Annotated in this window: 53 protein-coding genes; 25 read left to right on the top strand and 28 right to left on the bottom strand. The window is 67.6% G+C overall.

What is annotated here, in order from left to right:
- The 7 genes from ACYU98_RS06955 to ACYU98_RS06925 all read left to right on the top strand — a co-directional run.
- On the top strand, nucleotides 1–438 hold a 438-nt coding region (locus ACYU98_RS06955), incomplete at its 5' end, for a hypothetical protein (RefSeq protein ID WP_460467476.1).
- On the top strand, nucleotides 435–974 hold the full coding sequence (locus ACYU98_RS06950; RefSeq protein WP_460467475.1) for a hypothetical protein: 540 nt from the start codon (nucleotides 435–437) through the stop codon (nucleotides 972–974). The genes ACYU98_RS06955 and ACYU98_RS06950, both read left to right, overlap by 4 nt.
- A 175-nt stretch (nucleotides 975–1,149) precedes the next feature.
- A complete protein-coding gene (locus ACYU98_RS06945) occupies nucleotides 1,150–1,923 on the top strand; it encodes a ParA family protein (protein WP_460467474.1) in 774 nt (257 codons plus the stop codon).
- Complete coding sequence (locus tag ACYU98_RS06940) at nucleotides 1,920–2,447, top strand: hypothetical protein (RefSeq protein WP_460467473.1); 528 nt, start codon at nucleotides 1,920–1,922, stop codon at nucleotides 2,445–2,447. Before ACYU98_RS06945 ends, ACYU98_RS06940 begins: the two co-directional genes overlap by 4 nt.
- Nucleotides 2,444–2,614: a hypothetical protein gene (locus tag ACYU98_RS06935; protein WP_460467472.1), complete on the top strand. Its 171-nt coding sequence runs from the start codon at nucleotides 2,444–2,446 to the stop codon at nucleotides 2,612–2,614. Before ACYU98_RS06940 ends, ACYU98_RS06935 begins: the two co-directional genes overlap by 4 nt.
- Before the next feature lie 279 nt (nucleotides 2,615–2,893).
- Entirely contained in the window at nucleotides 2,894–3,145 is a 252-nt protein-coding gene (locus ACYU98_RS06930) for a hypothetical protein (protein WP_460467471.1), read from the top strand.
- Nucleotides 3,146–3,227: 82 nt separating this feature from the next.
- On the top strand, nucleotides 3,228–3,512 hold the full coding sequence (locus tag ACYU98_RS06925; protein WP_460467478.1) for an ArsR/SmtB family transcription factor: 285 nt from the start codon (nucleotides 3,228–3,230) through the stop codon (nucleotides 3,510–3,512).
- Here the strand turns inward: ACYU98_RS06925 and ACYU98_RS06920 are convergent.
- The 5 genes from ACYU98_RS06920 to ACYU98_RS06900 all read right to left on the bottom strand — a co-directional run bounded on the left by ACYU98_RS06920 (nucleotide 3,490) and on the right by ACYU98_RS06900 (nucleotide 7,657).
- Entirely contained in the window at nucleotides 3,490–4,821 is a 1,332-nt protein-coding gene (locus tag ACYU98_RS06920; RefSeq protein ID WP_460467470.1) for a hypothetical protein, read from the bottom strand. The two genes, ACYU98_RS06925 and ACYU98_RS06920, sit on opposite strands and share 23 nt — an antisense overlap.
- Nucleotides 4,805–5,146 (bottom strand): hypothetical protein, encoded by a 342-nt coding sequence (locus ACYU98_RS06915; RefSeq protein ID WP_460467469.1) that lies wholly within the window; start codon nucleotides 5,144–5,146, stop codon nucleotides 4,805–4,807. Before ACYU98_RS06915 ends, ACYU98_RS06920 begins: the two co-directional genes overlap by 17 nt.
- A gap of 183 nt (nucleotides 5,147–5,329) precedes the next feature.
- The gene (locus ACYU98_RS06910) at nucleotides 5,330–5,491 is read right to left on the bottom strand and encodes a hypothetical protein (protein ID WP_460467468.1); all 162 of its coding nucleotides are present in this window, start codon (nucleotides 5,489–5,491) and stop codon (nucleotides 5,330–5,332) included.
- Nucleotides 5,488–6,336, bottom strand: coding sequence for a hypothetical protein (locus ACYU98_RS06905; protein WP_460467467.1), 849 nt, complete (start codon nucleotides 6,334–6,336; stop codon nucleotides 5,488–5,490). Before ACYU98_RS06905 ends, ACYU98_RS06910 begins: the two co-directional genes overlap by 4 nt.
- Before the next feature lie 229 nt (nucleotides 6,337–6,565).
- Nucleotides 6,566–7,657 (bottom strand): site-specific integrase, encoded by a 1,092-nt coding sequence (locus ACYU98_RS06900; RefSeq protein WP_460467466.1) that lies wholly within the window; start codon nucleotides 7,655–7,657, stop codon nucleotides 6,566–6,568.
- Nucleotides 7,658–7,747: 90 nt separating this feature from the next.
- Here ACYU98_RS06900 and ACYU98_RS06895 point away from each other — a divergent pair, with 90 nt between their 5' ends.
- The gene (locus tag ACYU98_RS06895) at nucleotides 7,748–8,560 is read left to right on the top strand and encodes an abortive infection family protein (RefSeq protein ID WP_460467465.1); all 813 of its coding nucleotides are present in this window, start codon (nucleotides 7,748–7,750) and stop codon (nucleotides 8,558–8,560) included.
- Between the two features lie 107 nt (nucleotides 8,561–8,667).
- Complete coding sequence (locus ACYU98_RS06890) at nucleotides 8,668–9,297, top strand: hypothetical protein (protein WP_460467464.1); 630 nt, start codon at nucleotides 8,668–8,670, stop codon at nucleotides 9,295–9,297.
- A 99-nt stretch (nucleotides 9,298–9,396) separates the two neighbouring features.
- Here ACYU98_RS06890 and ACYU98_RS06885 read toward each other — a convergent pair whose 3' ends face one another.
- Together ACYU98_RS06885 and ACYU98_RS06880 are read right to left on the bottom strand one after the other, a co-directional pair.
- Nucleotides 9,397–10,683 carry an MFS transporter gene (locus ACYU98_RS06885; RefSeq protein WP_460467463.1) on the bottom strand — a complete coding sequence of 429 codons (1,287 nt, stop codon included), beginning with the start codon at nucleotides 10,681–10,683 and terminating at the stop codon, nucleotides 9,397–9,399.
- Nucleotides 10,680–11,303, bottom strand: coding sequence for an ArsR/SmtB family transcription factor (locus ACYU98_RS06880; RefSeq protein ID WP_460467462.1), 624 nt, complete (start codon nucleotides 11,301–11,303; stop codon nucleotides 10,680–10,682). Before ACYU98_RS06880 ends, ACYU98_RS06885 begins: the two co-directional genes overlap by 4 nt.
- A 384-nt stretch (nucleotides 11,304–11,687) precedes the next feature.
- Here ACYU98_RS06880 and ACYU98_RS06875 point away from each other — a divergent pair, with 384 nt between their 5' ends.
- Nucleotides 11,688–12,398 carry an alpha/beta fold hydrolase gene (locus ACYU98_RS06875; RefSeq protein ID WP_460467461.1) on the top strand — a complete coding sequence of 237 codons (711 nt, stop codon included), beginning with the start codon at nucleotides 11,688–11,690 and terminating at the stop codon, nucleotides 12,396–12,398.
- A gap of 120 nt (nucleotides 12,399–12,518) precedes the next feature.
- Here ACYU98_RS06875 and ACYU98_RS06870 read toward each other — a convergent pair whose 3' ends face one another.
- Nucleotides 12,519–12,950: a nucleotidyltransferase domain-containing protein gene (locus ACYU98_RS06870; RefSeq protein ID WP_460467477.1), complete on the bottom strand. Its 432-nt coding sequence runs from the start codon at nucleotides 12,948–12,950 to the stop codon at nucleotides 12,519–12,521.
- 730 nt (nucleotides 12,951–13,680) lie between these two features.
- Here ACYU98_RS06870 and ACYU98_RS06865 point away from each other — a divergent pair.
- From ACYU98_RS06865 to ACYU98_RS06855, 3 genes are all read left to right on the top strand, one after another.
- Nucleotides 13,681–14,136 carry a hypothetical protein gene (locus ACYU98_RS06865; RefSeq protein WP_460467460.1) on the top strand — a complete coding sequence of 152 codons (456 nt, stop codon included), beginning with the start codon at nucleotides 13,681–13,683 and terminating at the stop codon, nucleotides 14,134–14,136.
- A gap of 203 nt (nucleotides 14,137–14,339) precedes the next feature.
- On the top strand, nucleotides 14,340–14,969 hold the full coding sequence (locus ACYU98_RS06860) for a recombinase family protein (protein WP_460467459.1): 630 nt from the start codon (nucleotides 14,340–14,342) through the stop codon (nucleotides 14,967–14,969).
- 622 nt (nucleotides 14,970–15,591) lie between these two features.
- Nucleotides 15,592–16,128, top strand: coding sequence for a hypothetical protein (locus ACYU98_RS06855; RefSeq protein WP_460467458.1), 537 nt, complete (start codon nucleotides 15,592–15,594; stop codon nucleotides 16,126–16,128).
- Nucleotides 16,129–16,155: 27 nt separating this feature from the next.
- Here the strand turns inward: ACYU98_RS06855 and ACYU98_RS06850 are convergent, their stop codons facing one another.
- Entirely contained in the window at nucleotides 16,156–16,644 is a 489-nt protein-coding gene (locus ACYU98_RS06850; protein WP_460467457.1) for a hypothetical protein, read from the bottom strand.
- Between the two features lie 47 nt (nucleotides 16,645–16,691).
- Entirely contained in the window at nucleotides 16,692–17,774 is a 1,083-nt protein-coding gene (locus ACYU98_RS06845) for a DUF5677 domain-containing protein (protein WP_460467456.1), read from the bottom strand.
- 685 nt (nucleotides 17,775–18,459) lie between these two features.
- Here ACYU98_RS06845 and ACYU98_RS06840 point away from each other — a divergent pair.
- Nucleotides 18,460–18,810: a hypothetical protein gene (locus ACYU98_RS06840; RefSeq protein WP_460467455.1), complete on the top strand. Its 351-nt coding sequence runs from the start codon at nucleotides 18,460–18,462 to the stop codon at nucleotides 18,808–18,810.
- 258 nt (nucleotides 18,811–19,068) lie between these two features.
- Here the strand turns inward: ACYU98_RS06840 and ACYU98_RS06835 are convergent, their stop codons facing one another.
- Nucleotides 19,069–19,854 (bottom strand): nucleoside phosphorylase, encoded by a 786-nt coding sequence (locus ACYU98_RS06835; protein ID WP_460467454.1) that lies wholly within the window; start codon nucleotides 19,852–19,854, stop codon nucleotides 19,069–19,071.
- Between the two features lie 77 nt (nucleotides 19,855–19,931).
- Here ACYU98_RS06835 and ACYU98_RS06830 point away from each other — a divergent pair, with 77 nt between their 5' ends.
- Nucleotides 19,932–20,552 (top strand): NUDIX hydrolase, encoded by a 621-nt coding sequence (locus tag ACYU98_RS06830; protein WP_460467453.1) that lies wholly within the window; start codon nucleotides 19,932–19,934, stop codon nucleotides 20,550–20,552.
- A gap of 47 nt (nucleotides 20,553–20,599) precedes the next feature.
- Here ACYU98_RS06830 and ACYU98_RS06825 read toward each other — a convergent pair whose 3' ends face one another.
- Complete coding sequence (locus ACYU98_RS06825) at nucleotides 20,600–21,133, bottom strand: NUDIX domain-containing protein (protein WP_460467452.1); 534 nt, start codon at nucleotides 21,131–21,133, stop codon at nucleotides 20,600–20,602.
- Nucleotides 21,134–21,642: 509 nt separating this feature from the next.
- Between ACYU98_RS06825 and ACYU98_RS06820 the strand changes: the two genes are divergently transcribed.
- Nucleotides 21,643–22,044 carry a hypothetical protein gene (locus ACYU98_RS06820; protein ID WP_460467451.1) on the top strand — a complete coding sequence of 134 codons (402 nt, stop codon included), beginning with the start codon at nucleotides 21,643–21,645 and terminating at the stop codon, nucleotides 22,042–22,044.
- Nucleotides 22,041–23,714 carry a relaxase/mobilization nuclease domain-containing protein gene (locus ACYU98_RS06815; protein WP_460467450.1) on the top strand — a complete coding sequence of 558 codons (1,674 nt, stop codon included), beginning with the start codon at nucleotides 22,041–22,043 and terminating at the stop codon, nucleotides 23,712–23,714. The genes ACYU98_RS06820 and ACYU98_RS06815 overlap by 4 nt, the downstream gene beginning before the upstream one ends.
- A gap of 96 nt (nucleotides 23,715–23,810) precedes the next feature.
- Here ACYU98_RS06815 and ACYU98_RS06810 read toward each other — a convergent pair whose 3' ends face one another.
- The 13 genes from ACYU98_RS06810 to ACYU98_RS06750 all read right to left on the bottom strand — a co-directional run bounded on the left by ACYU98_RS06810 (nucleotide 23,811) and on the right by ACYU98_RS06750 (nucleotide 39,308).
- Nucleotides 23,811–26,645 (bottom strand): toprim domain-containing protein, encoded by a 2,835-nt coding sequence (locus tag ACYU98_RS06810; protein WP_460467449.1) that lies wholly within the window; start codon nucleotides 26,643–26,645, stop codon nucleotides 23,811–23,813.
- Complete coding sequence (locus ACYU98_RS06805) at nucleotides 26,642–27,751, bottom strand: DUF4913 domain-containing protein (RefSeq protein ID WP_460467448.1); 1,110 nt, start codon at nucleotides 27,749–27,751, stop codon at nucleotides 26,642–26,644. Before ACYU98_RS06805 ends, ACYU98_RS06810 begins: the two co-directional genes overlap by 4 nt.
- Nucleotides 27,729–29,480: a type IV secretory system conjugative DNA transfer family protein gene (locus ACYU98_RS06800; protein ID WP_460467447.1), complete on the bottom strand. Its 1,752-nt coding sequence runs from the start codon at nucleotides 29,478–29,480 to the stop codon at nucleotides 27,729–27,731. The genes ACYU98_RS06805 and ACYU98_RS06800 overlap by 23 nt, the downstream gene beginning before the upstream one ends.
- A 13-nt stretch (nucleotides 29,481–29,493) precedes the next feature.
- Nucleotides 29,494–29,724 (bottom strand): hypothetical protein, encoded by a 231-nt coding sequence (locus ACYU98_RS06795; RefSeq protein ID WP_460467446.1) that lies wholly within the window; start codon nucleotides 29,722–29,724, stop codon nucleotides 29,494–29,496.
- Between the two features lies 1 nt (nucleotide 29,725).
- Nucleotides 29,726–31,354 carry a hypothetical protein gene (locus tag ACYU98_RS06790; RefSeq protein WP_460467445.1) on the bottom strand — a complete coding sequence of 543 codons (1,629 nt, stop codon included), beginning with the start codon at nucleotides 31,352–31,354 and terminating at the stop codon, nucleotides 29,726–29,728.
- Nucleotides 31,351–32,883: an SCO6880 family protein gene (locus ACYU98_RS06785; protein ID WP_460467444.1), complete on the bottom strand. Its 1,533-nt coding sequence runs from the start codon at nucleotides 32,881–32,883 to the stop codon at nucleotides 31,351–31,353. Before ACYU98_RS06785 ends, ACYU98_RS06790 begins: the two co-directional genes overlap by 4 nt.
- Entirely contained in the window at nucleotides 32,883–34,163 is a 1,281-nt protein-coding gene (locus ACYU98_RS06780) for a hypothetical protein (RefSeq protein WP_460467443.1), read from the bottom strand. The genes ACYU98_RS06785 and ACYU98_RS06780 overlap by 1 nt, the downstream gene beginning before the upstream one ends.
- Nucleotides 34,160–34,918, bottom strand: coding sequence for a hypothetical protein (locus ACYU98_RS06775; RefSeq protein WP_460467442.1), 759 nt, complete (start codon nucleotides 34,916–34,918; stop codon nucleotides 34,160–34,162). Before ACYU98_RS06775 ends, ACYU98_RS06780 begins: the two co-directional genes overlap by 4 nt.
- Nucleotides 34,919–35,054: 136 nt before the next feature.
- Nucleotides 35,055–35,351 carry a hypothetical protein gene (locus ACYU98_RS06770; protein WP_460467441.1) on the bottom strand — a complete coding sequence of 99 codons (297 nt, stop codon included), beginning with the start codon at nucleotides 35,349–35,351 and terminating at the stop codon, nucleotides 35,055–35,057.
- Complete coding sequence (locus ACYU98_RS06765; RefSeq protein WP_460467440.1) at nucleotides 35,348–36,037, bottom strand: DUF6668 family protein; 690 nt, start codon at nucleotides 36,035–36,037, stop codon at nucleotides 35,348–35,350. The genes ACYU98_RS06770 and ACYU98_RS06765 overlap by 4 nt, the downstream gene beginning before the upstream one ends.
- Nucleotides 36,037–36,555: a hypothetical protein gene (locus ACYU98_RS06760; RefSeq protein WP_460467439.1), complete on the bottom strand. Its 519-nt coding sequence runs from the start codon at nucleotides 36,553–36,555 to the stop codon at nucleotides 36,037–36,039. The genes ACYU98_RS06765 and ACYU98_RS06760 overlap by 1 nt, the downstream gene beginning before the upstream one ends.
- A 54-nt stretch (nucleotides 36,556–36,609) precedes the next feature.
- Nucleotides 36,610–37,830 carry a lytic transglycosylase domain-containing protein gene (locus ACYU98_RS06755; RefSeq protein WP_460467438.1) on the bottom strand — a complete coding sequence of 407 codons (1,221 nt, stop codon included), beginning with the start codon at nucleotides 37,828–37,830 and terminating at the stop codon, nucleotides 36,610–36,612.
- Nucleotides 37,827–39,308, bottom strand: coding sequence for a hypothetical protein (locus ACYU98_RS06750; protein WP_460467437.1), 1,482 nt, complete (start codon nucleotides 39,306–39,308; stop codon nucleotides 37,827–37,829). Before ACYU98_RS06750 ends, ACYU98_RS06755 begins: the two co-directional genes overlap by 4 nt.
- Before the next feature lie 445 nt (nucleotides 39,309–39,753).
- Between ACYU98_RS06750 and ACYU98_RS06745 the strand changes: the two genes are divergently transcribed.
- Both ACYU98_RS06745 and ACYU98_RS06740 read left to right on the top strand, forming a co-directional pair.
- Nucleotides 39,754–40,167 carry a hypothetical protein gene (locus ACYU98_RS06745; protein WP_460467436.1) on the top strand — a complete coding sequence of 138 codons (414 nt, stop codon included), beginning with the start codon at nucleotides 39,754–39,756 and terminating at the stop codon, nucleotides 40,165–40,167.
- Nucleotides 40,168–40,611: 444 nt separating this feature from the next.
- A complete protein-coding gene (locus ACYU98_RS06740; protein ID WP_460467435.1) occupies nucleotides 40,612–40,986 on the top strand; it encodes a hypothetical protein in 375 nt (124 codons plus the stop codon).
- Here ACYU98_RS06740 and ACYU98_RS06735 read toward each other — a convergent pair.
- Together ACYU98_RS06735 and ACYU98_RS06730 are read right to left on the bottom strand one after the other, a co-directional pair.
- A complete protein-coding gene (locus tag ACYU98_RS06735; protein WP_460467434.1) occupies nucleotides 40,948–42,153 on the bottom strand; it encodes an MFS transporter in 1,206 nt (401 codons plus the stop codon). The two genes, ACYU98_RS06740 and ACYU98_RS06735, sit on opposite strands and share 39 nt — an antisense overlap.
- A gap of 31 nt (nucleotides 42,154–42,184) precedes the next feature.
- Complete coding sequence (locus ACYU98_RS06730; RefSeq protein ID WP_460467433.1) at nucleotides 42,185–42,820, bottom strand: winged helix-turn-helix domain-containing protein; 636 nt, start codon at nucleotides 42,818–42,820, stop codon at nucleotides 42,185–42,187.
- A gap of 354 nt (nucleotides 42,821–43,174) precedes the next feature.
- Here ACYU98_RS06730 and ACYU98_RS06725 point away from each other — a divergent pair, with 354 nt between their 5' ends.
- Nucleotides 43,175–43,393: a hypothetical protein gene (locus ACYU98_RS06725; protein WP_460467432.1), complete on the top strand. Its 219-nt coding sequence runs from the start codon at nucleotides 43,175–43,177 to the stop codon at nucleotides 43,391–43,393.
- A gap of 217 nt (nucleotides 43,394–43,610) precedes the next feature.
- A complete protein-coding gene (locus tag ACYU98_RS06720; RefSeq protein WP_460467431.1) occupies nucleotides 43,611–44,750 on the top strand; it encodes a hypothetical protein in 1,140 nt (379 codons plus the stop codon).
- Between the two features lie 18 nt (nucleotides 44,751–44,768).
- Here ACYU98_RS06720 and ACYU98_RS06715 read toward each other — a convergent pair whose 3' ends face one another.
- Nucleotides 44,769–45,062, bottom strand: coding sequence for a hypothetical protein (locus ACYU98_RS06715; protein WP_460467430.1), 294 nt, complete (start codon nucleotides 45,060–45,062; stop codon nucleotides 44,769–44,771).
- A 200-nt stretch (nucleotides 45,063–45,262) separates the two neighbouring features.
- On the opposite strand from ACYU98_RS06715, the gene ACYU98_RS06710 reads away from it, so the two are divergent.
- The 4 genes from ACYU98_RS06710 (at nucleotide 45,263) to ACYU98_RS06695 (ending at nucleotide 49,765) form a co-directional block, all read left to right on the top strand.
- Entirely contained in the window at nucleotides 45,263–45,448 is a 186-nt protein-coding gene (locus ACYU98_RS06710; protein ID WP_460467429.1) for a hypothetical protein, read from the top strand.
- 852 nt (nucleotides 45,449–46,300) lie between these two features.
- Nucleotides 46,301–47,683: a ParB/RepB/Spo0J family partition protein gene (locus ACYU98_RS06705; protein ID WP_460467428.1), complete on the top strand. Its 1,383-nt coding sequence runs from the start codon at nucleotides 46,301–46,303 to the stop codon at nucleotides 47,681–47,683.
- A 337-nt stretch (nucleotides 47,684–48,020) separates the two neighbouring features.
- Nucleotides 48,021–48,962 (top strand): DUF4192 family protein, encoded by a 942-nt coding sequence (locus ACYU98_RS06700; protein WP_460467427.1) that lies wholly within the window; start codon nucleotides 48,021–48,023, stop codon nucleotides 48,960–48,962.
- A gap of 470 nt (nucleotides 48,963–49,432) precedes the next feature.
- Complete coding sequence (locus tag ACYU98_RS06695; protein WP_460467426.1) at nucleotides 49,433–49,765, top strand: hypothetical protein; 333 nt, start codon at nucleotides 49,433–49,435, stop codon at nucleotides 49,763–49,765.
- Nucleotides 49,766–50,049: the final 284 nt, after the last annotated feature.

Here is a 50,049-nt window from a genome sequence, read left to right as displayed (position 1 = left end):
GCCAGTCGAGGGCCGGGCGCGCGCTCCGCAAGCTCCGCGCGACACCAAGCCCGGCCCGACTGGCTCGGAGCGGCCTTCGGCCGCGCTCAGAGCTTTGAGGAGGGGATGGCCCGGATTGGCGGGGTTTTTCGCGTCTCGTTCCACTATCTCAACTATCAAGACAGCACCCCCGAAGCATTCCACTATCTCCACTATGTCCACTACAATGAAGAAGTCAGACCGGGTACCAACCGAAAGGACATCACCATGAGGACAACCAAGGGCGTTCAGGCGCTGACCCTGCCGCCGGAGCTGTACGTCACCAGCGTCCAGGGAGTGCACGTGTGGTGCTGCGGCATCTGTGGTGCGACCGGCGTGCCGGCCGTCAGCCATGACGCCGCGGAGTTGCTCGGGGTCGCCCACATCGACTTCGAGCACCCGCAGGAGGCCGGGCGATGAGCGCTGGCGTCGGAGCGACCTGGGCCCGGGCACTGAACCCAGTTCTGCCGGGAGAGTGGCGGTTGGAGGAGCAGGGCGCCGGCTGGCCCAATCACGCTCGGCTCGTGCGGGTCAGTGACGGCCTGGTGCTGCGCGTTGGCCCGGAACGGCTGACGGGGCGTATCGAGGCACTGATCCTGTGGCCCGGGCAGTGGCGCGCCTACCTGATGCGACGGTGCACATTCGCCACCGGTCGCACACCTGAGGCGGCCGCGAAGCACGTCGCCCGGTCGCTACTGACCCCGGAGACGGCGGACCTGCTGCAGGAGATCCGCGCAACTCTGCGGACGGCGCGCGAGCTCGAGGAGAAGGTGGAGAGAACCGCGGCGGCACTGGGGAGGCCGTCGGCCGACGACCCAGCGGAGTTCACCGTGGACGCGCCCGGGCCGGGATGGGGGAGGGGGCGTTGCCACGGCGACTCCGTCGAGCTCACGTTGCGGTTGCTGACGTTCGAGCAGGCACAGGAGGTGGTCCGTGCTCTGAACCACACCGGCTGACGCAGAAACCCCGGGCCCCACTGGATACCAGCGGGGCCCGGGGTGGTTCGCCGGGTACCAACCAGGAACCGTCGCTCAGCCTACAACTCGCCGAGAAAACCCACTATATCCACTACCCCCACTATTTCCACTATCCTGGACACTCAGGATCCCACGACGCGAAAGGGTGACGCGGATGACGACGTACGCCGTAGCCAACGGCAAAGGCGGTGTGGCCAAATCGACCACGGCCGCGGAACTGCTCGCCGCCTGTGCTCGGGCCGGCCGTACTGCGCTAGGAATCGACCTCGACCAGCAGGGCAACTTCTCAGCCCGCGTCGGCATTGGCTCCGACACCGACCTGAAGGCCGGCGCGGTGCACGTGATCACCGCCGAGGCAACCCTGCGTGAGGCCGCGGTCCCGGCGCCGTCGGTGCCTGGAGCGCACATCGTGGTTGGCAGCCACGACCTGACCAACCTGGACCCGACATCGACGCCGGACCTGATCACCGGGCTGCGCGACGACCTGCGAGCGGGGGGAGTGCCGTGGGACGACATCGTCATCGACGCGCCGCCCAGCCTCGACCGGCTGGCGTTGACCGCCCTCGTAGCCGCAGAGGTGGTCATAGCGCCGACCACCTGCGAGTGGGACGGGGTGGAGCAGCTGGCCCGACTCGAGGCCGTACTGCAGACGATCGGCCGCCGGCTGCGGCCAGGGGCCCGGCTCGACTGGATCGTGCCGACGATGTACGACCCACGCACCAGGCGGCCCCGCGACGTGATCGACCAGCTGCGTCAGACCTACGGACCGGAGCACGTGACCGCCCCAATCCGCCGCAGCGTCCGTGTCGGCGACGCCTACGACGCCGGACAACCGGTATCGATCTACAGCCCGCGCGAAGGCGTAGCGCAGGACTACGTCGACGTCCTGGGCCACATCATCCGCAGCACGACAGGAGTCGCAGCATGAGCGAGAACGAGAAGCAGAGCTTTCGGAGTTTCAGCGGTGGCCTGAAAGTCGCCGGCATCGACGACCTGGGCGTCGACGAGGCTCCGCCGCAGAAGCCGGCCACGGAGAAGAAGCGCCCGGCGCGAGTGAGCATCAACATGCCCGAGGACGTCTACGAAGACCTGCGCTCGGCGCAGTACGCCGACCTGATGGACCTGGGTGACCAGGCCGCGAGCAGCCTGGACCGGTGGGTCCAGGCCGCAGTGGAGCGGTGGGCGGATCTGACGCCGGCCCGCCGGGAAAGCCGGCTCGTTGGCCGCACCGGCAGCGGCACCATCCGCTCCTACGTGATGACCGACACAGCCTGGGAACGCCTCGACGGTGCGCGAGCTGCCGACCTTGAACGCCGCGGCCCGATCGGCCGCTCCACGTTCGCTGCCGAAGCCGTCCAGTGGGCGATCGAGGAAACTCGAAAGCGCCGCGGTGGGGGCCCGCTGCCGAGCCGGCCCAAGCGCCGCAGCACCAAGACGGAGCCGAGGTCGTGACGCTCGAGCAGGCGCTGGCGGCCGTTCTCAAGCCACACGGCAGCCCCAGTCACGGAACAACAGCCGTGTCCTGGCCATCCGTGGGGGAGTGGCTGATCACCTCGCCCGCTCCGGCAAACCGTGTCGACTACTGCTGGCGCAGCCCGACGACGTATCACCACGAGTGACCACCTATGTCCACTATCGGCACTATCTCCACTAACCGGGAAGGTGCGCGAGCATGGCATCCGACAACGGCCCCCGCGAGCTCGCGCGGCGCGACCGGGGGAGGGGGCAACCGTGATCTGTGAACCGTGCCGCGAGCAGCACCAGGCGGACGATTGCATCGACACCAAGGCCGGCCGGGAGTATCCGTGGCGGCACTGCGCCTGCCAGCACAAGCCGCGATCGGCCGTAACCACGGTCGACGTCGACACTGACGCCGCCGTTAACCAACAGGGGAAGCCATGACCTACAGCCACAGCAACGTCTACATCGTCCGGGTCACGGACACGCTCAGCGATGGGGAGACCAACGAGTGGTTCGCTGGGCCGTACGGGTCGACCCGTGCCGACCAGACCGCCGACCACCTCGAGGCCGTGTCCCGCGACGACGAAGGTTTCACGGACCGCCGGTGCGTCGTCGAGGCGCTGTTCTCCGACGATGAGTGCCTGCGCGTTGACGACTACGTCCGCCGCGAACAGGGCTCCCTAACTTAGGGGGATCAGGTTGAACCTTCCGCCGGCGTTGTATGCCGCACGCCCGATCGAAAGCGACAACGACCCCACGCCTGCAGCGTTCGTGTTCCAGGCGCTCAGTCACCCGAGCCGACTAAGGCTCTTGCGAGTGATGCTGAACTCAGACCGGCCAGTCTCTCTCGTGCAGTTGCGTGCCGCCGTTACTCAAGGCGTGGCCGCTGAGCACGTGAAGGTTCTGCAAGCGGCTGGCCTGGTCGAAGTGGTCGGCCAGGGGCGGGCGTCTCGATGGCAGCTGGTCCCCGGAGCGCTAGCCAAGGTCCAGGGCTTGCTCGTACCCAACCGAGTGAAGTTCGAGGAGCCACCAGTCAACGCGAGTAGCCGCGCGTGACATCGCGATCCTGCACGTTGCGCGCTGCTGACCCCCGTCCGAGGCTGGGAGGGTCGCCAGGGGCATACCCACGATCCGCTGGGAAGGAATGTTCGTGCATCTGACGGGTCCGAGCGATCAGCGCGGCGTCCGTCGTTGCTGAGGCGGCTGCGTTGGTCGCGTCGAGCAACGTTGTTGCGATTGGTGATTCCGGAGGGAGGGCAACCCAGCGCCGCTTGTGAGCGGCCTCGGCGAGGGCGGGGTCGTACGGCCGGGGGAGAGACGCCAGCAGCGCCCGTGCGGGGACAATGATCTGCTGCGACTGCACCACCGACTGGATCTGCTGTTGATGCAACTCCGCAGTGCTCTCGCTGTGTGCGCGGACGAACTGCCCAAGCGCGTCAGCCTCAGGGCCTTGGCCGGTAGCAAGGCTCGAACCGTGTTCGCGCAGCTCCAGGCGCAGCTGCGCGGCCGCGTCCCGTAGTTGCTGATCGACTGGGCCCGGGATGCGATTCGTGACACCCCAACCGCGCACGGCGACGGCCTGCCAAGCGGCCGCAGCTGGGCGTGAACCAGCGATCCCCGCATCGTGGGCGACCCCGTGGATCTGCCACAGACCAGCAGCCACCAAAGGAACGTCACGGGTGGGAGCAACCGTCAGCTGCGATGCCTGATGGGCTGCCCGACGCCACCGCTCAAGAACCGCAGCCAGCCCGGTGTCACGGCTGGACAGGATCGGGACCTCACCGGCCTCGCTAGTCCGCTGCCGCGGATCCAGCGTCGTCCGCGACGCGTAAGCGACGTGGGCCAGGTCGCGCCACCGGGCGGGTTGTGCGGAATCTGCCGGCAAGCCTTCGGAGCTTCGAGGTCGATTGCTTGGCTCTGGGACCCATTCGGCGTACACCGCGGTCAACGTCGCGGCAGTTTCGATGCTGGAGAGCACTTGGTCGATCGTTCCCGTCGCGTCTCGCGTGAAGCCCGGGGGAGGAGCGGTCGACCGCAACGCGTCAGCCGCCGCAGAGGTCAGGTCGACGGCTCGCACGAGGTGCGGATCAGGTTCGATGCCAGGCGGCGGGTCCTGACGCGCGACCCGATCCAGCCTCGTCAGCACCGGCTCGAGTTGGGCCTGGCGTCCTGGGCCCACCGGTGCGGCGCGCAGAGTTGATGCTTGCGCCGCGGCCAGGCGGGGCCATGCCGCGGCCGACGCCGCGGCTGCTTCGTGTGCTGCCGCCGGCCGTCCGGACAGCGGGCCCCGGACCGGCAGCGATCGGGCTGATCGCTGCAGCTCACGGTGCGCTTCACCGAGGAGATCGTCAGCGCTGGTGGCCATCGCCCGCCCCCTCGAGCTCAGGCAGGAGCAGCAGCACGCCGGCCACCATCGGCCACACCGCGCTCAGGAACACCGGTCGCTGATCCTGCGGGATCTCCTCCAGTGCGTCCAGGGCTGCGTTCAGCAGCTGCGCAGGCTCGTTGCCGGCGTCCTCTTCCCGCAGGTACGGGTCGGGCTCGGCGCCGCAGTCCTCCAGTCGGTTCCGGATCTCCTGGCACTGCGCCCAGATCGCCGCGCTGGCAGAGCCGGCCTGTTGCCCGGTCTGCAGCATCGCGTGGCCCACCAGCGCGTGCGCGATCGACAGCTGTTCTGTGACTGTCCCCATGCCACTCACACTAAGTCGCACTCCTACTCCAGCACCGCTTGCACGGCGCCTCTCCTTGATCTTCATCGTCATCACCTCCTCACTGACCTCGTATCCAGCATGGAACCCGGTGCGCGGCGGGCGCCGGACCGCGCCGACACGGTGGACAACCAGCGGGGCAGCTGGTCGCTGTGAATGATTGAGTCAGATCATCACCAGGATGAGCAGGGCCAGCGTGGGTATCCCGCAGACCACCAGCAGCAGGCCGAGACGAATCGAGACCCCCCATCCCTCACGAGCGGCCGCGAGCAGTGTTTCGTCCGACGGCCGGCGGGGTGGCCGACCCAGACGTACCGGCGACCTCATGGCGTCATTCCGTCATCGATCCAGTCCGGCAGCCCGTCGCTGTCCCCGGTGGCCCTGGCCCCGAGCCGAGACCGCAGGCTCAGCAGACTCTCCGGGCCGGAGACGAAACTGAAATCTGAGGGGTCTTCGAAATCTGAGGGGTCTTCGTCGCTGAATCGCGACGTCAGGATCCCCACTGCGAACAGCTCGCCAAGGTGCCCCTTGTCGACCAAGCCCCAGCCCATCTTCCGGGTCCGACGCATCTGTCCTTCCACGGCACGGGGAGAGCTCAGATTCAGATCGTCGGCGATCTCCGCGTGCGTCATGCCGATGCCTACACGGGCAGCGATCTGCTTCTGGACCGGCGACATCTCCCGCAGCAGACGACCGAGGCTGCGACGCATCTCGTAGAGGTCGACCTGGTCGCTTTCCCAGTCGCCAGGGATCGCCTGAAACAGGAGGCCGACGCGGTCCTCAAGCGATCCCCACCGCTCGGCGAGAGCGTTCGCCCACTTGGTCACCACCTTCTTGTAGGCGATCGCACAGCCGCCGACGAAGTAGGTCTCGAGCGCGGCGCCCCGGTCCGGATCGAACGTTCCCGAGCGCAGCTGGTTGATAAGTGCCGGCACGGCGAGCCCAAGCGTCTCGATGACCACACCTTCACGCTCGCCGGCATCGGCCATCAGCAGACCGAGGGCGGTGTCACTCAGCACCGGCGGGGGTACCCTGCCGGTCTTGACCGCGCCCATCTGGCCGGCGCGAATCATGCCGCGCAAGATGTCCCAGCCGTAAAGCCACGCGTCGTCGCTCAACACCGACAGGCGGGGTCCAGCCCACTCCTCGGCTTCCAGCTCCTCGAGCAGCATGGGGATGTCTTCCGACCCACGGATACGACGCTTCGAACCAGTCTTAATCTGAACATGCATAAAAGTTGCCCTCTATGAGAAGTGAGGTCTCGCGCGCATCATGCGATGAGACCTGCACAGATGTTTTTCTGTGTTGTATGACTGATAGCGCTGATCGGTCAGATACCCCACACCCGTGCATCTGGGGTACACCCCAGATCTACAGATCGTGGTGGGTTGCTCGGGTGATTCAGAGGCCGAGGCTGGTCGCGGCGTTGTCGGTCCAGGCGTTGTGGATCCGGACGTAGCCGCCGAGGGTGGCCAGGGACCGGTGTCGGGATTGGTGGGCGATCGCGCGGTCGGTTGCTCCGCGCAGGTGGGCGTAGGTGATGAACCCCGCGCGCAGGGAGTGCGCGGAGTAGGGGAGCGGGTCGATCCCGGCGCGGCCGATCGCGTGCTGGACGAGGGTGTTGATCGACTCGGGGTGCAGTGGCCGGCCGGTGGCCTTGTTTCCCTTGGTCACTCCTTGGAAGACGGGGCCGGTGGTGATCTGGGCGAGTTCGAGCCACGTGCGCAGTGCGGTGACGGGACACCGGTCGGGGTTGCCGGAGCGGGGGAGGACCACGAGTTCGGCTTCGGTGCCGTGCTGGTTGGTCTTGGACCGGGGCAGGGACAGGACGAGCCCGTTGGGGTGCTCGTCGACGTGCTCGACCTGGAGGGCAGCGAGTTCGCTGCGGCGCAGGGCGCCGACGAACCCGACAAGCAGCAGCGCCCTGTCGCGGTGCCCGGCGAGGTCGGGCTCGCTGGCACGCCCCTTGGTTTTCCAAACCTTGGTGGCCGGGCAGGCGGCGAGGACGTCGAACAGTTCGGGGGGCATGAGGGGTGCTGATTGGTCGGGGGGTGCGCCGTGGGTGCGGCGGATGCCTTCCCAGACGGCCACCACTCGGGCGTTGCGGGTGGGGTCGGGCAAGTCCTGTAACTGATGGACGAATTTCAGCGCCGACAGGCGCCGGCTCATGGTGCCGACTTTCGCGCCGGCCTGGGCGAGGTCGGACAGGTACCCGGTGATGGTGGAGGCGGCCGCCGGCAGCGGGTCGCGGCCGTGCTGGGCGCACCAAGTGGCGAACTCGGTCCAGTCCGAACGGTAGCCACGCAGGGTGTTGGCGGCCCGGGCTGCTTCGACGTACCCGGCTTCCTGCTCGGTCAACGGCACATCGTCCAGCAGCCGCACCGCATCCGTCGAGGCCTCAACTGGCGCACTCAGCGCGCCGGCGGGCGCGCCGACAGTTCCGACGTCGTCGGTGGCCGGTTGGTGCAGTGACTGCTCGACAGCGGGCGTCATGGCATCACCCTAAGCCCTATCACACGGGATTCCGTTCATTATCCCATGTAATAATGCCGGGCTGTCGGTGGGTGGTTTTATTCTCCGCCCATGGAGAACCCCGTGAACAGCGAAGTGGTGGCGGCGCTCTGTGCCTTCGTCAGGGGCGGGGTAGGCCCGTCGCACTCCTCGTTGACTTCAGCATTCATGGCCGCCGGACTCACTGGCCTCACGACGTACGTGCCGGGATCTATGGAGAACCCGAACAAGGTCGACCGGATCACCGAAGCCGGGCGGGCGGTCTGGCGTCGTTCTTCCGCGGGCCGACGACTTCTCGAGGAACTCCTCAGCGTGTACCGCGTCAATGGGATCTTCACCAACCCTGACCTGGAGATGGAGATATCCGCCCTCCGTAGTGCGTTGCGGCAACAAGGGTGGGGACTGAACGCTGAGGGGCGCCTCGAGCCTCTGGGAGAGATCCATCTCGAAGTTGGTGACAGGCATGCTCTCAACGACCAGCTGAACCGTCTGCGACGGAACACCGAAGATGCCGCGCTACTGCTGGGGACGGCCAAGGAGCTCTTGGAATCAGTGGGTAAGTTCGTGCTTGAAGAGGGCAACCGGCTGCCCGACCGCCGGATTGACTTCCCGGAGGTGATGGTCCTCAGCATGGAGCAACTAGGCGTCATGCCCAAGCAGGTCGATGCCTCGACCGAGGGCGGCAAGCAGATCCGTAAGGTGTATCAAGCAGTTCGGACGGTGATCGACGCCATCAACGAGCTCCGCAATGACCATGGGACCGGCCATGGAAGAACACTACCTACCGGTGTCAGTGTCGACGCAGCACGCTTCATGATCCGACAGGCAACCATGGTGGCTGAGATGCTCCTGGCCGCTCACGACCGCCAGATGGGCCGCGGCTGAACGCTTATCCGGGGCTCCCCCGTGCGCTGCGGCCCACGGCGGTGCCTGACGTTACGTCAATGTGTGCCTCGACTGCATCGTGGAGTCCTTGGGACGCCGGGTCACGGATGAGCCTGGCAGACTTTCGAGCTGTGAAACTGAGATTTGCTGCTGCCGCGTTCGCGCCATTCGGGCAGCCAGACAGTGAAGCGCTGGGGACGGCGACCGGGCGAGCGATCCGCTGGATCAAGGAACGAGAGAAGGCGGAGGGCCGCCAAGCCGGGGTGATTTTGCCGCAACGCCGTGACTATGACGCGTTAGGCGGGTTCGACAAAGCTCGGTCGTCAGGAACGCTGCGCTCCCACGCGAAGCTGATAGCTGGTCCAGTACTGGTGTATGCCGCCAATATGGACATGGTGGACCTTGGTGGGCGTATGGCGAACGGGTCCTCGATCGTCGTGGTCGATTGGGCATTGGAATGGCTCCGCGGGTGGGCCGCTGCGGTTGGCGCGATCAACCTCCAGAGTGGCAAGGCGACCGCGGCGTTCGACGCCGAGACGACCGAGTTGTTGGACGAGCTCGATTGGGCTGGCAACAACGGATGGTTCGACAAACCCGGCCAGCGTGATGCAAAACGGCTGCTCGCCGAAATCGGTCTGCCGATTGCCCACATACAAGGCGCGATGCTGGCACGTGGGCATGGTGTCAAGTCGGTCAAGGCACTTGCCAAGAAGATCGGTGAGCCAAACCGCAGGTGACCGACTGATTTGAACTGCATGCATTTTGAAGTACACCCATCTGCACGCGCTGACCTGCAGCGATGGCCGAGTTCGTCTGAGTGCCATCGTCTCCATTGACTAGGGGTGCTGCGCGCTTCCGGCGGCGGCGGACGGGCTTTTGGTGAGTTGGTGGACGTTGGGCAGTTGTGTGATGTGGCGGCTGCCGGCGAGGACGAGCGCTCCTGGAACCAGGAGGCCGGTGAGTGCGGCGAGGGCGATGCTCGTCGGTAACGACGCCAGGAGAGTTCCTGCCACGAGGGGGGCGGCTGGAATCAGGCTGGTGCCGACGAATTGCTCGAACGAGGCGGTACGACCCTGGTAGTGATCGGGTGTGGTCAGTGCCATGTAGCTGCGTTCGGCCGCATTCGACATCGGCGATAGAAGCGTCCCCAACGCGAGCAACGCGACCACAGCGGAGATGGGGACGGTGGTGCTGCTGGCTGCAGCGATCGCAGCACAGCTCGCGACGCGCAGCAGGATGTTGTACCGCACAGCGGTGGCGATCGTGATCCGCTCGAGAGCTCGCCCGGCCAGGGTGGCGCCGATCAGGCTCGCGATCGCGGTTGCCGTGGTGAGGAGCCCGATCTGCCAGGTCGGTCGATGAGCGCGTTGCAAGTCGAGCACGAGCGCGAATACGAACGCATTCACCGCGAAATTCGTCACCGCGGAGGTGAGGATCAGGATCCGGTAAGGCACTCGTGACCACACGTAGGCGTAGCCCTGCCGAACCGATGACCAGAACGGGGTGCCCGTCGCGTCGGCCGGGGCGCCAAGGTCGGCGCTCACGCGGGTGACTGCGGCCGCCGAGGCCAGGAAGCTGACGGCATTGCACACGAACGGCACGGCCGTCCCAACGCTGAGAATCGCCCCGCCCAAGGGTGCACCGATGAGATCGACGGCGTTGTTGCGACCATCGACCGTGACGATCGCGCGGGAGTAGTTGTCACCGCCGACGATGGTGCGCACGGCGCCGGCTTGGGCGGCGCCGAACAGTGCGGCGGTGACGCCATTGACGAATGCCAGCACAGCGAAGACCGGTAGTGGTGCGCCGACCGTGAGCAGGCAGGCACCCATGATCGTCCACGAGGCGAACCTCAGCATCGCTGTCGTGACCATGATGGTGCGCCGGCTGTGCCCGTCGGTCCACCCTCCCGCCAGCATGGAGCACAGTGTCGAACCCCCAATCGCGGCAGCCATGACGACTCCGGAGGCGATCGGCGAATTCGTGGCGATGAGCACCCCCAGCGGCAGCGCGAACGAGCCGACAGTGCTGCCCAGCTCGCTGACCGTCTCTCCGGCCAGGAACACGCGAAAGTCACTGTTATACAGCAGCCGGTCGCCAGGGGCGGCCGCATCCGATTTCATGCGCGGTCTGGGGTTACGAACGCTCGAGCGATGACACGCACCGCGCGTCGGTCGCTGTCGGGGTGGGCGTCACGGTCTTGGCGTACCTCGTTGGACCACTCTTCGACGAGAGTATTTAACCGCTCGGTCAAGTCCACAAGTTGCTCCGTGGTCGCCAACAAGAAGGCTCCCGAGGCGGTGGCGTGCTGCCACTGCGGCGGCAACTGGTCGCCGTTGGTGATCGAGTCCAGCACAGCCCGGTATTCGTGACCGGCGTCCTCCCGTTCGGCCCACTCCAACACCCCGTGACCGGCTGATCCAGGCGCGTAGGACCCGGAGTTCCATGCCAATTCGGTCCGACATGGACGCCACCACGACTCCCGCGCGTCACGGCCACACTCAGGCGCCGGGCTCACCCAACCTGCCCGATGCAGTACTCCCAGGTGATGACTCGCCGAGCCGGCCGCGATCCCACATTCCTTCGCCAACACTCCGACTGGGGCCGGCCCGTGAGCGTTCAGGAGTTCGACCAGCTTGCGCCGTACGGGGTGGTGGAAGGCGATGACCGCATCAATCAAACCCACTCCAGCGGTGGGCGGCCTACTCGCGTCATGACGCTCGCTCGATGACTTTCTCGGCATGTCCACGATCGTCTCTGCTGCACGACAGTTCGACAACGGCTCTTGTATAACTACGAGCCTGAGCAATATGGGTACACCCCAGATGCCGACGCCAACAGTACGAAGATGCTGTGCATCTAGGGTCCCGTCACCGGGTTCTTGCACGGATGTAGGCGAGGGTTTAGAGGCCAGACGCACGGCAGGCGGCCTGCTCAGTGACGATCGCTTTCGAACGGCGACACGCGGGGCGCGGGGCGACCGGCTCCCGGCTGTTCGAAACCACCTGTACGGAGATTCGAAACGGTTGCTTCGACTTTCGAGCAGCCTGACCTGTGAAGGCTCGGCCCAAGGCTGCGCAGCGACCAGGGCAGCACTGTTCTGGTTTGGCCGCGTCACACTGAGGCAATGAGCTCGATGGTGATAACGGCCGACGACGGAGTTGGCCTCCACGTCGTTTCCGCGGGATCGGGGCCAGATGTCGTGGTGCTGTCTGGAGGACCCGGCTGTGTCCACTACCTCGCTGACGAGCGACTCTTCCCCGGCGGATTCAGGTGGTGGTTTCCCGACCCGCGGGGAGTTGGCTCCTCCGGTGGTGGGCCCCACAACATGGCTCGTGCAATCGCGGATCTGGAGTGCATCCGTCGTTCCATCGGAATCAGGTCCTGGCAGGTGCTGGGTCACTCCTGGGGCTCGGACCTGGCCGTCCGGTACGCACTGGATCGACCCGAGCAGGTGGAAGGGGTTATCGGTCTGGCTGGGCACGGCCTGCACCGGGACCGAGAGTGGTCTGCCGCCTACGAAGCCGGCAAGGCGGCAGAAACGCCAATCGCTGTTGATTGGGTGCCAGCGGTCCATGCGGCCCTCTGGGACGACTTCAAGAGCTGGATCCACGAGCCGCTGCTGTGGCGCCGCCTCGCGGACACCAGCGTGCCGATGGTGTTTGTTGCTGCAGGAGCAGACATCCGCCCGTCGTGGCCCTTGGCTCAGCTAGCTGCTCTGGTTCCCCGCGCCGAGCTGATGATCGTCGAGGGCGCGGTGCACGATTTCTGGGCAACAGATCCCGAACGGTGGCGCGACGTCTGCGCACAGGCGTACGAGACGTTAGGTCGCCTTTGAGGCAGCAAGGGTCGTCTGCGCCGTAGAGAGCTTCCGCTCGGCCTGCAGGTCGGACTGCGGCTGGTCGCCACCATCGAGGCACGCGGGAAATGGCAGGCGTCGAGACGGACACAGCGATCTTCACCAGCCATCCAACTCACGCAGATCTGCTCGGTGCCGGTCGGGGAGCGCGTAACCCACGTGCATGGCGTGTTGACCGCTCGGGCTGACGCAGCGGACGTCACGGCCTCCGATCCGGCCGGTCCCGCTCAAGGTGTCCGGCGGCAAATCCCAGGGGTCCGTGGTCGCTAGAAGCGCTGTTGGTCGCTTTGGGTGGACGGCATGGACATCGAGCTCGCGGCCGTCGCTGTGACGCTCGACGAACGCGGTGTCCCATGGTCGGGCCCCGACCTGGACTGGTTGGTTCTCCTCCCACTCGTACGCTCGAGCGAATCCTTGATCTCGGAGCCAGGCATGGAGTGCGGGAAGGTCGTCGACTGCGACCAGCAAGTCCAGGTCGTGGTGTGCCCGAGTCTGGCGCCCTATTAGGGCATCGATTCCCCAGCCACCCATGACCCAGTAGCGGATGCTCCTCAACGTCAATTGCCTCAGTAGGTCTGCAGCTTGGGACTCCGACATGACGGTCTGGCTCATCGGCCGAATGCTGGCACGGCCCGCTGTTGATCTGCAACGAAGATGACACGCGATCATCGTTCGCCACCGTGCTCCGCCTCAATGCCTATTTAGCGGCGACGAAGGGCGCCGGCCGCACGAGCCAGCCCTGAGCTGCTTCCGAGTCATTCGACGCCGCGGGTCCTCGCGCCACGCCCGATGACCACTCAGTTCCGTCCTGCGTGACCAAGACTTGTCGAATCCCTACAACTCGCGATTCATGTCCCAAGCCGATCGATATTGAGCCGCCCGGACGGACGAACTCACCGGTCTTTGAGGTGTCGTCCGATTGCGGCCCCAGCGCAAGCGGCAGCCAACATGATCAGAGCCAAGCTGTATGCACGTCGGTGCGACACGCTTGACACCACAGCAGACATGCAGATCAACAACACCGCTGCAACGCCCAGCCAGGAACTTGCTCGCATGATCCCGAACCTAGTGGCGCGGAAGGCATTGCACGCTCGGCGATCCTCAGAAGAGGTGGAACACGGTCCGCACCCATAACTCTCTGTTTCGCTCCCAGTTGATCGCCTCCGCCCCCGCGCGGTGACGATCGTTTTCGAGCGGCGACACACAGGGTCGGGTCCACGGGTTGGCTGACGGCCCGCCTGACTGGCGCGATGATCTACGGATGCGGAACTTGAAGGGCTTCGGTTCGCTGCCTGCTATCGCCCTGTTCGGCGCGTGCAGCTGCACGACATCCATGTGGACCGATCGAAGCCCCGAGAACTTGGTCTGGACGGCCCCTTTGTTGCTGCTGTCGTTGTGGTTGGTGCTTCGGTGGCCGTTCATCCGCGTGCAGCTGACGGATGACGAAATCGTCCGTCACGGCTGGCTCATGAACCGACGCATCGACCGTGAAGCCGTCGCCTCGGTCACCAGCGAGCCGACCCGCTTCGTCGAGCGAATCCCGTTCGCCGGTCTCGTATGCGTGCGGATCAGGCTGCTTTCCGGTGAGGCAGTCCAAGTGACCGAACTGCTCGGCAATGCGAGAACCGCCGGGCACCTGGCGGACGAGTTGCGTACGGCGCTCGGGATCTCCGTGGGTGAGCGTCGGGCGGCTCATGCCGCGGCCGAGGATGCCTGACCCCTGTGCCGATCTAGGGGGTGGTCGGCTCGGAATTGTGTGACCCCTACAACGCCGGTTACGCGTCCCAAATCGATCGTTTTCGAGCAGGCCCGCGGGTGCCCGGAAACACGCCGTGAATGGTGTTCGAAAACCCTGCTCACTGACCCGTATGCTCGAAACCTCTCAGTTTCGGCACTTTCGAGCAGCAAGGCGGTCACTCGGTGACTCAATGGGGATACGCGCGAGTCAGCACCGTCGACCAGGACGCGGCGCTGCAGCTCGACGCACTGCTGGCGGCCGGTGTCGACCGCGCGCACATCGTGGTCGACCACGCCTCCGGCACGAAGGAGTCGAGACCTGGCCTCGATGAGCTGCTGGGCCGGCTAGAGGCCGGCGATGTACTGACGGTGTGGAAGTTGGACCGCCTCGGCCGGTCCTTGTCGCACCTGATCCGCGTTGTTGATGAGCTGGGGGACCGTGCCGTCGAGTTTCGCTCGATCACGGAGGCGTTGGACACCACGACGCCGGTAGGCCGACTGCTGTTCCACGTCGTAGGTGCTGTCGCGCAGTTCGAGCGGGAGATGACCACCGAACGAACCCGCGCAGCGTTGGCGGCCGCACGAAAGAGCGATCGACAGTTGGGCCGGCCCTCCAGAGTGAACAGGCACCAGTACACCCTCATTCAACAGATGGCGGCTGCGGGCGAACCGCAAGGAATCATCGCCTCGACAACGGGTCTGTCCCGCGCGGTCGTCGGCCGGGTCATCCGTGGGGAGATAGCTTCGCTGGCGCGCTTCGAGGCCGTGGTCGACCAGGACGCGAGCCTGCCGTTGTACCAGGAGTGCCCGTAGGGCGGCCGGCCAGTGTCGGGTGCGTCCACCGGAGTCCGGGGTCGACTGACAGGACGCCCTGCAGAGACGATGATCAGCGGATGCGGAACTTGAAGGGCGTCGGTTCGTTGCCTGCCATCGCCTTGCTAGGCGCGTGCGGTTCCGCAGCATCCGTGTGGACCGACAGGACCGTCGGAAACCTGATCTGGAAGGTGCCGTTGTCGCTGCTGTCGTTGTAGTTGGTCCTGCGGTGGCCGTTTATTCGCGTGCACGTGACGGATACCGAAATCGTCCGTCACGGATGGCTTATGAACCGCCGCATCGACCGCCAGGCCGTCGCCACCGTCACTAGCGAGCCAACGGTTTCGTCGAGCGAATCCCGTTCGCTGGTCTCGTAGGCGTACGGATCGGGCTGCGATCCGGTAAGTCAGTGCAGGTCACCGAGCTACTCGGCAATGCGCGGACCGCTGAGCGCTTGGCGGACGAGTTGCGGGCCGCGATCGGGGTGTCCTTGGGTGAGCGGCGGGCAGCTCGAGTGCCGTCGAAACGCTGACTTTCGACCCTGCCGAGCGGGTGTGCCCCCGTCAGTCCCAGCCGTTCTGCAAACGAGGACCGCGTCCCGCACGTGGGCTACATTCAGCGCATGTTCAAGGGGGAAGGGCGTCGTCTCGGCGTCTCCATGTCCGTGGTGGCTGTGCTTGTTCTTGTGGGGTGCGGAAGCGGGGATAGTGACGATGGTTCGAAGGAGTCTGCCGCGAGCACGGGCACACCCGCGCAGGCGACCTTCAATCTCCAATGCTCCGGGACCGAGGGCAATCGCGTCCACGCTGTCACGGTGAGGAACAGCGGTGCGGGGCTAATCGTCGACTGGAGCGGCCAGGCGGCCGGCGCGGATTTTGTCTCGTACATAGTCACAGTGACCGGGCCCAATGGCGAGCAGCGCCAGTTCGGCCGCAAGGTCTACACGACTGGCGAACCAACGACGATGTTCATGTTCGATCTCGGCTCAGGCACTCAGACGAACCTCGACGCGGACGTGAATTCGACGGAAGTGTCGAACGAACCTGGACGATACATTTTGAGCTATCCCGAAGCGCTCTACGGCTTCGGGGAAGGTGCCAAATGGTCCGCAACAGCTGACGTAAACGTCGACGGTCAAGACATTGGCCAGTGCCGCTGAGCAAGAGGACCAGGCGTTAAGCGTGGCTCAGTTGGTGTGTCGCGGAGCGACACGTTGCGCAGACTTCCACGCCTCGTCGTAACGCCGTAGGTCGAACACCGCGAAGTCGAATCTCATGAGGGCGCTGCGCAGCGTGCTCTCGTCACCCCGGCCTATCGTCTGAGCCGCGACCACGTCATCCCCAAGTGGCAGCAAAGGATCGTCGAGCGCCAGGGCGAGGTCTCCCCGGATAGCCTCCAGTTCCTGGTCTACCCGGTCGAGCGCGGACTGCGCAGCGGCCACGGCCGCCTCGCGACGCGAGGTCAGCAGCTCGACCAGTTCGTGGAAGGTCGGCAATGCATCTGCGTAGATGTATGCGTGGCCACGACTTGAGCGATAGACGCCGGGCAGCACGCTGTCCTGGGCTAGTTGACGCAGAACGTCGACGTCGATGCCGGTCCGCTTCGAAGCTTCGGAGAACTTCAGTGCAACGCGGTCGCCTCGCTCACCTTTGATATCGGCCTCTGTGTTCGTCATCTCCAGACCTTCGCACGAATGGTTCGCCTGGGGTCGTGACGGCAGAGCTAGCGCCAGTACAGATCTCCGTCGCCGAGGCTGCGGACTTTGCGAGGTTTGAATGACGGGTCGGGATTGAACTCGTCGGGCACTAGGAGCGACGAGGCTGAGACTGCGCGCCTCACGCTTTCGTCCGGTTTAACGACGACGCCAGCAACACTCAGGCTGAGTGGCCGCCCCTGCTGGGCGCCCGCATACGTTCGGCGGGCCGCGTATTCCTGGGCTTCGGCGATGCGGCCCTCGAGCCAATCCAGATCCGGCTGGTTTTCAGGCGGGTGCGCGATCCGCATAGTGGAGGCCACCTGGTCGAGGAGATACCAGCGCGTCTTGCCGTTAGGCCACACCGCCAGAATGGCTTGCCGGCGGTTGGGAGGTCGGGTCGGCCACCATTCATTGTCCAGCCGGCGGGTTTCACCCAGCAGTTCCTCGTAGCAGTCCAGAAGCTCGTCTGCTGTCGTGACCGCTCGTTGGGCCGCCTCGGTCTTGGGCATGCTCCGCGCGAACTCTCGCCACCACTGGACCCCCAGGAGGAAGGCGAGACTCGACAGCTCGAGGTCCGGTCCGAACCTGTGTACTCGATTGCCCTCGATGTCACGTATGGCGCCATCCAGTCCCCCGACGCTCCCGTGTGTCGCTCCCGACAGGACCCCGTACGCGTCGTAATTGTCAGCTTCCAAGCCCACGACAGTGGCCATGTCCCGGAGGCTTCTGTCGGACCATCCTCTGCCGAAACCGGACTTCCACTTGCCGATTGCGGCTTCGTAGGCCGCTAGAGTCCGTCCCCGCAACCGATCCCGCTTGGTTGCCTCTCGCTTTCGAGCTTCCTTGCTGAGGTGCGCGCCGGTATCGATCTTGGCCAACTTCTGATGGTGCACCGCACTGTGGTCGAGGTACCGGGCGGCGCGCATTGCATCGTCCCCGATGTACTTCACATGAACGGCGTGTTCAAAAAGAGCGCGCGCGGTTCGAGCAGCCGCGCGGCCGTCACCTTCAACGACCTGGTCAAGCAGTGAACGTAGGTCGTTGCACGCGAAGCTCGCCAGGCAAGCCGAGGCACCTCCTCGGTCTCCCACCCACTGTCCGTGAGCCATCGCTGCAGCGTGCACCGCCCGATTCATCACCTCGAACGTGTGGTCGGAGATCCTTGTTTCAGGATGTCGCTTAGGTCCCTCTCCGTGAACCTCATCAAACCGGCTCTCGACGCCGGACTCGGAGACCCTGCCAGCTGTAGGACCAACCCGTGTCGGGCCGAATGCAGAGCTGCCGTCGGAGACCACTAAGACGACCGACTGTGCTCTGGCGGTAGATCGGGTGCGGTTGACTTTCTCGTCCTTCCGCCACGCCGCGTCGCGGGCTGCGTGAATCCCAAGCGCTTGAGCTCCGACGGCGTCCACCCGGCTGCCGTAGCAGAGCTCCAAGCCGCGGCCACAGATCGCTCGGCAGCGGCCAGTTGCTCGCGGATCTCCTTCGCTTGGGCGACCTGTTCTTCAAGAACGCGAACGCTGTCGATCCTGTTGTTGAGGAGTTCCCGTGCCCTGTCTGTTACCCCACTCATGCACAGATACTAATGTCGAGTTGCAGTGAAGTTGGCGACTGTCCGCGGCGCACTCGACCAAGTCGACTCACTTCGCCAACGCTCGTCAGTTTGCCCCAGAGCTGCCCTCGAATGCCCGCACGATCTGTGCACCGCCATGAATCGCAGGGCGCTTACGTTTCAAAGCCGCATTCTCTTCCTAGTTTCGGAAGTTCACCCCGAACGTCATCGAGGATAGGGCTGTGAGCTTCTTCGAGGCGTTGGGCACTTTCCTCATTGAGGGCGAGATCGTCATCGACAGAGCAAAGGGGACGGCCCACCCCAGGTACCCGGACGTGATCTACCCCATCGATTACGGCTTCTTGGCAGGCACATCCGCGGCCGATGGCGAGGGCATCGATCTGTTCCGTGGATCGGCGGTCGGCCAGGGGCTGGTCGGCGTGTACTTCACCGCCGATGGATCCAAGCGCGATGTGGAGGCCAAGTTGCTGATCGACTGCACACCGCAGGAGGTTCACAAAGTAGGGGACTTCCTGGCTAGCGCGCTCGACCTTGCGCCTGTCCTTGTCCGAAGGACTACCGTGCACGACTGAAGAACGACACCAGCCGAGAGCTCGATCAGCACCGCCCGGCCCAGCCGTCAGGACGACCGCCCACATTCTTAGAGCCGACAACTCCAGGTCTATCGTCGACATCCGCTGCGACTCCGTTCCGCCACACTCACGCATGCTCGCGGACCTGGGAGCCGGCCGACGCGGAGTGTGGGTCTGAGCCGGATGTCGAAATCCTCTGAGGATGACTCTCGACGCCAACTTCGCCGGGGTAGGCCCATCTCCTTCCCTGCGGGCGGGTCAGCGCGCCTGAAGCCGCACAGCAGCGTCCATGGCGAGGGTCAGCATGTTGTCCCTTACCTCGTGCTGAGTTCGCCAGCTGCGATGGTCCCACGTGGCCCCGCTGAGGTCGTCCCCTCCGTACAGCAATTGGGCGAGACGCACGTCGCGAAAGCGCGCGACCGCCGCGATGGACGCTGCCTCCATGTCTACGGTCAAGCAACCCTCATCACGACGGGCGGCGATCTTGGCGGGTGTCTCGCGGAAGAAGGCATCCGTGGTCCACGTACGCCCCGCTACGTACGGCACCTCGTTCTCGGTCAGCGTCGCCTCAAGAACAGCGACCGCGACGGGATCGGCATCCACTGCCCGGTCTGGGGGCAAGTAGTGGTGCGACAGGCCCTCGTCGCGCATTGCGGACGTGACAACGACCAGATGGCCGAGGGTCACGTCCGGTCGCAAGGATCCGGCGCCGCCGCAGGCGACGAACGAGCGACAGCCGAGGGCGATCAACTCCTCCACTAGGTTTCCCGCAGCCGACCCGGACACGGGCATCGGCACGAGCCCGACCCGACGGCCTTCGATCTCGACCTCGAAGAGCGGGTGCGGACCGTCCTCCCAACGGTTCTCAGCGACTTGGTGTCCACCCAACCGCTCCACCGCCCGCTCGATGCCGTCGTGGAACCACGACAGGACGCATGCCTCCGGCACATCCGTCGCAGCTCGAACATCACCCGGCTCGATGAACGCCTGGCGTGTCGCGTCGAACTCCAACAGCGGAATCACCTGTCGCTCGTCTAGTCCCATAGACGGAGAGTCAACCAGCCCACCAGAAAGGATCGCTATCAAGTTGCAGCGATCGTCGCTTGTCAGCGCTGGCTGCCATGATCCAGCGCGTGACTCACGATCCAGTTCGACAGATCCGCTCTCTCATCTCTGACATCGTGCCGACGGATGGCCTGGCTGCCATTCATCAAGAGACGGCCCTGCGCTGGCTGGAATCAACTCGGGACATTTACCGGCGAGAGAAGCCCGCGACCCCCTCCCCCCATCTGATCTCATACTTTCTGCTTGTCGACCGTGCGACCAGCACGGTCCTGCTGTGTGACCACCGCCTGTCGGGCCTGTGGTTGCCGACGGGCGGACACGTCGAGCCCGATGAACACCCACTGGAGACGGTGCGCCGCGAAGTCGTGGAGGAGCTTGGCATCGAGGCACGATTCGACGCGCGGACAGGGGCGAAGCCGTTCTTCTTGACGGTCACCGAAACCGTCGGAGACCCCGCCTCACGTCATACCGACGTCAGCTTGTGGTTCGCGCTCGAGGGGCATCGCGGTCAAGAGCTCAATCCAGATCCCCGAGAGTTCGAGGCGGTGCGCTGGTGGGACACCGGTGAGCTTCATGCAGGGGTCTGTGAGCGCATGGAGCCCCATCTGATGCGCGCGATTGAGGCGCTGGAGATGGGCACGCCGCCGTCGCCGGCTGCTGAGCGAGCCATCGACTAGGGCCGAGGGGTCGGCGTTACCGCTGGAGGTACGTGGCCGGGCGGGGTTCAGACCAACTGCAGCTGTGCGGCCAACCGGAGCACCTGGGCGCTGGTGAGGTCGTCACTGTCGCTCAACCACTCGATGGCGTCTGGAACCGGCAGGTGTTGGACGCACACGATCTGTTCAGCGCCCTCTATGTCGGCGGGAGGCGGTCCGACAACACGCGTCGGCACAACCGCAAACACCCACCACATCACCCGGTGCGGTACGTGCGGCCGGTACGGCACCTCGCTACGGCTACGGGCCACATGGCTGAAGAAAACCCTTACCCGACCGAGCGGTTCACAGCCTGACTCTTCGAACAGTTCCCGGGTCGCGGCTGTTTCCAAGCTCTCCCCCGGTTCGAGGCGGCCACCGGGCAAGAGTCGCCATCCCTCGACGGAACTGCAGACGGTCACGGTCCCGGGCTCGGGTGTCGCCACGAGATGCACGCGGTAGATCAGTTCGGGCGGCGGGGGTTCAAGGCTGCCGACGACGTCCGCATTCGCGTAGCCAACGTAGGTGCTCGCGAAGAGCTCCTCGAATCCCGCTAGCGCCATCGTCGTGGCCCGAAGCTACAACCGCGCAACCCGTCCCACGCGAAATCGTTCACAGGATCTACCCGAAAGTAGGTTGACATAACCAGCGTCCAATCACCCCGTGACGCCCTGACCTGCATGAATGCTGGGCGCCAGACGTGGTGAGAATCATCCTCATCTGATTTCGACGCTCGTCCCCACCCTCATAGCGACGGCAAGCGGACCCGAAAACGGTCGAAGATGAGCAAACCGTCGATTCTGCTCATCTTCCCTGCATCTCGACAACCGGGGCAGCCCCAAGGAAGAACCTCCTCCAGGCACGCCGTGTGTTCGCCCACTGGGACGAGTGCTATTCCGGGACTCCCGCCGGGAGTCCCGGCGGCAGCAAGCTAATGCCTAGGGTGCCCCTAAGTGGGTTCGGGGCTTGCGCCCTGATCGAACCCGGGGCACCCTAGGGATAGGGATTGCGCTGGAAACGACGCGCGCAATCCGTACGGAACAGACAGGGAACAGGCGGGAGGTGGACGCGCGTGACCGAGCGCGATGGGATGTTTCGACGACGTCGCACGGACGGCCGCCGGCCGCACCGGACCGTCATCAAACACAGCGATGAGGAGTGGGCGCGTGTGCAGTCCATTGCTCGCGCGCAGGGAGTGAGTGTTCCTCGTCTCTACGAGCAGTCGTTGCATGCCGGCGACGTCGTCGCCGCTGCAAAGCTGTCGCAGATTTACGCCGAGTTGCTGGTGATCCAGCGACTGATGGCGAACGCAGCGTCCAACATCAACCAGGTCGCCAAGGTCGCCAACTCGACCGGCGACGTTGAAGAGGACCGGCTGCTCGCCGCGTACGGCTTTCTGCGGCAACAGGCAGACCGGCTAAGTGCGCTGATGAACGATCTGCCGAGCGATGGGTTCTACGAGGGCCGGCTGTGACTGGCGCCCCGTCGACGATGGTGATTCACGTCGGTGAGCGTGGTCGTGACATGCCCGGCCTGATCGGTTACTTGTACGGACCGGGCAAGAGCGACGAGCACACGAACCAGCGGATGATCGCCTCGTCACCGGGGCTGACGATGGCCTACTCAGGCGCGCTGGACCGGGACGCGGCGCACAACCTCGGCCGGGTCGTAGAGGCCTCGTGGCGCGCGCGGGTCACCCCAGAGCTGGCCCTGGTCGGTGCGGCCCACGGCGGCGTGCCGCGCGACTCTGTGCGACCCGGCGCAGGCGACGCCGGCGGCAACGGGCTGACCGATTTTGACGCCGAGCACGTCTACCACCTGATCGTCTCGCTGCCTCCCGGCGAGGCCTGGACCGATGACCAGTGGGAGACGATCGCTCACGACGTCGTGCAGGGCATGAAGCTGACCAATGGGCCCGAGGACGAGAACGGGTGCCGGTGGGTCGCGGTGCACCACGGGCTGTCGACCGGCGGCAACGATCACCTACACATCGCCGTGAACCTGATCCGCCAGGACGGTCGCCGCGCCGACCTGGACTTCCACGACTACGCCGCAGCGAACAAGGTGCGAGAGCAGATCGAGCAGGACCGCGACTTCGTGCTGCCGCTGCGCGAACGCGGCGCAGGTGCATCACTGCCGGCGTTCCACAAAGCCGAGCACCACCGAGCGAAAGACCTCGCCGCCGAACGCGGCCACGAGATCCCCGACCGGGTGATGCTGCAGCAGGTCGTCCGGGGCGCTGCCGCGGTGTCCTCAACCGAGGCCGAGTGGATCGACAACGTGCGGGCCGGCCACCCGGACATCCAGTTGGAAGTTGCTCGCCGGGAAGCAGGCGGCGGCCCGGTTACCGGCTACAAGGTGCGGTTAGGTGAGGGCCGGTTCTTCTCCGCAACCTCACTGGCCCCCGACCTCACGCTCGGCAAGCTACGCCCCGGTTGGGAGGCCAGCGAAACTCCGGAAACGTTGGCGGCGGCCGTCGAGCGGTGGGGCGACACCCGCGCAGCTGCGCCGGTGACGCAGCGCCCCGCCGACGTCGACCTGGAGCTCGCGGACGCGGCCCAACACTTGGAGCACCTGAACGACGAGCTCGAGCGGACGCCGGCCGGGGACACGGCCCGCTGGGACGACGCCACGCGTACGACCGCCGGCGCACTGTCCCTGATGGGCGCAGGAACCCCCGGGCCCGCCGGCGAGGACTTCACAATCTCCGCGCGAGAGATGTCACGACAGTCCTGCCGCGCACCAGCACAACGCGCGCCGTGGACACCCGGGCCCTCCCGAGGTGAACTCGCTGCCCGGCACATTCAACTCGCGCTGCGCGCCTCGTCACCCGACCAGCATCGCGGGTGGCTGGCGGTCATGCGGCAGCTGAACCGCACCGCGCGCGCCATCCACGCCGCCCAGGAAGCACGGGGACAGCTCGCCGCCGCCCGGCAGACGTACGCCAACGTCGTGGGTCTCCTCGAGGAGACCCACAGGCTCACCGCTACCGCCCTCGACCCGGAGCTGCAACGCGTTCAGGCGGTCCGTGGCTACGGTGCCCCATCGCCGACGCTGGACCGCAGCTCCACGGTCAGAGCACGCCCAGACGCCGTGCCACAGACCGACCAGGACACCGCACGCACGCCTGGTCGGCGACGTTGACGCTGGACTCGCGCCGCCCATCCCCAAGCAGGCGATGAGCCGCCGGCCCCGCAGAGCGGTAACCGGCGGCTCATCGCTCGCCTGGGTGCGGCGGTGCTACTTGGTGCGGTTCCGGTTACGACTCGGACTCTGGGGTGCCGTGGCCTTCTTCGCCTGGTGCGCCGTCCCCGTTCCGGCGGCGTCGGTGAGCATGGAGCTCGTCGAGCGTGTGTAGCCGTAGGAGCTGACGATCCGGGACTTCTGGGCTTCTCCCGGGACCTGACCGATCGCGGTCTCGGTGGCTCGGTCGTACGCCGCCGGGAGTTGTGGCCCCGGCGTGTCCTGTGTGGCGGCGGCCGCGTCCTGCGCTGCGGCGGTGAAGCGGTCGACGGCCGCGTCTGAGTTCCTGGCCTGGGCGTGTGCATCCTGCGCCCGGTCCTGGTCGCGGTCGGTCTGTGCCGGTGACTCCTGGTCGCGGTCTGTGTCCGAGTCGGCCTCGAGCTCGCGGTTGTCGAACGCGCCGGCGTCGAGGCGTGCGTCATCGGTTTGATCACGCAGCTGGTCGACCAGCTGCTGCCCATACGCGCGCACCTGGTCGCGGTCGACATCGGGAACCGTGGCGGCCAGCTGGTCCTGAGCCGCCGCGAGTTCTTCACGGGCTTCCGGGCGGCCTTCGCGGAGACCGTCCTGCAGCTCTTCCACAGTGCGCTCGACCACGACCAGCGCCGCGGACGGCGCGACGGGTGAGGTGGCCAGCAGCGCCCGCAGCGTGTCCGGCTGTTCCGTCCACAGCTGTGCGGGGTCCTGGCCGGGAGGCAGCACGAGCAGCCGCGGCGCGACGCCGCGGTCGTTGAGCCTCCAGTAGTCCTCCTCGGTTGCGCTACGGCCGCCAGCGTCGTTGTCCAGACCCAGCAGGACGTTGCGCTGCCCGACATGGTCGACCAACAGTTGCGCCTGATGGTCGGTCAGTACTGTGCCGAGCGCCGCCACGCCAGCCACTCGCCCTTCCCCGGCCTGCGTCACGGCGATCGCGTCGAACGGCCCTTCCACGCGGACGAGATCCGCACCGGCGGGTGCCTCGTGCAAACCCAGCAGGTGGTGCCCCTTGCTGAAGGCAGGCGTAGCCGTGGTGTTGGTGTACTTCGGGGCACGGGGGTCACCAGACAGATCCCGGCCGACGAACCCGACAGTGGCGCCGGCCTCGTCCCGAATCCCGATCATGGCTCGGTCGCGGAACGCGTCGATCACGTTGCCGCGGCTGGAGCGAACCCCCAGCCCGGCCGCGACGATCTCCTCGTTCGAGGCCCCGCCGCGGCGCAGCTCACCAGTCAGGTTCGTCCACCCCGGCGGGGCGTACCCGACCTGCCACCGGCCCTCTTCGACGAGCCCGACGCCCAGACGGCTCTCCAGGTACTCCCGACCCTGGCTGCCTGGGCCGGCGTTCGCGGTGAACCACTGCGCAGCCTGCTCGTTGAGCTCAAGGACCCGATCCCGGGTGATCGCCGGCGCTACGTTGCCGGCCGCCGGTGCGGCCAGTTGGGTGCCCGGTTCGTCGTAGGCCTTCCAATACAGCAGCCCCTTGTCCTGCCAATCCAGCCCATCCCAGGCCTTCCTGGCGTCGGCGCGGCTGGTGCCCTCAGGAAGGGTCGTAGCGAACTCCTGCTGGGCAGCCGCCCACGCCAGGCGGCGATGCTCTGCTTCCTCAGCTGTCGGTGCTTTCGACGGGGCCATCCCCCGCTCCGCGGCGACGCTGCTCACCGGCTTCTGCGTCGTCGAGTTGTTGTCCGCGCCGGCCCGCTTCGCGGCCGCCTCGTCGACGGGCAGGTCTGCGCCGTGCCCGGTGGTGGTCACGGTCCGCACGTCCTCGGTGTCGTACTCCTTCCAGAACCGGTCCCACTGCTCCCGCTGCGGCAGAGCCGTCCACGCCTTGTCCGCGGCCGCGGGGTCCAGGCCCTCACCGTGCGTGGCGCGAGCGGCGGCCCACGCCTGCCGACGGTGCTGCGCCTCCTCTGGTGTTCGCGCCTTCGACGGCGCCATGCCCCGATCGGGGTTGGCGTTCCCGGCCGCGATCACCATCTGTTGGGTGTGGGTGCCCTCGTCGCGGCCCGCACCGTCGGGTCCGCCGACGCGCAGGTAGCCGTGTTTCTCGGTGAGTGCGTAGGTTCCTTCCGGTCCAAGTGCAACGCTCGGATTGTCAGGATCCTTGGGCAGCGTGATCGAACCCGCCGGCAGCTGTGTCAGGTCGACGTCCGGGTCGTCCCGCACCCGCACGATGCGAGCCTCCTCGCCGTCGTACGCGGCCCACACCAGCTGCTCCTGCTCAGACTGGGGCAGATCGGCGAACCGTCCAGCGACCTGCGACACCTGGAACTCCCTGGCGGCAACGCTCCAGGCGCGGACTCGGTGCTCATGCTCCGGGATCGTCCTGGCGGCGAACGGATCGATGCCTCGGTGCGGGTTGTCATCGCCGGCGGGCAGCAGCACCGCCAAGGGCACCTGGTCACGGTTCGCCGCCGGCTCGTAGGTCGCCGGATACACGTCAGTGTGCGCGTCGCGCCGGCCCATCGAGTCGGATCGGTCGGCTGCCCGGTCGACCAGCAGGTCCGTCAGTTGTGCGACGGGGTCAGTCCCGCGCCGCCTCAACTGCTCGGCCGCGATCGCCGCAGACGTGACCGCCTCATGGTTGGTGGGGTTCTCCGCGGCTTCGCGGGCTGCGGAGATCCACCGCTGCGCGGTGGCGACCTCCTGACCCTTCTCGATGGGCCCCGGGTCCTCCTGCGGCCGCCGTTGCAACTGCTCGAGTGCGCGGGTGACGTCCTGCGTCGCGCTCCGATCGCGTCGAGCCGACTGTCGTTGGAACGCTTCGATGATCTGCGCCAGACCCATGATCCCGGTGCGCAGCACCTGGTCCAGCTCGCGGCCCATCTCCATTTCCTCGTGCATGTGGCTCATGCCGTGACCTCCTCATCACGCAGCGGCTGGACCCGGGCGGCCCGGTCGCGATGGAACTGCTCCTGGGGTGCCCGCGCGATCGGCCACTCCCGATCCGGGGTGTGGATCAGTCCGTCCGCGGGGTTCGTCGAGCACTGGGCGAACACGCCATCGGTGGCGGTCAGCGCCCGCATGTGGTGGTCGAAGTGATCTCGGATCCACGTCGACAAGCTCGGCGCCGGTTCACGGCGCATGGCCTCGAACGCCTCCCACAGCGCCTCCAACCGGGCAACCGCTTCGGCGTGACGCCACCACTGCGCACACCAGGCGGTGTTCCGGCTCAGCTCGTGGCAGTAGTTGGGGATCACGTACCGCTCGACGAACGTGTCGACCGAGGCGAACACCGGGTGCACAGGCGCGCCAGCGCCTTCCCCGGAGTCCCGGGCGGCGACCTGGGCGGCGTGGTGCGCCGTCTCGGTCTCCAGCGCCTGCGTGGCGGCGTCGACGGCGCGCTGCGCGGTCGCCAGCTTCTCCCGGGCCGCGATGACACTGGAGTGCTCCCCCACCGGACGCTCCAGCGCGGCCTGCACCCGCTGCTCACTGGCGCCCACCGTGGCGTCGGCGTGCTCCGCGTCCTGCTGCGCGGCGATCAGCGCCTCGTGCGCGCCGGCCTCGGCACGGGCAGCCTTCGCCGCCCGGACCTGCGCGGCGACCAGCGACCCCTTGGACGTGTTCGGGTCGGTCTCGGCGTCCTCCAGGCGGGCATTGGCTTCCAGGACTGCCCCTTCGCAGTCCTGCAGGGACCGTTGCGCGTGCGCGACCTTCGCGGCCGTGTCGCCAGCCGCGGCCTGGTCCAGGCGCAGCTGCTCTCGCGCGGCCGCCAGCACCGGATGAACCTTCGGTGCTGCCTCGACCGCTTCCTCCAAACGGGCGGCGGCGACCGCCGCCACCCCGCGGGCGTCGGCCAGCCTGGCCTGGGCGGTGGTGACCGCCCGGGCAGCCTGCTCGACCGGGTCGCCCGGATCGACCGGCTCCGCCGCCTGGGTGGGCGGCGTCGTGTCCTGCTCTGTGCCGGCGTCGGAGCCGGGTACCACCTGCAGTCGGCTACGCCGTGATCGGTTGCTCATCACTGTCCTCCTCGGTGTGGTGGGGGCCGTACGTGTCGTTGGAGGCGCCGACCTTCCACGCCCAGTCGTGCGTGGAGTAGTCGACGTTCGCCAGGAGAATGGGTCGGGCGCCGGAGGTGAACAGGACCGCGCGGCCGCGGGGCATCGCGCGCAGGTCCGCCTCGGACAGGATCCGTTCGTCGCGTAGCTGGGTGCTGGTCGAGCGGTGGCCCTTGGATCCGGTCGACAGAGAGCGGTCCCGGATCTGCCGGTCACCGACCATCCGGGACAGCTCCGAGAGGTGCTGCTCGTCGTTGACGCCACGACCGACGACCATGATGTTCGCGGCCGAACACATCTCGCCGAAGCCGCCCTTGCCCCACGCCCGCTCGCCCTGCGGTTTGGACTGCAGGATCGTGACCAGGATCAGGCCCTTGGAGCCGGCGTGGGAGTAGAGGCTGGGCAGCTCGGGCCACCGGCAGATGTTCGCGGCCTCGTCCAGGCTGAACAGCACCGGGCACGGCACACGCCCACCGGACCGTTCGGCCAGCTGCTCCCCTGCCGCGTACACCGCGGCGACCAGGGCGCCGGTGATGGCCCGGGCGCTGCCCGGGCCCTCTTTCGACAACAGGTACAGGGTGTCGCTGGAGCGCACGAACGCCTCGGGGTCGAACCGTGGCCGGTCATCACCTTCGCCGGCCGGGGCAATCCACGGGGTGTACCGCGGATCGCGCAAGAACCGGATGAACGAGCGCGCAGTGCCGTACAGGCCGTCGCGTTGTCCGTCATCCAAGGCCAGGTTGTCGGTGATGTCTTTGGCCATCTGCGGGTAGCCGTGGGTGCGCAGGATCTGTTCGGGATCGGGGACGCCCGGGCGCACCTTGCGGCCGGTGAGCCAGTCGGGAAGCCGGGTGACCGGCTCCCCGGCGACCGCAGCGGCGATCAGCAGGTTCGCCAACAGGTTGCGGCCTTCGGGTTCGAAGTAGGGGTCGATGCCGGCGGTGTCCTCGGAGGTGCGCGCGGACGCGAAGATGCCGACCAGTTGCTCGGCGCGCTCGGCGTTCGTCACGAACGACAGCGGGTTCCACCACCAGGACGGCTCCTGGCCGGCGATCTGCTGGGGGTCGTTCACCCAGCACTGCCCGACCTCCGAGCGCGGTCCGCGGGTCCCGTCGTGCACGTCACGCTTGTTCGACGTGGACAGCACCGGGCCGCCGTGCTCGATGACCTGCGGGATGGCCACCGAGCGGGTCTTACCCGCGCGGGGGCCCATGATCCACACCTGGCACCACTCGTACGTCGACCACAGCCACTGCCGGGTGGTGACCGCCTGCCCCAGTCGCACTCCGGTCCCGGCACCAGTTGCGCCTAGGCGCTGGGTGTCGGCGGCGACCGCGTCCTGGTTGAGCTCGGCCAGGTCCCGCGTCGACGACATCGACCGGGCCAATCGGTCGGTCCAGACCCGACCCCGGCGCAGACGGGTGACCCACCGGACGGCCGGGACCAGCACGGTCGCGGCGAGGGCCACCAGTACGGCCAGGATGATGCTGGCCTTGGTCGACCAGCGCGGCCCGGACTCACCCCGGACCCAGGCCGCGAACCCGCCCCGCCCCAGGCCCGCCAGGTGAGCTGACAGGTACGCCGCGCCGGCCACGCCCAGCAGCACCAGCAGCAGCACGAACACACCGATCGCCAACGCGACGTCCCCGCCGGCCGGCGAGGACTGCTTGTTCGGTCGAAGATCACCCATCACACGCCCCTTGTCAGTTGCTCGTCGACCACCGGCGCGCACGGGTGCGCACCAGCACGCCCGCGCAGCCGGCACACATCAGGAACCCGCCCGCCGTTTCGGCCAGCAGCCGCGCCCTCAGACCGGAACCGCCCCAGCCGGCGGCTCGCGCAGCCAGCACGGCGCACACGATCGCCCCGAACACCGCTGCGGTCAGGAGCGCCACCTCGGCCACCCACCACGCCTGTCGGCGCGCGGTCCACACCTCAGGCCTGCTTCTTGGCGAGGTTGAGGGTCAGCGAATCGATGGTGTGCTGCCAGTTGGTGTTGGTGTCGTTGAGGGCCTTCTCGGCCTCGACCAGCTGCACCTGGAAGGGGATGCCGGTGTCCTTGCCGATCTTCAGCAGGAACTTCCCGCGCCCAGGGGGCGGGTCGGTCTCCCCGGTGGTCGGGTTGGTGCGCCCCGGCGTCGACCAGGACGTCACCCACCCCTCCTCTTTGCGGGACATCGCAAACACCTGTTGCAGGTTGCCCATCTCGCCGGGCGCGAGGCCGCCGAGGTAGACCATCTCGGAGCGGGCGACGAACCCGAACGCCTTCTCGGTCGCGTCCGGCGTCGACAGTTTCAGGTCGTTCATGGTGTGCGTGATCAGCACCTGCGCCAGGTTCAGGGTCCGGTTGAGGCGGGTGATCTCATCCACCCGGTCGACCATGAACTCGGCGGCGCGCAGCGCCTTCCACAGCTCGTCCATCAACATGCAGTAGGTGCGCCGCGGTGCCAGCCCGGCATCGGCCAGGTACTTGGCCGCGGTGACCGCGGCCGACCCGTACGACCAGCACACCAGCTGCAGGCCAGCCTGCAGCGTCTGATCCATCGCGTCGACCGCGGACAGGTCGAACACCGCCGGGGCGTGCATCTGCAGCGGGGTGGTGGTGGGGTGGGCGAACACGTCGCCGAAGACACCGTCGCCGGCCAACGCCAGCAGCGCGTCGACCAGGTGCTCCACCCGGGTGTCGTACCGGGCGGTCTCCCCGCGGGACTGCACGATCACCGCCAGGTTCTGCGGGCGGGACTGCACGTAGACCAGGAGGTCAGCGACCACGGGCGTCTGGCCGGGGTTCTGCGCCACCCAGCCCAGGATCGCGCCGTTGAGCACGTTGCGTTCGTGCGCCTCCAACCGGCGGCCCAGCGCCAGCTCACACAGCCCGGCCATCGTGTTCTGCCGCCGGCCCTCCATGTCCCCGACCGCCTTGCGCCGCAGCTCCTCCGGCAACTCCGCCAGCCGGTCCGCCAGCGGTCCCAGGTCGAGAGGGTTCACGTACTCCAGCCCACGCCCGGGGGCGATGACCTGCCCGGCCAGCGCATTGCGGATCAAACCGACGTGCTCGCCCTTCAAGTCCGACAGCACCAGCGGGATGATGCCCTTGTCCGGCAGCTGCACCAGGATGTGCCGCACCAGGCTGGACTTGCCCAGGCCGGGGCGGCCCAGGACGAACGCGGACGGGTTGTTGATCAGCCCGTGCACGAAGAAGCTGACCGGATCAGCGCACACCACCCCGCGCCCGTCCAGATGCGGACCCAGAGCGGTGCCGACCATCGCCAGCGTGCCGCCGGCGCTGAACGGGTACAGGCCGGCGATCTGACAGCACGGCGCACGAAACTCCGGCGGTGAATCGAGGATGACCGTCGACCCGCCACCGGGGATCTCCCACCCAAACCGGGTCGGCTCCAGCTCGCGCCGGGCCGGTGCCGCCCGCTGGTGCCGGGCGAAGATCCGCGCCCACAGGCCGTGGTGCTTGCGCTGCCGGGCCTTCTCCGCGGCGCGCAGCTGCCGCCGCGACGAGGCGGCCCGGCTGCGCTGGCCGAACGCGCCAGCTGCCTGCTGGGTGCTCATGCCACGTCCTCCACGAGTTCGCCCTTGCTGGTGCGGCTGGGAGCGCGCACGTGCACCTGCGGGACCAGGCCCAACGGCAGGGCGGTGACGAACGCCAGGTCCTGCGAGCCGCGCGGCAACCGCAGCAGGATCCGCGCCTGGGCGGACAGTCCCGAACGCACCGCGCGGGCCGCGCGGCGCAGCTCGTCCGCGTCGAACGCGGTCACCGTGACCAGCATCGACACCCGGATCAGCGGCGACCCGAGCGCTTCCTGCTTCGCGGTCATCTCGGCGGCCTCCAGCTGCGCTTTCGCGCCGGCCTTCGCCCGCCGACCCGAGGTCGCCTTGAAGGTCGCCTTCTTGATCTCGTTGTCCGCGGCCGCCGCCGAGGCCGCGGGGCTCTCCGGGCGGAACAGCAACGTGACCCGCTTGCGCGAGATGTCTTTGTGCGGACGCAGCAGCGACTGCAGCGTCTCGGCGAAGAACGCCCCGCGGGGCGGTTGGCGCATCTGCCAGGTGCGCGAGAACGCCGTCTCGTGCACGTAGGTGTCGCGCTGATTGGTGGCGTACACCGGGCCGGCGTCCTGCCAGTCGATCCCGGTGGACTCCCCCGCCAGGCGCACCTCCTCGACGAGCTCAGCGACGGAAGGGTCGAAGGCGACCCGCGCCTGGTCGGTGATCTCCGCCGCGGTGCAGGGTCGGGCACCGGTACCGGCTCCGGTCATGTCCAGCGAGGACGTCCACGACGGCAGCATGTCGCCGATCTGCTCGGCCATCTCAGCGCTCGAGCGCCCCGACTCCTCGTGGCCACCGCGGGCCGACAGCGTCAACGTGATCCGGCAGGACAGCTCCGGTGACCCGACCCGGTAGGAGGAGCGGATCTGCTCGACCACCACGCGGGAGGCCGGCGGCACCGACTCCTCCGTCGCGCGGCCGCGGTCCAGCGCCCGGGAGAGGCGCTGACCGGAGTCCGGGACGGTCTCCACCACCACCGAGGCGCCGACCAGCTCCTCGATCGTGTTCAGGTTGGCCAGCCACGCCGCCCAGTGCGCCACGGCGTTGTCTTTGTCGCTCTTGTCGATCCCGGACAGCCCGGGCGGGGACGTCTGGATCACCACCGAGTACAGCTCGGCCTTCTCCCACACGATCAGCCCGAACTCATGCCCGTGCACGTCGAGGTGGGTCTCCAGGCGGGTGGCGGCTGCCACTCCCGGCAGTCGGCACGACCCGTCCGGGACGTGCCCGACCGGGCCCTGCCGGACGAGGTTGTGACCGCTGCGCACCGCGGCCTTGTGCTTGTGGCCGCGCCAGATCGACTGGTACCGGCCGTACCCGTCCTTGGTCGGGAACGCCTCAGGGGCGACCGCGGCCATCGCGAAAATGGCCCAGCCGAGGCCGACCCACAGGTTGACCATGCACAAGATCATCAGCACCGCGGCGGCGATCACCAGGAAGACCGACGCACCCGCCCCGAGCCGTCCCAACCCGGGCATCTTCGGTTCGATCAGCTGCCCAAACCGCACCTCATCGTCGGTGGTCACATCACTCATCACTCGTCCTCCACTTCTGCTGAGTTCACTGCGGAGGCCACGTCGCGCGACCCCCCTGCCATCGCGTTGGCGAACTGGCGGCCGCCGCCGTGCTGGTTGGTGTCGCTTCCGCCCGAGGGCATGACGTCGGCGCCGTCGGCGCCCGAAGATCCCGTCCCCGGTCCTCCCGGGGGCCCGCCTGGGCCGCCGCCTCCGCTCGGTCCGGCCTGACCAGTCCCGGTGCCCCCCGTGTTGCCGGCCGTGCCCGCGGTGCCGGCCGTGCCGGCGGTGCCGGCTGCTCCCGCGCCGCCGGCCGAGGCGCCCCCAGCGGCGCCACCGGTGGCGACGATCGCAGCGCCGGCGGCGACTACTCCCGCCACCGCAGCGCCGGAGAACATGCTCGACGAACCCATCGCCGCGATCGGCATCAGGAACTTGATGAACGCCGGCAGGGCCAGGGCCGCCAGCACCATGATGGTGAGCCCGTAGAGGGCGTTCTTCACATCACCGGTCCCGCCGGCCGCGCCGCCAGACGGCTTGGACATCAGCATGATTCCGGTGGCATAGATGATCGCTGCCACCGGCTTGTAGAGCGCGAACCCGACGATGAGCATCCCGAACCGCTTGAACCGGGCCCACCCCTCATCGGTGGCGGCACCCGCAGCGACGGGGGCCACGAACACCATCAGCACCATCAACGTGGCGCCCCGCACGATCATGAAGATGCACTGGGCGATCGCGCCCAGGATCGCCAGGATGAACACGATCAGCCACAGCCCGATGTTCTGGGTTGGGACGCCCGACCCGAACCCGGTGCTGATCAGCGTGTCCATCCCCTTCGAGGGATCGCCGCCACCCGCGGCCCGGGAGATGATCCACGGCGAGAACTCGTCCCCGGCCTCGATCAGCAACTGCGTCACCGCGGTGATCACCAGCGTGCCCGCCGCAACCGCGGCGAGCTGGCGCACGACCTTGCGGGCGTCCTCACCCCGGCCGGTGATCCCAACACGCCCGACCGCCACCGAGAAGCTGCCGATCGCGATGAGTGCGGTGAACGGCCCCAACCACCCCTGCAGCTGGGAGATCGTCGACACCGTGTGCCACCCCCCGCTGGTGGTGGCCACGGTCGGTGAGGGGGTCTGCATCCAGAACGTCGACAAGAACCGCAGCATCGCGATGCACGCCTTGCCGAAGGCCTGCACCAACTCCTGGATCATCGAGTTGGCTGCGCTCTTGGCGAGACAGCTCGGGGTGATGCAGAGCTCCTTGATCGGCGCTACCGCTACGACGGGGTGACTCATGGCGTCCACGCGACCCATCCCTGCGGCAAACCGCCAGACATCGGGCCGATCTGCGCCAACGGGTAGTCACCGTTGAGCTTCCAGTCGCCCCCGCTCCAGACCAGGCTGAAATCCTCCTGGCCCCACAAGCCCGAGGACTGCACCGCCAGCGACAGGTTGCACGCGGTCGGGGAGCAACCGTTGAGCTTGTACCCCTGGAACTGGCCGATGCCGCCCTCGAAGTCCGTCGCCTGAGTGTCTGCCATCGTCTGGTCACGCCCGGTCCCGGCGGTCATCCGCTGCGTCAACACCTGACGGAAGTTGCTCGCCGTCAACGCCCCGAAGGTGTTGGCAGCCGCTACGACCGCTCCCGCGGGCGAGTGCTGGAAGCAGCTCCTGACCGGCCCGTTCACCGTGGTGGGACCCAGGTCCTTCGAGGAGGGCAACGACACCGTCCCGACCGGCTGCCACGTCACCGCCAGCAACGCTTGCTGCGGGGCTCCAGAGGAGCCGGAACTACCGTTGCACCCCGCGTCGGGCCAGGAATCCCCCACCGGAGCCGTTGCCCCCGTGGTCGACGACGTGGCCGTCGACGCGTCACTCGAGGCAGCAGAAGAGGCCGCCGACGAGCTGGGCGCGGTCTGGCCGGTGCTGTCGTGGTGGCGGTTCAACAGAACCGCCACCAGTCCTGCCAGCACCGCGAGGACCACCACCGCCGAGGCCCACCACGCCTTGCCCAGGCCCGAGTCGTCGTTGCTGTTGCTGTCTTCGTTCACCGCGTACCTCCGAGTGCATTCAGGGCCGGCCAGGCGGCCGAGGGGTCGATGAGAAGGACGGTGCCCGATCCACCGCACTCACAGACAGAGGCGGGGTGGAGGGAAATAGCGGACCGGGCACCGCCCTTCGGCTTCATCAGCTGCTGATTCCCAGCACGCCGAACAGGGCCGACCCTGCGGTCAGGAACACCCCGGCGATCAGAGCGATCACCGGGCCCATCGCTCCGTCGACCTGGCCGTGACGCAGCGCAGACATACCGGCCTTGCCGGTGCCGGCGAAGAACGCCCCGATCAGTGCGACACCGACCAGGAACGCGACCCATCCCAAGATGGTGGTCAGCTTGCCGGTGCCCGGCGGGCGCTGACCCACCGCGACAACGGCTTCGTGGACACCGGCCATCGCCGGGTGACTCATAACGGCAGTCATGCTCATGACTGGTCCGCCTCTCTCTGTGTGTGTGAACTGATTGGTGTACTTCCCACCCGGGCGGCGCGCTGCGCCTGACCCAGAAGGCTTTTGCGGGCCCGGCGCACCCGCGCTGGCCCATCGGTCGGAGCCAGCTGCGATCGCCAGCCCTCCACCCACTCGATGCGCCAGGTGCGGGGGAACGCCCGCGACACCGACAGCGCGGTACGGCTCATCGCCTCCCCCACCCGGGGGCCGTCGTCGACCAGGACCGCCCCCAGCAGTGGCAGGCCAACCAGGCCACCGGAGGCCCACTGGCGTGCTGCCCTCGCGGCCAGATCAAGCCCGTGCGCGTGGGTGCGAGCCACCAGCACCACCGGCACTCCTGCCGCGGCCAGGTCCAGGCCCACCCCGGTGTCCAGCGCGCTGTCACCGAGCACGCCGGCCAGCGTGGTGACCCCAGCGCCGCCGTGCAGCCCAACCAGCTGCAGCACCGCACCGAACGGCGGGTCGACCAGCTGGGTCGGCACCCGCAACGGCGGGTCCTGCGGTGCTGGAGCACCGGTGGGCTCGGCGGGGCCCGTCGTCATCACCAGGGCTTCGTCGACGTCGCCGGCGTCACGGTCCAGCACCTGCGTGCTGGCACCGGTCGCCTTCGGGGCCAGGAAGGGGTTGGTCCCCGCGGCCGACGGTCGCCCTCCACGGCCGAACATCACTGACCGCCCCCACCGGTCACGCGGCCGGGCGTCGACGCCTCGACCAGCACCGGGCCTGACCCGGTGATCAGCGTGAGCGTCCAGCCCCGCGCCGAGGTCGGGACGAACACGACCGTGTTCCCCAGCGCGCTGCTGGACAGCACCACCGGTTCCCCCGTCACCTTCTGCTCGGGGATCTGCGCGGGGTCGGTCAGGTCGATGCTGTGCCGCAACCCCGGCACGGCGTACTTCGCTACCGCGTCCGCCCACGTCTGACGCGGCACACCGCGGGTGTGAACCAGCGCCGTCACGTACGCCTTCGCCTGCGACAACGCAGCCGGCGGAACAGCGAACGTCGTCTTGCGTGACACCGGCGGGTTCGACGACGCCAAGGCATCACCCGCGGAGCTCGTCGACGAGGCGGACCCCGCCGGCGACAAGCTCCCCGAGCCCGCCCCGGAGGCCGCGGTCGAGCCGCCCCCACCGCAACCAGCGAGCAGCACCGCGGCCGCACCGCCCATACATGCCATACGCACTCGGTTGTTCCTTCTCATCACGTGCGACTCCTCCTCTTGCCTCTCGCCTGCCGGTCACTTGCGCCGGAAATACATCGCGCCGCCGTTGCTCGCGTAGAGCACTCCCGCGGAGGACCGCGCCTGCGGGGCGAAGCCCATCGAGGAGCCGTAGGCGTAGCTCGCTTCCGCGTAGTCGCCCTGCAGCCCCGGGACGGAGCCGATGAACAGCCACACGTGGGTCAGCGCAAAGTTGTTCGAGATCCCGACATCGCCCGGCCGCAGCTGCGACTTGCTCAGCTGGTTGCCGTAGCCGAGGAACTGCCAGTGCTGCTGCATCCAGGCCAGCTGAGTAGGGACGAACCCGGCTCCTTCGGCCTGCCGGCCGCCGTGGTTGTAGTTGGTGTCCCAGCCCGACACCGTCATCACCAACGACACAAACGCGCTGCAGTGGATCCCGTCGGGTCGTCCTGCCGGGATCTCGCCCGGGAAGTAGCCGTAGAACCCGCCCGAGCTCTTCGCAGTGGCGATCGCGGCCGCGTACCCCGGTTTCGGAGTGAGCCGACCGTCGACACCGGTCGGGTACGCCCAGGCCCGCACCGTGGCCTGCAGCGCGGCCGCTGAACCGTCGCCCTGACCGACGGTGCAGTCGTCCCCGCCGCTGACCGTGCCGCCGCCGTACTGCTGGGCGTAGTACAGGACGTCGTTCACGTACCAGTCGGCGTGGTTGTAGGCGTAGACCGCTTTGCGGACCCCCGCCGTGCCCTTCGAAGCGCCGCTGAGCACCAGGTAGTGCGCAGCGGTGAAGATCGCGTCCGGCACCGAGAGAATGTCGGTTTTCCCGTCGCCGTCCCCGTCGACTCCGACCGAGGCCCAGGTGGCGGGCATGAACTGCATCGGCCCCTGCGCGCCGGCGACCGAAGCGTGGATGTTGCGGCCCTGCTCGGTCTCTTCCATCCCGATACCCGCCAGCAACGTCCAAGGGAGCCCGTACTTGGCCCCGGCGCGCTGATACGCCGCCTGCCAGTCAGCCGGGATCGATGCAGCGGGGCGACCGATCGAGTCCTTGCGCGGGGTCCCCGGCGCTGGCAACGGGAAGCCTGCCGGCGAGCTCGAGGAGGTGGGATCGCCTGGAAGTGTCGCGTCCGCGGGGCTCACCGTCACCGGTGATACCGCCACGGCGACGTCGCCGCACTGGTTCTGTGCGGCCAGTGTGGTGTGCGCCGACTGCCCACCCATGGCCGAGAACAGGACGACCAGGAACATCAGCCCCGCGAACAGCGCCGCCAGCGACTTCACCGCGCGCCACCGCCTTCGCGCGCAACGGCGTACAACATCGGCTGGTGGCCGTCGGCAGTGCAGATCAGTGCCAGGCCGCCGGCGTCCCCGACCGGCCCTACCGGCTCCGTTCCATCGGCAGCAGCGGCCGTGTGCACCGACCCAGTCGCCGGGTCGACCCAAGCCGTTCCGGCCTCGGTGACGCCGTACACCACCGACCCCAGCCCCGTGGTCTGCCAGGAGGCCGGCAGCGCGTGCGCTGCACCCGACGTCAGATCCACCACCGACGTGCCATACACGCCATACGTCCCGGACGGCGCGACGCGCAGCGCCGGCTGTGCAGGGTCACCGCCCTCGTCAGTCGGGACCGGCTTAGACGCCCACACCGTCTTGCCGGTGAAGTCGACCAAGTGCAGCTCGACCTGGGTGCCGTCCGTGGCGCCGTACGCCGCTACGAAGCCTCGGCTGGTCTGCCCGACGACTCCGCGCCACGACAGCCCCTTCGTCGCAGGCAGCGGCTTCGGGTTACCAGCGACCCTGTCCGAAGACACGGTCCACACGCCCTGACTCCCCGCCACGAGCAACCTCGTGCCGCTGACCCCCACCGCTGAGGCGCCGGCCGGGAGTACTCGCCCCTGCAGCCCCTTGCCAGTCGCGATCGATGCGTGCGGGCCAGGGCCTTGGATCACCACGCCCGAGGGCGTCACCCGGACCGCTCCATCACTGGGCAGCGCCCACTTCCCGCGCTGAGCACCACTGCGGGGATCCCACGCGAACACCGACGTCGAGGTCGTCGCGACCGCGACCGGGTGACCATCCAGGAGCGACATCGTCACCCCGGCGCTCACCGGGTCACCCGTTTTGGCGGTCCAGACGGTTCCCCCCGTGATCGCGTTCACTCCGGAGACTCGTGACCCATCGCCGGTGGGCACCACCACGGTGTCTCCAGCCACCGCTGGTGTCAGCCCGCTCGACAGGTCCGCGGTCTGCGTCGACCAGGTCGCCACCGCCGACCATCCCGAGGGTGCCTGGACGGGCAGCTGTGTCGGTGTCGGCGTGGCCCGCGTGGGTGCCGCTGCACTGGTCGTCGCGGCGCGTGTCTCGGCTGGGGCCGAGGAGATCGTGACAACCGCAGCGACCAGCGCCGGTATCGCCACTCCCCCCGCCAGGGCCAGCGGCAGCCACTTTCGCCGGCGACCCTGCTGGCCACGGCCCGGCTCTGTCGCGGTCTGGTCCAGCACAGTGCCGTCACCAGTGACGACCATCTCGTAGTGGCCCTCACCCCACGTCCCGATGGCACGCACCGCCTGGACTCCGGGCCGGTTCGCTGCCACACCAGCTGCGTGCGCGATGAGCGCGTCCCGCACGGGTCCTTCGTCAGGTCCACTACCGACCGGCGCGCCGTCTGCGAGACCCGTGAACTGCTCCCCCTCGTCACGCAGCTCCAACCGCACGACCGGGTACACCGGCACCCGGGCGATATCGACAGTGCCGTCCATTACGCGCCTTCTCCCGGCAGGAGATCGACTGAGGAGGGGCGGGTAGACACCGATGTGTCCGCTCGACAAGCGGACCCCAAGAGGGCGAGAGCGTGCTCGTGACGCAGCGTGGCTTCGTGCCAGGCGTCAAGGGAGCTCATCGTGGAGGACACGACAGAACCTCGCTCGTCGAAAGTCACGGCAAGGGCGGCAGCGGCGGCACGAGCGGCGTACTGCTTGGCGGCCTGAGTCAGGGCCTCGGAGAGGACTTCCTCTGCGATCGAGTTGTACCGTCCATCGCTTATGCGCAGGCTGAACCCTTGCCCAAATACCTCCATAGCACTAATGCTATAGCAGCAAAGCGGCTGAGGGAACCAGCTCGATCAGTGGCTAACTGCTTGGATGGGGTAGTTGAATGCGCATGCGGATGGCAGTCAGTACCAAGAGGCGAAGGGATCGCGGCGAGGTGCCAGGAGATTTCACGACGGAGCTTCGGTGGTGTCTGGCCACGATCCCCGACGCCAACAACCGTCGGATGACGACCGAACGGATGGTCGCCCTGGTCAACGAGGCAGCGGCTGCTGCTGGCGACGAGACGCGCCTGTCGGTGTCGTACGCCAACCAGCTTCGCCAAGGACTCCGGTCCAACCCCTCGGGAGCGCTGGTTGCTGCGATCGCTCGCGCCTTCGCCATACCGGTGGGGTTCTTCTTCGACGACCAGCTCAACGCGGCGATCAAGGCCGGTGCCGGGCGGGGTATCGACGCGCGCGAAGCAGTGGTCTCGGATGTGCAGGACCGCATACGACACTTGACACCTGAGCAGTTGGCCACGGTTGTCTCGCTGCTTGATGGCTTCGCCACTGCTCGCACGCCCAACTAGGCGGCCGGGGGCCGCAGGATCCGCCGTCCCAACTCGAGCGGCACTGCAGCCGCCCCCACTGCGTTCAGCATCTCTCGCAGAAGCGCATCCGGATCTTCGTCGTCTGCGGGATGCCGTCCCAAGTACGCGCGGCACATCTGCTCCCAGACCAGGCAGTCTTCGACTGCCTGAAGCGCGCTCCCCTGATCCACCATCCCGGTCCCCTTCGCGTGCGCAACTTGTCGTTGAACGCGTCGAGTCTTGCCCGACAAGATATTTTCATCAAGGCGAGCGACTCAGAAATTACGGTCTCTTTACTTGCTCTGTGAGTGGGCTTGACCTCCCGGGTTCGACCGCGTCATACAGCCCTGGACAGTCGACACCGGAGCCGTGGTTGACTCATCTCGGTCAGTCCACGCGAACGACTAGAGCAGTCCACGCGAACGACTAGAGGTGGGTAGGTAAATGACGGCGGACAGCGACGCGCCGTACGCCTTCGACGGTGTCGCGGACCACCTCGCCCGGTTGCGCGAGGTCCGGCTTCATCTGTCGCCGAACGGGGAGCTAGTCGCTTGGTCCGATGATGAGATTGCCGCCCAGGTTCGGCGCAAGGGTGTCCCCATGACACGGGCCTACGTCCAGCAGCTCAGCAGTGGATCGACAGCCAACCCGACCGCTCAGAAGTTGCTCGGCCTCGCCCTGGCCTTCGACGTCAGTCCGATCTACTTCTTCTCCGCGGCCGCCAGACGTCGGATCAACCGCCAGCTCGACGCCGACCTCGAGCAGCTGCGCAAACAAGTCCTATTCGGTGATGCTCAAGCCGGCGAGGACCAGCACTAGCACCGCAGCAAGCACGGTCAGAGCCCACGGCACGCCGGCGAGCCCGACCACAGCGGCAAACAGCACGAACCCTGTCGGGCCGCCAGCCACTACCGCCGTCGAACGCACGGCCTGCACACGGCCCTGCAACCCGGCCGGCGTCCTTTCCTTGAGCGTTCCGCCCAGCACCGCGGGTCCGAACCCGGTGCTGAATCCCGCCACCACGCAGACGACAGCCGCGGCTACCCACGATGAGGGCCAGCCGAGGATGGCGAGGGCAGCAGCCGTGGGGATCAGCGAGAACAGGGCGGCACGCATCGGGCGCTGCACGCGATCGCCGAACCTGGCGATGGTTAAAGCGCCGACCAATGCGCCGGCTGCGTATCCGCCGTCGACGACACCGAACTCGAGCGCAGACCAGTGGTGAAGACGTGCCAGCAGGGGCACGCCCGCCACGATCGGCGGTGTGAGAACCACGTTTGCGGCGAAGAACAGGATCAAAATCCGCCGCAGCGCGGGCACCCTCCAGGCGTCCCTCCATCCCGAGCGTGCCGAGGACCAAAGGCTTCCTTGTGCCAGCTCAGTCTCTGGATCCCCCTGCACCGATCGGCGGAGTCCGACCAGCAACACCAGGCCGACGGCGAGCAACGCGGCGATGACCAGCGCCACCCATCCTGAGGACTGCCAGACGATCACTGCTCCGGCCAGCGGTCCGGACGCGAGCAGCCCGACCTCGCGGAGGGCCGAAAGTGCTCCCTGCAGACCACGTTGCACCTCTGGGGCACCGGGAGCCTCGGTGCTCAACGCCTCCATCGCAGGTTCGTGCACTCCGTCGACAACGCCGTAAGCGGCCGCCACAGCAACCAGAACCGCTGTCGGCCACGAGCCAAAAAGCGACGTGGCTAGCACAACGAGAACGAGCACACGGACGGCGAGAGTCCACACCACAACACGACCAGAGCCCCACCGATCGCCTACCGCCCCTCCCCCAAGAACGAGCACGGCGAGCTTCAGCACCGACGCCACACCGATGACGGCAATGGCCGCCAGCCGGTCCGTGCTGTGCGCTGCCACCCAGCCCAACAGGACGAAGAACAGGCCATCGGCAAGCGCGTCGAGGCCGTACGACGCGACGTACCGCCGCATGGTGCCGACCGCGAACCACTGCTGCCCGGCAGATGTAGTCACAGACCCCCCTTGAGTCACAGCATCCCTCGCGTCACAGAGCCTCGTGATCTAACGGTGGCGGAGGACCCCACGGGAACACCGCGAACGTTCGGAAGATCGGTCGCTCGCCTCGCCGACCGTGCAGCGCCCGCCGCTCCTCGACCCGCTTCCGGAACGCCACCATGAGGTCTTGAAGCTGGCCGTCCAACCAGTCGAGCTCGTCTGGCTCGCAGTGCGCCACGTTGTCAGTGGCGATCTCGTGCGCGCTCCATTCCGCGGGCCACTCGGACCAGCGGGTGCGGGCCCAGTGCCGCATCCGGTGGATCCGTCGTTCCGTCAGCACTCGCTCGAATTCTTGAGCGGCACCGGTCAACTCGACGTCCTGAGGGTCGACCCCCGTCCAGTGGACTCCACCTGCGAGGCCTGCCCCCTCCTTGAAGCGTGCGACCGTGCCAGTCACCTCCGACTCGACGAGCCCAGCGTCCAGAAGGGTCTCCAGGTGCACGCGCCGCAGACCCGGTCGGGCTTGAGGAGCCAGGTCACCTACGGCAACTAGCCACGCCCCCAACTCCGGCTCTGTCATCGGCCCATTGGCCTTGAGCGCGTCGATGATCGCAACGCGAGTAGGTGATGACAGCGCTAGAAAGAAGCCCAGCCTGGCCTCTCGCTCCTCAGGCGTGGTGGTCATGGTGCGAACCTAGTTGTCACCGCTTGTCGACAGCTATTCCCCGTCATCTCTAGAATCAGTAAGAAATCAGCGTCCATAACCCACCGGGAGCCACCATGCGCAAACTGCTCGCCATCGCGGCGGCCGCCCTCACCTTGGCGACGGTTGCGCCCACCGGTTCTGCGTCCGCAACGACGTACCACGCCTCCGCGTACCGCGGCTGCGGTTGGTGCTGAGCCGTGTAGCCGCTGTTCCTCCACACCCCTAACACTATAGTGTTAGGGGTGTCGCGTTATCTCGTGCGCGGCGCTCAGCATTAGACACGCCGGGGGAGGTCATATGGATATCAACCGCTGTTGCACTAGCGTCACGCGCATGACTGCACGGTCGAAGAGGCGCGGAGTTGAGACTGTCCCGCTTTACGCCGACATCACCCCCGAAGCGAAGAGCGTCATTGACGCGATCGCAGGCGCGACCGGCGCCCGTAAGAACTTCGTGATTGAGCAGATCATGGCCCACATAGACGTCGACGACGCCGGGGTGCCGACTTGGTGGCCCGTCCAGCAGCAGGAGCAGCTGCCGATGACCGGATGACGCTTCGCGGCAGTGCCGCGACATAACGAAGGCCCCCGCGCCAACGGGGGCCCTCCGAGAAATCGAGTTCACGCTCGATCCCTTATTCACCTTCTCCGCCAAGAGAGGTGGCTGCTTGCTGCCCACGATACCTCCTACCCATTTTCCGGTCCAGCTTCCGCGCTCACTCGATGCAGCGTGGCGCGCCCACCGCGAATGTGCTCCCGAGCATGCGCGCATGGTGGAGCACACCTGCCGGACCCGACCGGCCGTACTCCCACGCCGTCACCAGGACGACCGCGGCCACGGCCGGCGGATGCGCTGCGTTGACGTCGACGACCAGGGCCAGCGCACTGCCGTCGACCGATGGGTGACCCGCAAGGGCCACCGAACGGTCGCCCCGGAGGGCGCCTATTCCTCCGTCGTCGCGTGGCAGAGCCGCGAGCACTGGCTGACGTTCATCGTCCCCGCCATGCTTGCCCTGCACGCTGACAAGCTGCATCGCCGCGTCTCCAAGAGCCTGCTAACCCGCTATCTCACCGTGCGGTCCGGTTATGCCAACCCCACCACCGGCCGGCGCTGCATCGTCCGTCCGGACACCATCGCCTCCGTCCTTGGTGTCACGAAGCGGCAGGTGCAGCTCTGCGCGCTCGTAGCCCGCGAGATCGGCCTCGAGGTCGTCATCCAGACAGGACGGATGCTGACCATGGAAGAACGCTGGCCTCTGATCCGGGCCGGCTCGCGCCAGCGTGGGTTGTCCACAGAGGTCGCCTTCACGATTCCCCGTGCCACTGTTCGCACCCTGGGGATTTTCACCCCCCCAGGAGGTCCCTCCTTTGGAGGGAAACATCACTCCCGAACTACTCACCTCCCACACGACAAGCCGACCGCAAGCGGTCGAAAGAAGGACGCCGCTTCGCGGCGACCGCCCCGACAAGAGGGGCGGCGGTGGATCGCGGCCCGCAGGCTTGCCGTTGAAGTGGCCCAGATCGTGCCCTGGTGCCGTTCTGAGGCGATTTCACGCCTCTCCCCTGCCCTGATGCGGTTCGCGACCGCCACAGCGCCGTGGGAGGCCACAGACGTGGTCATCGCGCTGCGGGGATCAGCTGGTCGACGGGGTCAGAACTTCGACGAGCTGACCCTTGACCGGATCCGGACCCGGCCGGCGGCGCTCCTGGCGGGCCTGCTGCGCGACCTGGACGTCGTCGCCGACCATCCCCGCCAGCTCGAGCTCGAGGAGGCCGCCATTCCCGAGCACGACTGCGACCACGGCTGGATCACCGTCCGCGATGCTGAGGGCCGCGAGGCCGGCCTGACCAGGTGTGCAGGCGGCCCGGCCTGTGCCAGGGCTCACGCTCGACGGGCCGAGGAGCACTAGCGGCCCGACACCGGGGTTTCAGCGGGCACCGAACGCCCGGTTCGGGTCGGCCGGCACTGGTCTCAGGTCGGCCGCGGGGATCCAGCGCTGCACCACCACGGCGTCACCGTCTGGGGGTTCCTCGCCCTCCGCGGCCGTCACCACTAACGCCTCCCACACGTAGGAGCGGCGGCGCCAGGCGAGGACCAGGCCGGGCGTGGGCGGCTCCAGCGGATGCCGAGCCGGCCCAGCATGGCCCCGGCCGCCGCGCACCCACACGAACCGGGTGCCCCGCGGCGCCGGCCAGGTCCTCTCGGCTCGCGTCTGCCCCACCCCGGGAGTCTATTCGAACACGTGTACCCATTTTACGAGCACGCCGAGCACCACTCCTGTCTCGGTCTCGGGATCACCGCAAAAAGGGCGAGGCGGAGGGCTCGTGTGACACGAGAAATCCGGGCCCGTGATGTCACACACGGGCAGCGCAGAGCTCTCGTCGATCAGTGACGCATCGTTGACCCGAAAGGACAACTCAGATGAATAACCCCCGCTTTTCGCGCTGCCGCCGCTTCCTGGCCGCGGTGGTCGTCGCTGCGGCAGCTGGCCTGGCCGTCGACGCGATCGAAGCCACCGGCCACAACCTCCTCGCCGCCGGCGTCGACCAGGGCCAGGTGACGTGCCCGGTGCAGCCGTCAGTCCCGGCCACGCCCTGGCGGGCGTGACTGTGTTCAGCGGGGCGGCCGCGGCCTTCGGCCTCTGATCGGCCGCCCCGCCGACGGTCCGCTCTCAGCGTGGCTGGGTTTGGCACGCGCAGGGCTCTCCCAGCCTGACACCGCGGGGACCCCGACCTGTCAAGGCTCTCCGCTGCGCTCCGATCGCTGCGCGACGGCCTGCGGCCGGCCTGGACAGCCCACCCTCACGGCGTCAGTCAGGGGTCGCCCCACGCGGGCCGCCGCCGGATCGCCCGGCGGCGATCTACAGAAGGGAGGCGAGGCCAAGTGTCGAACGCCCAGCAGTGGATCGAGCTGGCGACTTCGGTCGTCACGCTCGCCACAGCGGTTGTGACGCTTGGCGCCGCGGTCAGTAGCCGTCGTCGCGAAAGCGAGAGGCGCCCACGAGCTAGAACTCGTGGACGCCGGCGGCCTGGCCGCTAACCCAAGAGGGAGGGTCCTGGTCATCCGGGCCGGGGCCCTTCCCTTGGGCCCGATTCTACCGCCGCATCACGACCCCAGGGAGCCGCCGATGAACACACTCCTCAACCTCATCCTCATCGCCATCAACCTCGAACTCCTCCGCCGCATCCGCCACTAACCCCGTCCCCGGTCGCAACGACCGGGGGCGAGTACGCGCAGCCATCAGCTGCCCGGCTGTTCTTCGCTGCGCTCAGATGCGGAGGCCGCTTCGCGGCCACTGCACTTGAGGAGGGGATGGCCCGGATTGGCGGGGTTTTTCGCGTCTCGTTCCACTATCTCAACTATCAAGACAGCATTCCCCAGGCATTCCACTATCTCCACTATGTCCACTACAATGGAGAAGTCAGACCGGGTACCACCCATTCCGTGAAAGGAACCATCGTGACCGACACGAAGAACACCCAGCAGCACACCACCGAACTGGTCGAGGTCGACCCGCGCACCGTGACCATCGGGACGAACGTGCGCCTTGACGCACGCCTGGACAAGCCCTTCATTGCCTCGGTCAGGGATCGCGGCGTGCTGCTGCCGATCCGGGCCTACCGGGACGCGGACGGCGGCATCGTCGCCGTGGACGGCCAGCGCCGCACCCTCGCCGCCGTCGAGGCCGGGGTGGCCACCATCCCGGCGTACGTCTCCCCCTCCCCCGAAGATGCGGAGCGGATCGTGGACCAGCTGGCCGCGAACGACCACCGCACGGCCCTGACCGCTGGGGAGCATGCGGCGGCGTTCGAGCAGTTGGCAGGCTTCGGACTCAGCGCCGCACAGATCGCCAAGCGCACCGGCCACAAGCGCGCCCAGGTCAACGCGGGCCTGGCCGCTGCCGCGTCCGAGGCAGCGCGGGACGCACTCAGCGCCCACGACGCCCTCACCATCGACCAGGCCGCTGGCCTGGCCGAGGTCGACGACGACCCCGAAGCCGTCGCACGGCTGATGAAGGCGCTGACCGAGGGACAGTTCGACCACACCCTGCAGCGGATCCGCGACGACCGGGCCGAAGCGCAGGCCCGCGCCGAACTGACCGCCACACTGACCGCCGCCAACGTGACCGTGATCGACCAGCCCAGCCACGAGGACCGCAAGGCCGCGCAGTTGAGCAACCTCAAGGGCAACGACAACGGCGGCCTCGGCGTCGAGGAACACGCCGCCTGCGCAGGGCACGCGGCCTACCTCGTCCGTAGCTGGCGCGACCAGCAGATCACGCCGGTCTACGTCTGCACCGACTGGCGCACGCACGGCCACCAGGACCGCTTCGGCAGCAGCAGCACCACCAAGAAGCCCGTCGCCGACATGAGCGACAGCGAGCGGGAGGCAGCCGCCGCCCAGCGACGCGACGTGATCGAGTCCAACAAGGCGTGGAAGGCGGCCGAGACCGTACGCCGCGAGTGGGTCACCAAGTTCCTCACCCGCAAGAGCGCCCCGAAGGGCACCGCCGCCTACATCGCCGCCGCGCTGTTCTACGACACTCACGGGCTGAACAAGAACACCGGCGGCGACCTGGTCGAAGCCTTCACCGGCCACCGGGGCGGCTACCGCGACCCCGCCGCGCAAGGGGCCCTCGACCAGGCGACCGAGGGCCGCGCCACCGTGTTGGCCCTGGGGTACGTGCTCGCGGCCGCCGAAGCCGGGACCGGCACCCACTCCTGGCGGGACGTCGGCAGGGACACCGCCCGCTACCTGCGGTTCCTGGCCGCCAACGGTTACACCCTCTCCCCCGTCGAGGAACGCGCCGCAGGCATCAAGAAGCGCACCACCAGGAAGTAACCACCCGGGGCCGGCGACCGCAGGGCGACCTGCGGTCGCCGGCTGCTGCGCAGCCGGATGGCGGCGTCGGCTTCGCCGACCCGGTTATCTGCCAGTCGAGGGCCGGGCGCGCGCTCCGCAAGCTCCGCGCGACACCAAGCCCGGCCCGCCTGGCTCGGAGCGGCCTTCGGCCGCGCTCAGAGCTTTGAGGAGGGGATGGCCCGGATTGGCGGGGTTTTTCGCGTCTCGTTCCACTATCTCAACTATCAAGACAGCATCCCCTAGGCATTCCACTATCTCCACTATGTCCACTACAATGGAGAAGTCAGACCGGGTACCAACCGAAAGGACAACCACCATGAGCATGAACCTCCGAAAGGTCACCGAGGTCGTTGGCTGGATTGAGAGCCACCTCCAGGTCGTGCCGCAGAACGCCCTCGTCGTTGTGGTGCTGGCGCACCAGCGCATGCTGTGCACACTGCACATGCGCGAGGTCGGGCAGCTGTCAGCAGAGGAGCTGCACGACAGCCTCAGTGACGCGATGCGCAGCATTGCCCGGCAGTCCCCCGAACAACCGACCAAAGCCCTCGTCGTCAGCTATGGGGACGACCACGACACAGCCATGAAGGTGGCGCGGAGCGCGGCGGATCCGCTGGCAGCGCTCGCGCTGACGGTGAGCCTGATGACCGTCAGCGACGGGCAGATCCGCGACGAGAGCGGCGCACCGCTCGGCACTGTCAGCGAGGCGCGCGACAGCAACGCTGGAACGTACGCCCGGATGATGCACGGCCGCCCGGACGAGAACCTGGCCAGCGTCACCGAGGGGTGGCAGGGCCAGGACGGCACACTGACCCCCGGAGAGGCCACGACCGAGGTCGATGCCCTCGTGGCCCTCCTGCGCGGCGAGGAACCCACCGACGACCAGGCGCGCACCATTCTGGCGCAGGTGGCGAGCATCCCGATTCGGGACAGCATCCTGGCCGCGATGACACCCGAGACGCTGGGAGGAAACACCGACGGACTCGTAGCCATCGACTCCGACCGGATCAAGGCCGCAGTCGATGCAGGGTCCGCACGCGACCACATCATCGCCCTGCAGCGGCTCGCTGGCCGGACAAAGAACGGCCAGCGAGCCCCGGTGCTGTGCTTCGCGGCCGCGCTTCTGTGGTTCCACGACCAGTCATCCATCCACGCGCGGGCCGCCGCCGAGGAAGCGTTGGTCGATGAGCCAGACCACACCCTGGCGCGGCTGCTGGCGCAGATCATCGCCTTGGGCATTCGCCCCAACGGCAAGCCCTAGGCGCAGGCGGGGAGGACCCTGAACCGGGTCCTCCCCCAGCCCCTGGGGGGCCGACGCGGCCGGCCCGGCGTCCGGGTCCGCTGGCGCGTCCCCGGCCACCAGCCCGGCCGCGCTCATTGCCTGGGTTGAGTGGTCGCGCTTGGCGGGAGTAGGTGCGCGGTCGCCGGCTGCTGCGCAGCCGGATGGCGGCGTCGGCTTCGCCGACCCGGTTATCTGCCAGTCGAGGGCCGGGCGCGCGCTCCGCAAGCTCCGCGCGACACCAAGCCCGGCCCGACTGGCTCGGAGCGGCCTTCGGCCGCGCTCAGAGCTTTGAGGAGGGGTGGACCCGGTTTGGCGGGGTTTTTCGCGTCTCGTTCCACTATCTCAACTATCAAGACAGCACCCCCGAAGCATTCCACTATCTCCACTATGTCCACTATGTCCACTATAATGTAGAAGTCAGACCGGGTACCAACCGAAAGGAAAGACCGATGGAGACCATCACCAGCGGAGACACCGAGATCCTGTTCCGCCCCGGGCAGAACCGCACCGATTTCGCCGCGCTGCCTGAGCTGCCGTCACCGGACGTCGCGCGCTGCGGCGACGGATACGACTGGATGGATGCGCTGGACGGCTGGCAGGTCGTCCCGCTGTGGGGGCGCGACGGGTACGACCTCGGCCGCTGGCCGCTGCTGATCCTGGCCGTCGCAACGGTCGGACTCGCAGACTCCCCCGTCTATGGCGTCGCCACCTACATCGAGGGCGATGTGACGGTCCAGGCGTTCAACCGCCCCGCCGACACCAACGACGCGATCAGCCGGTGAGCGTTCTCCGTGTGGACGTACGAGGAGAACGGGCCGCGCGATCTCCCGGCCAACTTCGACCAGGTGCCCGCTGAACTGCGCACGCCGTATCTCCCCTGACAGAGCATCCGGCTTGGGGGTGGGTACCCAACCCCGCCCCCAAGCCGGCTCCAGCCGAAGTCCCCCAATGAGTGGCGCAGGGGCGACCTGCGGTCGCCGGCTGCTGCGCAGCCGGATGGCGGCGTCGGCTTCGCCGACCCGGTTATCTGCCAGTCGAGGGCCGGGCGCGCGCTCCGCAAGCTCCG

It is taken from the genome of Calidifontibacter terrae (genome assembly GCF_054778835.1).
Note: the sequence above shows the minus strand (reverse complement) of the source record. Positions and strands in the feature narration are given on the sequence as shown.

Excerpts from the sequence above, each read along its gene's own strand:
- ACYU98_RS06830 (WP_460467453.1), top strand. The coding sequence starts at position 19,932 with ATGATCCAGCGCGTGACTCACGATCCAGTTCGACAGATCCGCTCTCTC.
- ACYU98_RS06780 (WP_460467443.1), bottom strand. The coding sequence starts at position 34,163 with ATGAGTCACCCCGTCGTAGCGGTAGCGCCGATCAAGGAGCTCTGCATC.
- ACYU98_RS06855 (WP_460467458.1), top strand. The coding sequence starts at position 15,592 with ATGTTCAAGGGGGAAGGGCGTCGTCTCGGCGTCTCCATGTCCGTGGTG.
- ACYU98_RS06890 (WP_460467464.1), top strand. The coding sequence starts at position 8,668 with ATGAGCCTGGCAGACTTTCGAGCTGTGAAACTGAGATTTGCTGCTGCC.
- ACYU98_RS06950 (WP_460467475.1), top strand. The coding sequence starts at position 435 with ATGAGCGCTGGCGTCGGAGCGACCTGGGCCCGGGCACTGAACCCAGTT.
- ACYU98_RS06900 (WP_460467466.1), bottom strand. The coding sequence starts at position 7,657 with ATGACGCCCGCTGTCGAGCAGTCACTGCACCAACCGGCCACCGACGAC.
- ACYU98_RS06805 (WP_460467448.1), bottom strand. The coding sequence starts at position 27,751 with ATGAGCAACCGATCACGGCGTAGCCGACTGCAGGTGGTACCCGGCTCC.
- ACYU98_RS06870 (WP_460467477.1), bottom strand. The coding sequence starts at position 12,950 with ATGGGTGGCTGGGGAATCGATGCCCTAATAGGGCGCCAGACTCGGGCA.
- ACYU98_RS06940 (WP_460467473.1), top strand. The coding sequence starts at position 1,920 with ATGAGCGAGAACGAGAAGCAGAGCTTTCGGAGTTTCAGCGGTGGCCTG.
- ACYU98_RS06740 (WP_460467435.1), top strand. The coding sequence starts at position 40,612 with ATGACGGCGGACAGCGACGCGCCGTACGCCTTCGACGGTGTCGCGGAC.
- ACYU98_RS06845 (WP_460467456.1), bottom strand. The coding sequence starts at position 17,774 with ATGGCTCACGGACAGTGGGTGGGAGACCGAGGAGGTGCCTCGGCTTGC.
- ACYU98_RS06835 (WP_460467454.1), bottom strand. The coding sequence starts at position 19,854 with ATGGGACTAGACGAGCGACAGGTGATTCCGCTGTTGGAGTTCGACGCG.
- ACYU98_RS06875 (WP_460467461.1), top strand. The coding sequence starts at position 11,688 with ATGAGCTCGATGGTGATAACGGCCGACGACGGAGTTGGCCTCCACGTC.
- ACYU98_RS06800 (WP_460467447.1), bottom strand. The coding sequence starts at position 29,480 with ATGGGTGATCTTCGACCGAACAAGCAGTCCTCGCCGGCCGGCGGGGAC.
- ACYU98_RS06810 (WP_460467449.1), bottom strand. The coding sequence starts at position 26,645 with ATGAGCCACATGCACGAGGAAATGGAGATGGGCCGCGAGCTGGACCAG.
- ACYU98_RS06785 (WP_460467444.1), bottom strand. The coding sequence starts at position 32,883 with ATGAGTGATGTGACCACCGACGATGAGGTGCGGTTTGGGCAGCTGATC.
- ACYU98_RS06945 (WP_460467474.1), top strand. The coding sequence starts at position 1,150 with ATGACGACGTACGCCGTAGCCAACGGCAAAGGCGGTGTGGCCAAATCG.
- ACYU98_RS06765 (WP_460467440.1), bottom strand. The coding sequence starts at position 36,037 with ATGTTCGGCCGTGGAGGGCGACCGTCGGCCGCGGGGACCAACCCCTTC.
- ACYU98_RS06865 (WP_460467460.1), top strand. The coding sequence starts at position 13,681 with ATGCGGAACTTGAAGGGCTTCGGTTCGCTGCCTGCTATCGCCCTGTTC.
- ACYU98_RS06825 (WP_460467452.1), bottom strand. The coding sequence starts at position 21,133 with ATGGCGCTAGCGGGATTCGAGGAGCTCTTCGCGAGCACCTACGTTGGC.
- ACYU98_RS06710 (WP_460467429.1), top strand. The coding sequence starts at position 45,263 with ATGAATAACCCCCGCTTTTCGCGCTGCCGCCGCTTCCTGGCCGCGGTG.
- ACYU98_RS06750 (WP_460467437.1), bottom strand. The coding sequence starts at position 39,308 with ATGGACGGCACTGTCGATATCGCCCGGGTGCCGGTGTACCCGGTCGTG.
- ACYU98_RS06770 (WP_460467441.1), bottom strand. The coding sequence starts at position 35,351 with ATGAGCATGACTGCCGTTATGAGTCACCCGGCGATGGCCGGTGTCCAC.
- ACYU98_RS06910 (WP_460467468.1), bottom strand. The coding sequence starts at position 5,491 with ATGAGGTCGCCGGTACGTCTGGGTCGGCCACCCCGCCGGCCGTCGGAC.
- ACYU98_RS06730 (WP_460467433.1), bottom strand. The coding sequence starts at position 42,820 with ATGACCACCACGCCTGAGGAGCGAGAGGCCAGGCTGGGCTTCTTTCTA.
- ACYU98_RS06885 (WP_460467463.1), bottom strand. The coding sequence starts at position 10,683 with ATGAAATCGGATGCGGCCGCCCCTGGCGACCGGCTGCTGTATAACAGT.
- ACYU98_RS06915 (WP_460467469.1), bottom strand. The coding sequence starts at position 5,146 with ATGGGGACAGTCACAGAACAGCTGTCGATCGCGCACGCGCTGGTGGGC.
- ACYU98_RS06895 (WP_460467465.1), top strand. The coding sequence starts at position 7,748 with ATGGAGAACCCCGTGAACAGCGAAGTGGTGGCGGCGCTCTGTGCCTTC.
- ACYU98_RS06790 (WP_460467445.1), bottom strand. The coding sequence starts at position 31,354 with ATGAGCACCCAGCAGGCAGCTGGCGCGTTCGGCCAGCGCAGCCGGGCC.
- ACYU98_RS06695 (WP_460467426.1), top strand. The coding sequence starts at position 49,433 with ATGGAGACCATCACCAGCGGAGACACCGAGATCCTGTTCCGCCCCGGG.
- ACYU98_RS06850 (WP_460467457.1), bottom strand. The coding sequence starts at position 16,644 with ATGACGAACACAGAGGCCGATATCAAAGGTGAGCGAGGCGACCGCGTT.
- ACYU98_RS06725 (WP_460467432.1), top strand. The coding sequence starts at position 43,175 with ATGACTGCACGGTCGAAGAGGCGCGGAGTTGAGACTGTCCCGCTTTAC.
- ACYU98_RS06880 (WP_460467462.1), bottom strand. The coding sequence starts at position 11,303 with ATGCCGAGAAAGTCATCGAGCGAGCGTCATGACGCGAGTAGGCCGCCC.
- ACYU98_RS06720 (WP_460467431.1), top strand. The coding sequence starts at position 43,611 with ATGGTGGAGCACACCTGCCGGACCCGACCGGCCGTACTCCCACGCCGT.
- ACYU98_RS06920 (WP_460467470.1), bottom strand. The coding sequence starts at position 4,821 with ATGGCCACCAGCGCTGACGATCTCCTCGGTGAAGCGCACCGTGAGCTG.
- ACYU98_RS06930 (WP_460467471.1), top strand. The coding sequence starts at position 2,894 with ATGACCTACAGCCACAGCAACGTCTACATCGTCCGGGTCACGGACACG.
- ACYU98_RS06905 (WP_460467467.1), bottom strand. The coding sequence starts at position 6,336 with ATGCTGCTCGAGGAGCTGGAAGCCGAGGAGTGGGCTGGACCCCGCCTG.
- ACYU98_RS06700 (WP_460467427.1), top strand. The coding sequence starts at position 48,021 with ATGAGCATGAACCTCCGAAAGGTCACCGAGGTCGTTGGCTGGATTGAG.